At 36.4% G+C, this 42479-nt stretch carries 37 protein-coding genes and 3 pseudogenes; 26 read left to right on the top strand and 14 right to left on the bottom strand.

From position 1 onward, the window contains the following. Positions 1 to 171: 171 nt before the first annotated feature. Positions 172 to 1011, bottom strand: coding sequence for a tyrosine-type recombinase/integrase (locus F7731_RS24820; protein WP_151537463.1), 840 nt, complete (start codon positions 1009 to 1011; stop codon positions 172 to 174). Positions 1012 to 1538: 527 nt separating this feature from the next. Here F7731_RS24820 and F7731_RS24815 point away from each other — a divergent pair. Then, a complete protein-coding gene (locus F7731_RS24815; protein WP_151537462.1) occupies positions 1539 to 2582 on the top strand; it encodes a serine hydrolase domain-containing protein in 1044 nt (347 codons plus the stop codon). 333 nt (positions 2583 to 2915) lie between these two features. Further along, positions 2916 to 3413, top strand: coding sequence for a DinB family protein (locus F7731_RS24810; protein WP_151537461.1), 498 nt, complete (start codon positions 2916 to 2918; stop codon positions 3411 to 3413). 364 nt (positions 3414 to 3777) lie between these two features. Here F7731_RS24810 and mleCBF read toward each other — a convergent pair whose 3' ends face one another. Then, complete coding sequence (gene mleCBF / locus F7731_RS24805; RefSeq protein WP_151537460.1) at positions 3778 to 4617, bottom strand: CBF family alpha/beta fold macrolide esterase; 840 nt, start codon at positions 4615 to 4617, stop codon at positions 3778 to 3780. A gap of 496 nt (positions 4618 to 5113) precedes the next feature. Further along, positions 5114 to 5302: a hypothetical protein gene (locus tag F7731_RS24800; protein ID WP_151537459.1), complete on the bottom strand. Its 189-nt coding sequence runs from the start codon at positions 5300 to 5302 to the stop codon at positions 5114 to 5116. Positions 5303 to 5613: 311 nt separating this feature from the next. On the opposite strand from F7731_RS24800, the gene F7731_RS24795 reads away from it, so the two are divergent. Beyond that, positions 5614 to 6690, top strand: a complete 1077-nt coding sequence (locus tag F7731_RS24795) for an FAD-dependent monooxygenase (protein ID WP_246197440.1) — start codon at positions 5614 to 5616, stop codon at positions 6688 to 6690. Between the two features lie 421 nt (positions 6691 to 7111). On the opposite strand, the gene F7731_RS24790 is transcribed toward F7731_RS24795, so the two are convergent. Both F7731_RS24790 and F7731_RS24785 read right to left on the bottom strand, forming a co-directional pair. Next, entirely contained in the window at positions 7112 to 7675 is a 564-nt protein-coding gene (locus F7731_RS24790; protein WP_151537458.1) for a hypothetical protein, read from the bottom strand. A gap of 510 nt (positions 7676 to 8185) precedes the next feature. Beyond that, complete coding sequence (locus tag F7731_RS24785; RefSeq protein ID WP_151537457.1) at positions 8186 to 9661, bottom strand: hypothetical protein; 1476 nt, start codon at positions 9659 to 9661, stop codon at positions 8186 to 8188. A gap of 199 nt (positions 9662 to 9860) precedes the next feature. On the opposite strand from F7731_RS24785, the gene F7731_RS24780 reads away from it, so the two are divergent. From F7731_RS24780 to F7731_RS27000, 6 genes and pseudogenes are all read left to right on the top strand, one after another. Next, the gene (locus F7731_RS24780) at positions 9861 to 10103 is read left to right on the top strand and encodes a hypothetical protein (RefSeq protein WP_151537456.1); all 243 of its coding nucleotides are present in this window, start codon (positions 9861 to 9863) and stop codon (positions 10101 to 10103) included. Between the two features lie 289 nt (positions 10104 to 10392). Beyond that, positions 10393 to 11223: a CPBP family intramembrane glutamic endopeptidase gene (locus F7731_RS24775; RefSeq protein WP_151537455.1), complete on the top strand. Its 831-nt coding sequence runs from the start codon at positions 10393 to 10395 to the stop codon at positions 11221 to 11223. 558 nt (positions 11224 to 11781) lie between these two features. After that, complete coding sequence (locus F7731_RS24770; RefSeq protein WP_151537454.1) at positions 11782 to 12255, top strand: MerR family transcriptional regulator; 474 nt, start codon at positions 11782 to 11784, stop codon at positions 12253 to 12255. Continuing rightward, positions 12236 to 12646, top strand: a complete 411-nt coding sequence (locus F7731_RS24765) for a hypothetical protein (protein WP_212031246.1) — start codon at positions 12236 to 12238, stop codon at positions 12644 to 12646. The genes F7731_RS24770 and F7731_RS24765 overlap by 20 nt, the downstream gene beginning before the upstream one ends. A gap of 479 nt (positions 12647 to 13125) precedes the next feature. Continuing rightward, a complete protein-coding gene (locus tag F7731_RS24760; RefSeq protein ID WP_151537453.1) occupies positions 13126 to 14091 on the top strand; it encodes an ornithine cyclodeaminase family protein in 966 nt (321 codons plus the stop codon). A gap of 623 nt (positions 14092 to 14714) precedes the next feature. Continuing rightward, a pseudogene (locus F7731_RS27000) lies at positions 14715 to 14861 on the top strand (VOC family protein); the annotation flags it as partial. A gap of 52 nt (positions 14862 to 14913) precedes the next feature. Here the strand turns inward: F7731_RS27000 and F7731_RS24745 are convergent. Then, the gene (locus F7731_RS24745; protein WP_151537452.1) at positions 14914 to 15117 is read right to left on the bottom strand and encodes a hypothetical protein; all 204 of its coding nucleotides are present in this window, start codon (positions 15115 to 15117) and stop codon (positions 14914 to 14916) included. Positions 15118 to 15467: 350 nt separating this feature from the next. Between F7731_RS24745 and F7731_RS27140 the strand changes: the two genes are divergently transcribed. The 7 genes and pseudogenes from F7731_RS27140 (at position 15468) to F7731_RS24710 (ending at position 24162) form a co-directional block, all read left to right on the top strand. Next, a complete protein-coding gene (locus tag F7731_RS27140) occupies positions 15468 to 15599 on the top strand; it encodes a hypothetical protein (RefSeq protein WP_281352607.1) in 132 nt (43 codons plus the stop codon). Positions 15600 to 15857: 258 nt separating this feature from the next. Then, a pseudogene (locus F7731_RS24735) lies at positions 15858 to 16233 on the top strand (RtcB family protein); the annotation flags it as partial. A gap of 212 nt (positions 16234 to 16445) precedes the next feature. Continuing rightward, positions 16446 to 17960: an amidohydrolase family protein gene (locus tag F7731_RS24730; RefSeq protein ID WP_151537451.1), complete on the top strand. Its 1515-nt coding sequence runs from the start codon at positions 16446 to 16448 to the stop codon at positions 17958 to 17960. Then, positions 17957 to 19426 carry an amidohydrolase family protein gene (locus tag F7731_RS24725; RefSeq protein WP_151537450.1) on the top strand — a complete coding sequence of 490 codons (1470 nt, stop codon included), beginning with the start codon at positions 17957 to 17959 and terminating at the stop codon, positions 19424 to 19426. The genes F7731_RS24730 and F7731_RS24725 overlap by 4 nt, the downstream gene beginning before the upstream one ends. 120 nt (positions 19427 to 19546) lie before the next feature. Next, the gene (locus F7731_RS24720; protein WP_151537449.1) at positions 19547 to 21112 is read left to right on the top strand and encodes a glutathione ABC transporter substrate-binding protein; all 1566 of its coding nucleotides are present in this window, start codon (positions 19547 to 19549) and stop codon (positions 21110 to 21112) included. 75 nt (positions 21113 to 21187) lie between these two features. Beyond that, the gene (locus F7731_RS24715; RefSeq protein WP_151537448.1) at positions 21188 to 22411 is read left to right on the top strand and encodes an amidohydrolase; all 1224 of its coding nucleotides are present in this window, start codon (positions 21188 to 21190) and stop codon (positions 22409 to 22411) included. Between the two features lie 185 nt (positions 22412 to 22596). Beyond that, complete coding sequence (locus tag F7731_RS24710) at positions 22597 to 24162, top strand: glutathione ABC transporter substrate-binding protein (protein ID WP_151537447.1); 1566 nt, start codon at positions 22597 to 22599, stop codon at positions 24160 to 24162. A gap of 120 nt (positions 24163 to 24282) precedes the next feature. On the opposite strand, the gene F7731_RS24705 is transcribed toward F7731_RS24710, so the two are convergent. The 7 genes from F7731_RS24705 to F7731_RS24675 form a co-directional block, all read right to left on the bottom strand. Beyond that, positions 24283 to 25596 (bottom strand): sodium:solute symporter family transporter, encoded by a 1314-nt coding sequence (locus F7731_RS24705; protein WP_151537446.1) that lies wholly within the window; start codon positions 25594 to 25596, stop codon positions 24283 to 24285. Further along, the gene (locus F7731_RS24700; RefSeq protein WP_151537445.1) at positions 25593 to 26285 is read right to left on the bottom strand and encodes a response regulator transcription factor; all 693 of its coding nucleotides are present in this window, start codon (positions 26283 to 26285) and stop codon (positions 25593 to 25595) included. Before F7731_RS24700 ends, F7731_RS24705 begins: the two co-directional genes overlap by 4 nt. An 18-nt stretch (positions 26286 to 26303) precedes the next feature. Then, complete coding sequence (locus tag F7731_RS24695; RefSeq protein WP_151537444.1) at positions 26304 to 27053, bottom strand: sensor histidine kinase; 750 nt, start codon at positions 27051 to 27053, stop codon at positions 26304 to 26306. 102 nt (positions 27054 to 27155) lie between these two features. Then, entirely contained in the window at positions 27156 to 28148 is a 993-nt protein-coding gene (locus tag F7731_RS24690; protein WP_151537443.1) for an ABC transporter ATP-binding protein, read from the bottom strand. Beyond that, positions 28148 to 29167 (bottom strand): ABC transporter ATP-binding protein, encoded by a 1020-nt coding sequence (locus tag F7731_RS24685; protein ID WP_151537442.1) that lies wholly within the window; start codon positions 29165 to 29167, stop codon positions 28148 to 28150. The genes F7731_RS24690 and F7731_RS24685 overlap by 1 nt, the downstream gene beginning before the upstream one ends. 16 nt (positions 29168 to 29183) lie before the next feature. Next, positions 29184 to 30104 carry a nickel ABC transporter permease gene (nikB, locus tag F7731_RS24680; RefSeq protein ID WP_151537441.1) on the bottom strand — a complete coding sequence of 307 codons (921 nt, stop codon included), beginning with the start codon at positions 30102 to 30104 and terminating at the stop codon, positions 29184 to 29186. A gap of 15 nt (positions 30105 to 30119) precedes the next feature. After that, positions 30120 to 30974, bottom strand: a complete 855-nt coding sequence (locus tag F7731_RS24675) for an ABC transporter permease (protein ID WP_246197443.1) — start codon at positions 30972 to 30974, stop codon at positions 30120 to 30122. Between the two features lie 338 nt (positions 30975 to 31312). On the opposite strand from F7731_RS24675, the gene F7731_RS24670 reads away from it, so the two are divergent. The 6 genes from F7731_RS24670 to F7731_RS24645 all read left to right on the top strand — a co-directional run bounded on the left by F7731_RS24670 (position 31313) and on the right by F7731_RS24645 (position 39037). Then, positions 31313 to 32890 (top strand): glutathione ABC transporter substrate-binding protein, encoded by a 1578-nt coding sequence (locus F7731_RS24670; protein ID WP_151537439.1) that lies wholly within the window; start codon positions 31313 to 31315, stop codon positions 32888 to 32890. A 73-nt stretch (positions 32891 to 32963) separates the two neighbouring features. Next, positions 32964 to 34202, top strand: a complete 1239-nt coding sequence (locus F7731_RS24665) for an amidohydrolase family protein (RefSeq protein ID WP_151537438.1) — start codon at positions 32964 to 32966, stop codon at positions 34200 to 34202. A 15-nt stretch (positions 34203 to 34217) separates the two neighbouring features. Beyond that, positions 34218 to 35438, top strand: a complete 1221-nt coding sequence (locus F7731_RS24660) for an amidohydrolase (protein WP_151537437.1) — start codon at positions 34218 to 34220, stop codon at positions 35436 to 35438. A gap of 638 nt (positions 35439 to 36076) precedes the next feature. Next, positions 36077 to 36691: a TetR/AcrR family transcriptional regulator gene (locus F7731_RS24655; RefSeq protein ID WP_151537436.1), complete on the top strand. Its 615-nt coding sequence runs from the start codon at positions 36077 to 36079 to the stop codon at positions 36689 to 36691. A gap of 125 nt (positions 36692 to 36816) precedes the next feature. Further along, on the top strand, positions 36817 to 38076 hold the full coding sequence (locus F7731_RS24650; protein ID WP_151537435.1) for a GNAT family N-acetyltransferase: 1260 nt from the start codon (positions 36817 to 36819) through the stop codon (positions 38074 to 38076). A 79-nt stretch (positions 38077 to 38155) separates the two neighbouring features. Then, positions 38156 to 39037: a GNAT family N-acetyltransferase gene (locus F7731_RS24645; RefSeq protein ID WP_151537434.1), complete on the top strand. Its 882-nt coding sequence runs from the start codon at positions 38156 to 38158 to the stop codon at positions 39035 to 39037. 656 nt (positions 39038 to 39693) lie between these two features. Here the strand turns inward: F7731_RS24645 and F7731_RS24640 are convergent. Further along, positions 39694 to 39864 (bottom strand): serine protease, encoded by a 171-nt coding sequence (locus F7731_RS24640; RefSeq protein ID WP_151537433.1) that lies wholly within the window; start codon positions 39862 to 39864, stop codon positions 39694 to 39696. 358 nt (positions 39865 to 40222) lie between these two features. On the opposite strand from F7731_RS24640, the gene F7731_RS26675 reads away from it, so the two are divergent. The 4 genes and pseudogenes from F7731_RS26675 (at position 40223) to F7731_RS24625 (ending at position 42329) form a co-directional block, all read left to right on the top strand. Continuing rightward, positions 40223 to 40375, top strand: coding sequence for a hypothetical protein (locus F7731_RS26675; protein WP_170289800.1), 153 nt, complete (start codon positions 40223 to 40225; stop codon positions 40373 to 40375). Positions 40376 to 40802: 427 nt separating this feature from the next. Next, positions 40803 to 41216 carry a hypothetical protein gene (locus F7731_RS24635; protein ID WP_151537432.1) on the top strand — a complete coding sequence of 138 codons (414 nt, stop codon included), beginning with the start codon at positions 40803 to 40805 and terminating at the stop codon, positions 41214 to 41216. A 159-nt stretch (positions 41217 to 41375) separates the two neighbouring features. Further along, positions 41376 to 41561 (top strand): annotated as a pseudogene (locus F7731_RS26995) (DUF6366 family protein); the annotation flags it as partial. Positions 41562 to 42131: 570 nt separating this feature from the next. Then, a complete protein-coding gene (locus tag F7731_RS24625; RefSeq protein WP_246197438.1) occupies positions 42132 to 42329 on the top strand; it encodes a hypothetical protein in 198 nt (65 codons plus the stop codon). Positions 42330 to 42479: the final 150 nt, after the last annotated feature.

Raw genomic sequence — 42479 nt, 5'->3', positions numbered from 1 at the left:
AAGAAGAACATCGGAAAGCCGTATGAGGGAAAACTTCACGTACGGTTTGATGAGGGGAAACTGAAAGTAAAAGAGATAGCGTAAGCTATCCCTATGAAATCAGTTTTCTACTCTACTAACGGGGGCGATAACGAAAAGGCAGCGGAGTATCCGTTGCCTATTGCCATCCTATTAAAAATATTTTCTGTAAAATTCTCTTCTAACGCTTCCACTTAGCTGAGCATAAATCCTAGTGGTCTCGCTTTTTTCGTGTCCCAGTAAACTTTGAACAACATCAATAGGAGCTCCGTTGTTCAATAGGTGTGTCGCATAGCTGTGGCGCAGTTGATGTGGATGAATTTCTTTGTTGATCCCTGCTCGACTTGATATTCGTTTTATGATATATCTCATTTGTCCAATACTCATTCTATGTGGGTGTCGTTCAGTAACAAAAATAGCTGGGTCTCTATCCTGACGAAGATCCAAGTATCGTTTGAGCCAGATTTCACACCGTATATTAAAGTAGACCTCTCTTTCCTTATCACCTTTCCCAAGCACAATGGCGGAACGATTTGACCAATTAATACAATTTTTATCAAGAGAAACAATTTCCCCTATTCTACAACCTGTTGAAAACATAAATTCTAATAACGACTTTTCCATTGGCGTAATACATGCTTCCCTCAAGTGTTCTATTTCTCTCTCTGTTAAAAATTTTGGAATCCGTTTTCCTTGTTTAGGTTCTTTGATTTTCGCAGCGGGATTCTTCGGTATATGCCCTTCTTCGTGTGACCAACGAAATATCGATTTAATAAAACGAATTCGATGAGCCAAACTTGATGGCTTGAGGTGTTCACTGGATTTTGCCAAGTATTCTTTAAGCCGATCAGTAGTCAATGATTCAATATTCACATCGTCAAAGTATTGGATAAGTAGCTTAGATTGGAGCTTATATTCTTTTAATGTCTGAGGGGAGAATCCTTCGATCTTTTTATCCGATTCATATAATTCCGAGGTTCTTGATACTAACAAAAAAATCTCCTCCTTTTCGTATTGGAGGAATTATTGCCTTGATTGTAGAAATGGAGACGTAAGGTATTGAACTATCTGGCAGGTTTGTCAAATATGCTATTAGATGAACTTATTAATAATCGCGAGGAGGAGAACTATGAAATCATTTCCAAAAAGTTTTGTTTAAGCTTCTTTAATGCTCTTCACCCTTGAGTTATCTTCACTGATTTATTTTCTTATTGGTAGCCAGGGAAATCAAGACTCTAAATTACTTCTTTTGCTAATAATAATTATTCTAATACTTCAAAACGTCCTATTTACATATATAATCATAAAGCTAATCTCAAATTATAAAAGTTCTTGTTAAACTACCGGGTGCAAGAGTTGCAGATCAAGCTGTCATCTTTACAGCTTTTTTTATTGCACTAAAGGGCAGTTTAGTTGAAGATCGATGTTTAACTTGTGTTCAACAATCGGGCCATTTAATGGAACAATGGTATTAGTCAAAATCGTTATTATAATGAATAACATGGGGGGAGGTTAGCCATATGGAAATTCAAAAACAAAAATTCCAAAAAATTTTCGGAAACGTTACAAAGAAAAAGCAAATACATGAATCTGTTCTTCTCGTAGAAAACTCCAATGGAGATGTTTCATACAGTTTTGGGTACGGGGGTAAGAATGTAGATACGCCATTCTTTATTGCAAGTATCACAAAGCTGTTCACTACCACTTGTATTTTTATTTTGAGAGAGCAGGGAAAACTGTCACTGGATGATGAAATAGCAAGATATTTAAAAAAAGACACATTAAGGAACCTTCACGTTTACAAAGGTCGAGAGTATTCTAATAGACTTACACTCTCGAACTTATTGTTTCATACAAGTGGATTGAGGGATGTAATTGAGGAGGGTAGTAATAAGTCGAAAAAACGTGCTATTTATAAGGATGTGCAAATTGATTTTAATGAAACCATAATAAAGACGAAGGAAATAAAACCACACTTTGCACCAGGTATGGGGAAAAGAGCTCATTACGCAAATATAAACTTTGAAATCCTCGGAAAAATAATTGAAATAGTTACTAATTCAACATTGGAAGATGTGTATAGACAATTAATTTTTGATCCTTTAGAACTCAAAAATACTTATCTCCCGAAAGATGAGGATGATTTTATCCCGTATGTTTATTATAAGAACACTGCCTTTTACCGTCCAAAATTACTTAGGAGCATTCGCGCAAGTGGTGGTTGTGTTTCTACGGCTCGTGAATTAATGGTATTTATCAAGACTTTCTTTAAAGGAAAGTTATTTAAAAATACTGTTTTTCATGAACTAAAAGTAAATAACAGGTTGCAGGCTTCTATGCTTCCAATTCATTACGGTGCTGGATATATGAGAGTTCCACTAAATGGTCTTGCAACTCTTTTTATGGGAAAAGGTGAGTTAATTGGTCATTCTGGTTCAACAGGTTCCTTAGCATTTTACTATCCCGAAAAGGATATGTTTTTTATTGGAGATGTCAATCAAATGGAAAACCCAGCAACTCCTGTACGGCTGGTGATGCGACTTGCCATGTCTATGAAATCATGAAGACTAAAGTATCTTCCATTAACGGGCGCTTTTCTTTAATAAGAAAGCGTCTTTTTTCATACACAACACATATTAGGGATTTGAGTTTATTGAGGTGTAAAAAAGATTGAAGTATTGCACTTAAAGTAAAGGGTGCTTTACTTTAATAACAATATTCAACAATCGGGCGCTTTTCTGAAATAAGGAAAGCGTCTTTCTTCATGAAAAGGGCCATTTAATTGAAGATCTCATTAGATAATAATAATATATAAAGGAATAATTCATTCTGATAAAGAATATTAAAAAAGAATAAGTTATTGCTTTTACAATACCCATAAAGGAGGAGAGGATTTTATGGTCAAAAAACTGATCGTCGGCGACGCATCGCATGAACTGGGCACTACGCGCCGCATTCTGGAACGCTTGCCCGAGGAGCATATGACGTGGAAGCCGCACGAAAAATCGATGACGCTCGGCGGGCTGGCCACTCACCTGATCAACCTGCTAAACTGGCAAGTCGCGATTTTTCAGTACCCGGAGTTCGATCTTTCGAACGTGCCACTGAGGCGCGAGCCTTTGGAAAAACGCGCTGACGTTCTGGAGGAGTTCGATGTAAACGTCGGCAAGTTGGAAAAGCTGCTCACCGAATGCGAAGAGAAAGCGCTCGGCGAGGAATGGACTCTGCGCCACGGCGACCATATCATCCTCCGAGAGCCACGGGCGATCGCGCTCCGCACCTTCGGATTAAGCCACATGGTTCATCACCGGGCGCAGCTCGGGGTTTATTTGCGGCTTCTCGATATTCCGGTGCCGGGCATATACGGCCCCTCGGCCGACGAGGAATACCAATGAATTAAGTTTCTAGTCCAATACTCGCCAAAAAGTCGTAGGTCACTGGCATGAACGCCGTTACTCTACTACAAGGGACAAGAATGATTATACTCCTTGATCACTAACAGTTGAGGATTTTTAATTGAATAATACCAGTTAATATCAGCTTTTTGTTTATTCAAGAAAAGGGCGCGTTTGTGAAGTAAAGGAAGCCCAATTTCTCATTTATAACACTGAGAAATTGGGCTCTTAATAGTTGTAAATCCACATATTCCTGATACTACCCGAGATTATTTATCTTTCCATTTTTATTAAATTTAGTGAAATATAGTACAAAAAGGCAGCCGTCTTACGTAACGAGGTACCACTTCCAATTATAATTTTATCACGAACTAAGCTTTACAACTGAATCTATAATTTGATCCCAGTCTTCACTATGAATCTCATGCCCTGATCCATCAAGAGTCACTAATTCAGCATGAGGGATGGTTTTCGCAAGAGCAAGCCCGTGCTCGTATGGCAGTGCTGGATCTTCTGTACCATGAATAATGAGCACAGGTATGCTGATCTCACCCATTCTATCGTAATATACGTCTCCACCTCTCAGCAGAGCATGATTAAATCTGCTCCGTAGGTGTTTGGCGCGATCCGCCTCTCTTTCCGCCAGTTTATTTATTCTTTCCTGCTCATAAGGTTTGGAGCCGGCTAAAGTTTTCCATCCATCCGCAAGATAGGGAATGACCGCATCCCGATTTGACCAATCTATGGAAGCACTCTTTGCATGGTGATCTAGTATGCTTTGATCCATTGGGGGCAGTTTTTCCATTTCGGTCCCGAATACACTTGATGCAATTAACGTAAGCGTAAATACGCGGTCCGGATATCTCAAGGTAAGAATCTGGCCGATCAAACCGCCCAGGGACATTCCAACTATATGTGCCTGATCTATGGAATAAGCATCCAGGACACCGGCCGCATCGTCAGCCATGTCAGTTATTGTATAGTTGGAAGTACCAGGATCATAAATGGTCGATCGTCCCAGATCCCGATGATCGTACCGAATAACAAACCTCCCCTGATCAGCAAGACGGAGACAGAAGTCCTCATCCCACCAGTCTAATGAAGACATCGCTCCCATGATCAAAAGCACAGCAGGGTCCTTAGGGTTTCCAAAACTTTCTGTACATATATCCACTTTATTTATTTTCAGTATCTGTTCACTCATGTTTTTTACCTCCGTATTATTTATTATCTAATCGCCGTTACGAAGTCGCAGATCAATTAACTCTTTAAGGAACATGATTGGCCTGCACCTTTAATTATCGCAGTCGAACCCACTTGATAATCATGACGAGGCCTCCTTTTAATTGTTATTTAAAAAGGGAAACATCCCTATATTTATTACTATAACATAGGGTCATATTCGTTTTTACCAAAAATTACCTTTTCTATTTTATCTATGCTATGCAGCTATTCCTTTTTATTCTGAGTGGAAAAATAAATGTTTAACCGCGAGTACCTATAGCACCGTAGAAACCATTTCGATCTACTTATGTTGATTGAAAAAAAATATCTTAAAACTCAAGTTTGTTATTCAAAGGGCGCAATTCTTGAAGAAGAATTGTGACTTTTTCAGTAATAGGTCCAGATTGTGGAGTAACTCTTTTTTTTACATAGTAGACATAAACTGTGTAGTAAAAAGCCGATTGGAATTTTTCCAATCAGCCCTTGTTCTTTGTAATTTTTCCAGTTTCAGTACCTGCGTTGAAAATAGCTACAACCATTATAAAGAAAAAAAGAATTCGTATTACTTGGTCAGCTGTCCAATGCCCCAAGAAATTCATGAAAACAATGATGACAAATAAAAGAGCAGTAACTATGGTTATAAAAAGGCGCCAGTTTAGAGTCATTTTAATCCCTCCTTACATTTGTAAACTACATTTGATAAAAGGTTAACATAAATAATTGGGATTTTGGACCATTAAATGATTTTATTAACAAATAGTGCGAAAATACGGGGAATTAATTGTATACTTTTATTCGGTAAAAATGGCTAATAAAAACTAATGTGTTATTCAATTAAAGGGCGCTTTCCTGAAATAAGGAAAGCGTCTTTCTTCATGAAAAGGGCCATATTCTTGAATTATTAATGCAAGCATTATATCGAAATTTTTACATATAATCCTATGTTGATATTTGGATTTAGGGAGGAAATAGCAGAATGATTGGAAAACAAATAGAAAAGGATGTCATTGTTGTTGGGGGAGGACCAGCGGGAATGATGCTGGGCTTATTATTGGCTAAGGTTGGTGTTCAAGTAATCGTCTTGGAGAGCCACGATAATTTTGATCGTGAATACCGTGGAGAGGTGCTTCAGCCCCGTTTTATTCAATTGCTTAATCAATTAAAATTACGTGAGTTTATCGAACAATTGCCTCATTCTAAGCTAAAGAAAGGTGCTTTTTATCATTATAATAAAAAGAAAGGTGACATTGATTTTACTTCCATGATTGCAGAAGCACCTTATGCTCTCTGGATTCCTCAGCCTATTTTACTTCAAGCACTATACAAAAAAGCAAAGGAATATCCAACGTTTGATATGATGTTTCATGCCCCAGTAAAAAAACTGTTCGAGAAGGATGGAACAGTGACAGGAGTGGTTGTTGAGCAGGAGAATAAAGAGATGCTTGAAATCCAGGCAAAAATAGTAGTCGGTGCTGATGGACGGTTTTCCACGATTCGTCGTTTAGGTGGTTTTGAATTAGAATATCAACATTATCCTGGGGATTTAATCTGGTTCAGTGTAAAACGGCCTTCTAATTGGGGAGAAGAATTACGATTTAAAATCACAGAGGGACACAGCTATATAACACTGCCGAAATATCCTGATTTACTTCAAGTAGGCATTGCTTTACCACGGGGTGAATGGAAAGAAACAAAGAGTCAAGGAATAGCAAACTTTCGTCAAGAAATTATGGATGCTAACAAAGGATTTCATGAATTTGCTGAATCTTTGGTTGACTTTAAATCATTCGTACCGCTTCAAGCTAAAAATCATATGGTTAAAACGTGGGCAAAGAATGGCTGCTTGCTGATTGGCGATGCTGCTCATTGTTCATCTCCTGTAGGAGCAATAGGAGTTTCTTTAGCAGTAACGACAGCAGTTGTGGCGGCTGATGTTATTTGGGATGCACTACAAAAACGTGATGTCTCGGCTAAAGTTCTCTGTAGAGTTCAGGAAATTCGAAGTGAAGAGATTGAGGAAATTCACCAAATTCAAGAGCGAATGGGAAATTAGTTTTTTACTTCGTCAAAATTTGTAAAAGTGATCCGACCATACATTGTATCTGCTGCTTTCAAAACTCCCCTTTTTTCGATGTTCCAGAAGAAGCTATTTGTCATGAAAAAACCTATAGCCATTAATCCTGAATTTGTATTCGATAAATAACAAGAGAGCGCTTATCTTTCTTTATTGTAATAACGGCTTTTTGTTCCACAATCGGGCGCTTTACTGTAATAAGGTAAGTGCTTTTAGCCATTTAAGGGTCATATACCTGCTTTGAAAGCTGAAAACATTGGTGAATCAAAGGTGTATGGGATCTTTTATAATCCATAAAGTACGAAAAAAGCTCCCCCTTGAATGGCAAGAGGGGTGTACATTTGGGCCTCTTGATTGTGATTTAATGTAAAATAAATTTGTTTAGAGCATCCACTTAGAATTACATTAAAAATCTATCTCTTATAGGTTCTAACTTTTTAAACTTTTTATTATAAGATTGTCTTTTCAATAGTTCTTCTACTAAATGAAGCGCATCATTTTTTCTATTAGCCTTTACATAACTTTCAATAACTTTTACGTATTGATCATCGTAGGGGATTTTCTCTTGCTTAGCTAGTTCAAAAGCCTTGTCAAAGTAATGTGTGGCATTTTCATAATCATTCAGATATAGGTAAGTACCTCCATTTCCAAAGTAAAGCTCTGCGCGTTTAAGATTATTTAGAGTGATTAATTTTAAACCTTCTTCTCTAATTTGAAGAGCTTTTTCATATTCTTTTCTCTCATCAGCATTAAAGGCTTCCCTATGGAAATGTTCAAATTTTATTAATTTCTTCTTAGGACGCTTTAATTTAATGATTAACCAAATTAAGATTAAATCTCTGATTACTGAAAAAACATCATAACCTAGATTAGCAAGATTATATTGCACTAATATTCGATAAATCAAATGAAAAATATCATAAGTGAGAAGAAAGTATAATATATAGAGGATAAATTTTCTCAAGCAATGCCCTACTTTCTAGTATCAAGTGATTCTATTATATTACGTAACCATGTATAGAGTATCTGGTATTTTATTTAAGCTCTAGTAATTATTTCTATAATGAATTTAATGATAACAAGAACGATCTTCAATTAAAGGGCGCAATTCTTGAAAAAGGATTGTGCCTTCTTTATCTATAGGACCTGATTGTTGAGTAACTCACTTTTAATATAAATGGATGATTATGTTAAATTATATAGCGGATATGTGAAGAATTGTACTTAAAGTAACGGGTCAGTTTAGTTGATGAAGGGAGAGGGTTTTTCCTAATAGCGGCGATACCGAAAATTTCAACATTTATATATTCTACTACTCTTTGTATAATTATGAATAGTAAATTAACAAAAAAGTATCAAGACTCATAAGTAATGCATAAACATGATTTTATTGGGTAAATCAAAAGCGCCCTCCACAATTGCGGAGAGCGCTTTGTTATTGAAAATGTGCCGAAGAAGAAGTCTCGAATCGATTTTAATACTTCACTTGAATAAATTCGCCTTTTTTATATTCCGAGGTTCCTTCATCCTCTACGGTTACCCAAACGCGATCCGCTCGGAAATGATGATCGCGTTCTAGCACACCTGTAAATGTTTTTCCATTCGCCAATTCGAAAACAAAACGTGCTCTCGAATCCACTGTTTTAAAAGCATACCCTTTCACTACATACCCTTCAGGACTGACTTCAATCGCAATTTTTCCGAAGCTTGTTCCTAAAGGGTATAGAACAAATTCAGTCGCATCACTATGGCTGTATTCACTTACGCTTTTTATATAATCATAGAAATCGTTCGCATCAATCGATAACAGTTTCTTATAATCACCTATTCTATGCTTAGTGAACTTCAATCGATCAAAATGATTATTGGGACGTGTGGGTAAACCATTATTTGTGGAAAAATCATAATCTTCCTCGATTAAATTTACTACTTGCTCTTTTATATCCGCTTCGTTCCCTATTTCAATAAAGACTTCTTTTTCTTCTTTTTCGATAACGGATTCCTTTTGTTTTATAACAATATTTGCATTCTTGTTATTTTCCGACTCAATGGTTTGGCCATCTGAAGCCATCTTTTGTCCCGAATCCGTTAGATTTATTAGGGCAGCATTCTTTATATGGTAGTCCGAATCAAATTTATAGGGACCGCAGCTTTTACTTTCACAATCATTAATTGTGTAATTGAATACCACTCGAATATGCTTTCCGCCCAACTCCGACTTGTTGTACTTTACATTTGAAACTTCAATGCCTTCAGGGGAAAGTTCTTCTAAATACTCCGAGCTTTGTTCCAAAAATCCTTCTTTCTCTTCACGGGATAAAGCTGCATAATCATTCGGCTTGATAAGCAAATTCAATATCATCACAATCGCAAATAAAGCTCCTAGAACAGCAGTAGTTACTTTGGTTAATTTCCTATTCTTCAAACTGATAATAAATGCTGTTGCTAATACTGTGAATAAGAAGGTGAAAAAGTAAAAAAGATAAAACTCCGATTCTAGATGCCCTTTTGTAAACAAAATCTCCCTGTCATCGGCATAGATCGTTCTGAAAACCAAAATACCGATACTAGCAAATAGAAAGGCAAAGCTAATATATTTAAATTTTATATTTTCATTCACAACGGAAAGATCTTGTTGATTTTCGGCCTTTTTACTTTTTACCGCTTTTTTCTTAATCAAAAGAACCGTTAAAATAACATTTACAAATAAAAAATAAATAGCTGCCGCTGTGACTTTTATGTACGCGGAATTCTCTGAACCAGAATTTAAAGTTACATTCAATGAAGATACAAACCAAAGTAAGAAAACGGTTGGTATACTGCATATGAATGCTAAAACATTAAAAAGCAACGTGACATTCTTCCATACTAAAGTCAATTCCTTTTTGGTTAGAAAGGAAATATTTACAGTGTACAGGATAGTTAGTAAAAAAATAGTTATAAAGAACAAAATGTTCCCCCTTTTCTATCATCAATTTATTAAGTTTACCATATTGCAATTCAGCTATTGAAGAATATTAATCATATTGTGCGATCAAAAAATAAAAGAATCTAAATATACAGCTATTGTATATTTCAGGCTCAAGACTAAATAATTATAAAGCGTATAACCGAGTGAGAGAAGAACCTAAATGAAAAGTTAATAGAGTATGAATAAGTTCAGTGTAGTATATCTTTTTGTAATTTGTGATGAGTGCGACTCGAAGTGGAAGCATCCAGATGAAGTAAAAAATTATAAAAAATTCAGGTCGGTCTTTGATACGACAACCGAAGAAACACCGAGTGATGAGGAAGATATATCATTATTCGAATGGGATGTAGAAATTCAACAGTTAACCGATGAGGAGATTCGAGCTAAAGGTTGGAAAAAATATATCGTAGAGAATAAATAAAATTAAACAGGTTTCTTGTTCAACTACCATGAAAGAACGTAATCATCTTTCATTCTCTGTGGCGAAGTGTTGATTCATGGCTGGCTAACGGGCGCGTTAATCCAAGAAGGATTAACGCTTTTTTTATTAGAACTTATAAAGGTAAAGGGCTGATTAGTGGAAGGTTTGGTCAATTTAATATAAAAAATCACAGGTTAGAATTCTTACAAAAAATAAACATTGGCTTAATATAAAATATTAAATCTTAATAGGGTTAAAGTAAGATAAAAATAAAAAGGGAGGAAAAGAAATGGCAATCGAGAAATATCGGCATCCAATTTTGTTCTATGGATTATCAATTGTAGTTCCGTGGATATTGTGGTTTATTGCTGCATATATCAGTCATATAGAACCAAGTAGAAGTCTATATGTTATCTTAGAAAGCATTTTGGGGATTATTGGCTTATCGAGTCCATTGATAATTGCTTGTATTTTAATGCTCTCAGATTCTTACTTACGAAAGGATTTATTGAACAGGTTTTTTAATTTCAATACCATAAAACCATTTTACATTATCGTAACCTGTTTTCTTATGATCACGAGTATTCTTCTTGCACAGGCAATTTCCTTGCTTTTCGGATATAGTACCTCTCAATTTGCACTCTCAGGAAAGTCTTCATTTTCAGCAGGTATTTTTCCAGCTTGGTTTTTGCTCTTTATTGCTCCAATACTAGAAGAATTGGCTTGGCACTCATATGGCACAGACAGCTTACGAAAACGATTTAATCTTTTTACTGTTTCTATGATTTTCGCTATTTTCTGGGCATTTTGGCATTTCCCTCTAGCTTTTATTAAAGATTATTATCAAAGCAATCTAGTCGAAACAGGGGTAATATATTCTATAAATTTTGTGGTTAGTCTCATTCCCTTTGTTCTATTGATGAACTGGTTATACTATAAAACTGGACGAAATATTATTGTTGCAATCGTTTTTCATATTTCAGCGGGGCTTTTCAATGAATTATTTTTAACACACCCAATGAGTAAAGTCATACAAACCATTCTTTTACTTATTTTAACTACAGTAATTGTAATAAAAAATCGGAATTTCTTTTTCAAGTTAGAATATCACGAAAAATGATATAGTTTTGATATTGATCCTTAAAATGAGAAACAACATCTAATACTCTAAAAAGACCGCCTTCTAAAATAGCAGACTTTTTCTAGTTAAAATAAATTATCTACTACATAGTGAAGGACTTTATTTAAAAATATCTGAAGTATGATAGGGTTGATTTTACACTTAGGGATAAAAAGGATTAGATAAAGATGATATTTGCATAATCTGATGAAATAGTATTCCAATTTGTGAAGGATTGTCTCAAAGTAACGGGGGCTTTACTTCAATAACAATATTCAACAATCGGGCGCTTTTCTGAAATAAGGAAAGCGTCTTCCTTCATAAATAGGGCCAGATTATTGAATAACACAGATAGAGAATGATTGAAATTTTATAAAAACCATACTTAAACTAAGTTGAAAAGAATCCATTTTTATCAATCTTTTCTTCGTAAAATGCCGGTTAGTGTAGTATATTTGATCAAATTTTATTTCAAAGCAACATCGTGCGCATACCTATCGAGAAAAAAGTCAAAAAACGACTTGACATTGGAGTCAACTCAAATGTTATTCTGAATTCATGGAAAAACTTTACTCTATACAAGAGGTTTCACGAATACTTGGGATACCCAAGGATACACTTCGGTATTATGACCGGATTAGGATCGTCTCGCCGTCCCGGGATGACAATCGGTATCGTAGGTATTCGAGGGACGACCTCATAGACTTGATGAATATTCAGATCATGCAGCATGCGGACTTTTCTCTTGACGAAATCAGGGGAATACTTGGTTTGCGCAAAATGGAAAATATCGACTTCGCTTACTGTGAAGAGGTTGCTTCGTTCCTCGAAGCTAAGATCGCAGAAACGCGCATGAAGATTAACCATCTGGAAAAGGTCAGTCGGCTGCTCAATATGGCAGCCGAAACGTTAAGGGACTTTAATAACGAAAGCGACCAACGGTTGGCAGATTTCGTCCGCGAGCTTTACAAGGATATCCGGGAGAATGAACCGGGAATTTCTATGGAGGGTTGTGATCATCATCAAGGTTAGGAATTTTTATTATCTGATTGCAGGCGTTCTTGCGATGCTGTTTGCCATCACGCATGCATGGAATGGGCAATTCGCAGTGCTGCCGACGCTCGACATTAGGGCGATGTCCATGGATACTCGGACGGTATTCACGTATGTTTGGCACATTATAACGGCGGAAAATCTAGTCTTCGGCATTGCATTCATTTTCATGTCATTTCAAAGTGAGCGATCGAAGATCCGTTTTGCTGCATGGATGATCGCGGCGATCCTGATCGTCCGACTGATTGTCATTCTTGGGGTAACGGCATTACTTGAAGTTTCAGCTCTTACGGATACGATTATAGATTCGATTGCAATCGTAATCTATGTTGCCTTGATCATATTGGGCACAACTATGAATAAAAAATAAACAGGTGGTTAGCAGCTACAGTAACTGAGATATCTGAATTTTCTTCTAATGCAGACTCGCTCAAAGCTATATAGTAAGCAATCTTTGGCCTTTCTTGATTAAATATGTTTATGATCAAAGTTGTACATTCAAAGTCGTGCTGTTATCGAACATTAGAGCAGTGAAACTAACCAAGGTGGGATATCACAGCCATGGCAGCGATGAGGTCAGGGGTCGTGTCCCTTTGTGCTATTGGGGGCCCTTAGAAAGGGAGCGAACCCTTAGAGCTCGTTATTAATGAATGATACAGATTAACATTTTATGGAGTAATGAAAAAGTCGTTTAAAAAGCTGTGTACCTTCAAGGGATATAGGGTACTGTGTAAGTAAATAGCTATTCAATTAAAGGGCGCATTTATGTAGCAAGAAATGCGCTCTTCTTAATGAATCGGGCCAAATTATAGAATAGTGAAGGGAACCAACAAAGGGAGGATGAGACAAATGACTTTACTATTAAAAAATACGGACATAAAAGGCCTACTTTCCCCACAGGAACTAATTACTGAATTAAAAGACGGTTTTGAAAAATACTCCATAATGAGAAACATTGATGGACAACGTGCAAATTCACCACTCCCGAACGATTATTCAAGTTCAATGATTATTTTTCCTGGTTTGTTAAACGAAATACCCGCATATACCGTGAAAGTTCACGCTAAGTTTCAAAATCAATCACCATCTATTAAAGGAGTAATCCATCTTCATGATTTAAATAATGGTGATTTGCTTTCAATCATGGATTCACCTTATTTAACAGCTGTTCGAACCGGTCTCTCTGGAGCACTTGGTACACATATACTTTCACATTCGAATGCTAGTAGAGTTACAATCATCGGATGTGGAGTCCAAGGAGAGTTGCAATTAAGATCATTAACATATTTTCGTAGCATCTCAAAGGTGTATGCTTTTGATCTAATCCCGGAAAAAGCCCGTTTGTTCGCCAATAAAATGAGTACGGAACTAAATATCCCTGTGTTTGCTTCTGAAAGTTTAGAAGAAGTTACTAAACAAGCAGAGATTATTATTTCTGCAACTTGGTCTGAAGAACCTTTTCTTTTTCCTAAAATGATACAGCCGGGTACACATATAACTACCCTGGGGGCAGATCAACCTGGAAAATGTGAGATCAGCGCCGAACTTATCCAACAATCGGTTTTTATTTGTGATGACATTAATCTTTCTGAAAAAATGGGTGCTATTGGTGGAGCTGGTCTGACAAGAAAGGATGTAGTTCCCTATGAACTAGGAGAAGTTCTTGCCGGATATCGATCTGGACGCACCAGTCCGGAGGAAATAACGGTTTTTGGTTCCGTTGGTTTGGCATTTCAAGATCTTGTTGTTGCATGGAATGTATACCAAAAGGCAATTGAAAAAGGAATAGGAGAAAGCTTTGATTTTAACTTGTAGAAAGTATGGATTTAATTCTTGTTTGGTTTTTATTATTCAACAAACGCGCGCTTTTCTGTAAAAAGGAACAGCGCTCATTTTTATTATAGGGCCATATTGCTGTACAAGCCTGTATAATGGTGTGCAAGTAAATTTTATTTCTTTAAAATTATAATCGGATGATTAGTAAGGATCTAGTTAGCTCATAACACAAACTGTCGCTATCCTTGAATAAAAAGGAAAGGCGTCATTTTTATATGTTGAAATAAGGTATAAAGGTAGCTCTATAAAGGTAGCTTTGTAATTTAAAAGTGAAATGATAGAGGTAAATTAAATATTACTTTGAGATTGTCCGATTGGTTAATTAAATTTACGATGTGGAGCGCTTGTAGCGTGATTATTGAATTATTGATACAAGTATTTTGAGGAACTCCCTCTCTAATGAAGGTTGCTTGGTTGCTATAAATGAACATTTTACACGTTTAAACAATATTTCGATTCAGTTAATGAAGGGATAGTAAGTGTAAAACTTCAGTAGCCGACCATGAGTGGATTACGGGGCAAGTTCTACAGAGGTATAAGGATGAAGAACTCTTCTTAGATAATGGATTGTTCTATTAAATAGCCAGATTTGAAAAATAATTGATATTTACGGTAATAAGCGTTTTTCGCTAACATTCGAAGTAAAAGGATTAAATGCATTAAAAGCATTTAAAGCTATACATAGAGACTTTAAGGAAAACGAAATTAGAGTTGAAGAAATTGAGGACAGAGGACATTCTGGAAGGAATTAATTAGAATGCGAAAAAACTATAGAACAGATTTTATCTGTTCCTCCATTAATCATTCATTTCTTTTATTCTCTTTTAGCCATTTCTTATTTATTTTGTATTGTTTTGAAATTCTTTTAATGATAAAGATACCTGCAATTAGTGCTAATAAGTTTAGTGAATCACCGAAGTTAATAGATAAACTAAAATTGTTATTAATATTTATATCGTTCTTGTTTTTGGTAGTGCTTTGAGAATTCTTTTCCTTGCTATTCAATTTTATACCCCCAATTTGTTTATTACTTCATTCACTTAAATGTATGAACAATTAATGACATGTATGCGGACAAGTATGTAACAATTACACTTAAAGTAAAGGGTACATTAGTAAAAGAAGAAATAAATGATTTTCTAATTGAGATCATATTTAAAGGGCGCTTAAAGGAATAAGGATCTCAGAAATAATCCACCTTTTTTTAAAAGAATGCTTCAATAAAATATATTAATAGCTTATTTTGATCAATCTTTTTTCTTTTTCCTCACTCCATTTTTATAGTATTGTCCTTTGATGTATGATCCTTTAGTTATTGGACAATTTAAAAATAATCACAATTTGGAGGGATATTAGTGAGAAAAGAAGACGAAAAAATATCTGAAGGTTTAAATCAGATATTTGAAATCATTAATGCTAAAGGTGACACAGAAGAGTTAAAAGAAATTGTCCAAACACCTGATGACCAATCAAAAGATAACAAATAACCTTGAGGAACTATTATCCTCTATTTTTAACCCTTTTACTTCAGTAAACCGTATTTACCTCTAAATGTTAGAAGGATCCTACAACGTTAATATTAAAAATCCATTATTAGTTAATGGGTCTCTCAAAAATCAATTCAAAGTAAGAAGCCGTTCCTATCCCAGACGTTGCTATTTCAGGAGCTACTAATTGTACAAATCTTCACCCGACTTTTGCCTTTTCTTGTATGATATCTTGATAGTTTAGTTTTGGTTTAGCTGGACCGCTTCGATACGGTTCACAATTATATTGATACTGTGAACTTAATTTTACGAAAAGGGGCAGTTTCTGCGCAAAAAGGAGAACGGCTCATTATTCCGGTCAACATGAGAGATGGTTCAATTTTGGCAGTGGGTAAAGGTAAAAAGGATTGGGATTTTTCAGCGCCACATGGGGCAGGCCGCGTCTTGAGCCGCACAAAAGCAATGAAAACCTTAAACATGGACGACTTTCATAAAACAATGGAGGGTGTCTGGAATACATCAGTTTCTGAAGAAACACTTGATGAAGCGCCAATGGCCTAAAAAGCCAATGAATGAAATTTTAGAAAAAATCGAAGAAACATCCGAGATTGCCTGTTTTATTAAACCTGTTTAAAACTTCTAAGCGGCCCCTCTGAAATGACACTCCGTTGTTCTTTCATATAAATTTAAACAAAAGGATATTTGAAGTAAATAAGATAGAGTAAAGAAGTAGAAATATTATAAAAAAGAGTAATAATTCCGAAAAAAAAACCTTTGTCCTTTATCTATAATGGAATCTAGCAATGAAAAAGTTCAATAAATATTAGGTAGATTAGGAGGGGAAAAATGATTGATTTGCTGCTAGTTCACGGAACCGTTATTACTATGGATGTGAATAGACGAATTCTTCTAGACGGTGCTATAGCTATTAATGAAGGAAGAATATTAGATATCGGTTTAACGGAAAATCTTACATCAAAATATGAAGCAAAGAAACTGATTGATTGCAGTCATCAGTGTATTTTGCCAGGATTAATCGATGTTCATGGCCATGGCGGCCATTCGATGTTTAAGACTATCGCGATGGAAAATATTGATTTTTGGATGCCGATAATGACGAATACGTATAAGCATTTCGTCACGGATGAATTTTGGTATTATGAAGGAAAACTCTCTGCCCTAGAGCGGTTAAAAGCTGGTATTACCACTGGCGTGTCGGTTTTAGGTTCAATGCCGCGGTCCGATGATCCGATCTTTGCGATCAATCATGCGAAAGCATACGCAGAGGTCGGGATTAGAGAGGTTGTCTGTACGGGACCATGTAATCCACCTTGGCCTCATTTATTCAGCCGCTGGGTTGATGGAAAAAGAGTTACGAAAGAAGTAACGTATGAAGAAGTACTGCAGGAGGCAGAAAAAGTCATTGAAGCATTGAATCATGCCAATGAAGACCGGACTCGTGCTTTTATTACGCCTTTTGTCATTGTTACCTCCATAGAGCCATCGGGTCCGACTTCACCTGCGAAGCTTTATGGATTAACCAATCATGATCTATATCAAGCAAAGAAAATTCGTGAGATTGCGAGGAAGTATAAAACAAGAATCCATTCTGATGCCTTTGGCGGAATGATTCATCTTGCTGTACAGGATCGGGAAAATGCTTTGTTAGGCCCTGACGTGCACCTACAACATTGTAGGGGGATTTCATTCGATGAGGCAAGAATTTTGGCAGAGACAGGTACGAATGTAAGTGCCTCTCCAGGTATAACACAGGCTAGTGCGCGAACTCCAATACCTGAGTTAATTGAATTGGGAGCAACCGTTGCTATTTCGACGGATGGAACTTCTCCTTGTACAAGCTTTGATATGTTTCAAGCGATGAGAAAAACACAATTTGTTCACCAAGCGGCACTACGGGATGAATATTATTTACCGCCGGGTAAATTATTGGAAATGGTAACGATTGATGCGGCGAAATGCATTGGCTGGGATGATGAACTAGGTTCACTAGAAATTGGTAAAAAAGCAGACGTGATAACCGTTAATCTTAATCAGCCGCACTTAACCCCGGAATTTATGCATATCCATCGCTTGGTCTATCAAGCCGTTGCTAATGATGTTGATCATGTGATTGTCGATGGGAAGGTTATCATGGAAGGTCGAAAAGTTGATACTGTCAATGAATCCACTGTGTTATTTGAAGCTAATGAAGAGGCTAATGCAACAATCAAGCGCGCCGGACTCGAAAAATATATGCAGCCAACTAAGTATTTCTGGGGTCATGCCCGGAGCTATGTAGATGAAAAGCGTTATAACGAAGAAGATTACAGCATTACTAGATTGAAAGGAGAATTGAGATGATAACAAAGCTTAATGGAAGATATGTAATTGGTTTTGACGGGAATGATCACGTCATTTTAGAAAATGCAGAGGTTGTATATGAAAATGATACAATTATTTATGTGGGAAAAAATTACACTGGAGCAGTGAATGAAGTAATTGATGCAGGAAATGCCCTCATTAGTCCAGGATTCATCGATTTAAATGCATTGGGTGACATTGACCATGATATTTTACATTTAGAAGCAAGTACAAATAGACAGAAAAACCTGCTCTGGTCAGAGCGTTATGTTGAAAAGGGACATCATGAAGTCATGACAGCGGAAGAAGAAGCATTTAAATCTCTCTATGCCTATTCGCAATTGATTCTTCATGGTATTACCACCGCGATGCCGATTACCTCTGTATTTTATAAGAAATGGGCGGAAACATATGAGGAGCTGGCCGCAGCTGCTAATCATGCAGGAAAATTAGGATTAAGAATCTATTTAGGACCAAGTTATCAATCCGGAATTCGAGTGGTGGAACCTGATGGAACCATCAAGCTTTACTGGGATGAAGAAGCAGGGAGATCAGGACTCGAGCGAGCGGTAAAATTCGTTGAAGAATTTGATGGTGCCTATGATGGATTGGTTAAAGGGATGCTTGCACCAGAACGGATTGAATGTCAAACAGAAGAAAGCCTAAAACAGACGAAATATTATAGTGACAAATTAGATGTTCCAATCAAACTCCATGCAGCACAAGGAAGCTTTGAATACCACACAATTGTCGAAAAACACGGCATGACCCCAATTCGTTATTTGTATGATCTTGGTTTTTTAGGTCCAAAAACCGGAATTCCACATGCTCACTTTATTGCAGGCTACAGTGAAGCAAAGACCGGAGAGGGCGATGATATAGCTCTGCTTAAAGAGACCAATACAACGGTCATCCATTGTCCATTAATTATTGGAAGGCATGCTTCTGCATTGGAATCATTTGCAAAATATAAAAGGGCAGGCATCAATTTAGCACTAGGTACTGATACATTTCCTCCAGATATGTTTCAGAACATTCGAACAGGCAGCATGTTTTCACGCATAATTGAAAAGGATGTGGAAGATTCTACCTATGCGGATTTATTTCGCTCGGTAACTCTTGGCGGTGCTAACTTTCTTGGAAGGGATGATCTAGGCAGACTTTCCGTTGGAGCAAAAGCGGATATTATCGCAATTGACTTAGATGGTTTCCATATGGGAGTAATCGATGATCCGATTCGAACAATGATTGCCAGTGGGTCGGGAAGAGACGTGAAATTATCGATTATTAACGGAAAGGTAGTCATGAAAGACCGTAAAATTCCTAATCTTGATTTAGAAGAAATCAAAATCAAGGGCCAAAAATATTTTAATAAAATGAGAAAAGGATATTTGGAAAGAGATTACAAGCAGCTTCCTGAAAATGAATTGCTTCCACCATCCTTTAAAATAGTGGATTCCATCTAAACTTAAAAAGAAGTAAAGATATTGAAAAATAAAGTAAATATTTTTGAATAAAGTAATCTGAATATTTCTTATAATTAGACAAGAGATGTAACTTAATAAATATTCAGGGGGTCAAGGACCATGAGTGGTAAATGGAGGTTTGGAAGATTTTTTCTAGTATTACTGATGGCAATAATTATTACCGGATGTTCTACTAAAAAGGAAGTCAGCACAAAGGAAAATTACGGTGAAAGTGCATCAAAGGATGGGGGGACTTTAATCATTGCCCGATTATCAGATGCTGAGAACCTCGATCATCAATTTATGTCAACAATCAATGCGGCAAGTGTCACCCATAGCAAAATTTATGAAGGTCTTGTAGGTAGGGATAAAAATGCCGAAATTAACCCTTTGCTTGCAGAAGAATGGAAACAGCTTGATGATGTGACATGGGAATTTAAACTTAGAAAAGATGTAAAATTCCATGATGGTACTCCTTTTAACGCCGATGCTGTAAAGGCGACATTTGATCGTCTGTTGGACCCGAATGTTGGTTCACCAAGAGCAGTTGTTTTTAAAATGGTTCAAGAAGTGAAGGTTGTTGATGAATATACTGTTCAATTTATTTTGTCGGAGCCTTTCTCACCATTACTTTCCATTCTTTCCAGCCACGAAGGCGGAATAATTAGTCCAAAAGCGATTGAGAAGTTTGGGGAAAAAATTATTAATGAACCGAATGGAACAGGTCCATTAGTTTTTGAATCCTGGACACCTGGTCAAGAAATTGTTTTTACTAAGAATAATGAATATTGGGGAAATAAGGCAAAGGTTGATAAAGTCCTATTCAAGGTAGTACCGGAAGAAACGACAAGAATTTCTATGCTAGAGACAGGTGAAGCACATATTGCTGAACCGCTGTCAGTACCTATGATGTCTACGGTTGAAGCTTCTTCAGCTGCTGAAGTTTATCGCAGTGAAGGATTTGGAACAGAGTATATAGGCTTTAATGTTCAAAAAGAACCTTTTAATGATGCAAGAGTTCGTAAAGCAATCGCTTATGCTGTTGAAATGGATTCAATTATTAAAGGTGTATACAATAATGTAGGTAAAAAAGCGAATTCATTATTAGGATCAAAGGTTTTTGGCTTCAATGCAGATATGAAAGCCTATGAATATAATCTAAATGAAGCAAAGAGATTACTGGCTGAAGCAGGTTATCCTGATGGCTTCGAAACTACTATAAAAACGATGGACAGTAAAGAAAGAATTAATATGGCTGAGGTACTTCAATCACAGTTAAAAGGAATCGGTGTTAAAGTTAATATTCAGGTTCTAGAGTATGGTACGTTTATCGAGCAAGCAAACAAAGGGGACTCTGAAATGTTTATTCTCAGCTGGAGAAACGCAACCGGAGATGCAGATTATAACCAATACAATCTTTTCCATACGAATTCTCATGGAGCAGCTGGAAATACCTTCTTCTATAGTAATGAAGAAGTAGACCATTTAATTGAGGATGCCCGTAAAGAAAAAGACCAAAATAAGCGCATCGAACTATATGCGAAGTCACAGGAACTGGAAATGGAAGATGCTGTATATATTCCAGTACGAGTGATTGAAAACCTAGCAGCTGTGACAAAAAATGTAGAAGGCTTTTCAATTAGCCCGTCAGGTTATTTAGAAATCAATGATGTTTCTATTAAATAATAAAAAATAAGAGGGATATCTATTTTTTGATACGCCCTTTTATCATGTTATTAGTATAAGAAAGGGTGTTTTAAAATGTTTGAAAATTTTTGGCTGAAAAATGTTCGTTTAGAAACGGGTTATATAAAGGAAAATGAAAGAGTTACCGGAACAAAGACAGAGCTATTTCATTTATTTATTGAAGATGGTAAAATTACGAAAATTGTAAAAGAAGCAGAGCCTATAGCAAATGAACTGCCTGTAAAAGATGCAAAAGGATTGCTGCTGCTTCCATCTTTTAAAGAAAAGCATGTTCATTTAGATAAGACATATATGAGTGAGGATTGGCGTGCTTGCATCCCGGCTTCTGGCGTGATTGAACGATGTGAAATTGAAAAAAATATTCTAGCATCCATTCCATCCAGCACACAGAAACGTGCAGAAGCTTTGCTTGAAATATTATTGTCATACGGTTCTACCCATGTTAGAACCCATGTGGATATTTATCCAGAAGTGGGATTGCAAAATTTACTATGTGTCAGCGATGCATTAGAAACATATTCGAATCGAATGAGCTCTGAAATTGTTGCTTTTGCCCAGCATGGCTTGCTCCGCCCAGGAACTGTACCATTAGTTAGGGAAGCTTTGAGAAACGGCGCAGGGATTGTGGGAGCGGTCGATCCTGCAACAGTCGATAATAACATTGAAGCATCATTGGTCCAATTAATGGATTTAGCTGTTGAAGGGAATGCGGATATCGATTTACATTTGCACGACCCAGGTCATTTGGGAACTTTCACAATGAAACGTCTTGCTTATTTAACAAAGCAAGCGGGCTGGGAAGGAAGAGTAGCTGTTAGCCATGCATTTGGACTAGGAGATGTCTCGAAGGATGAAGCCATTGAAATGGCAGGCGTATTAAAAGATGCAGGAATTTCAATTGTTACAAGTCTGCCGATTGGACGAAACATTCCCCCTGTAAATCTTTTAACTGAATGTGGAGTTGAAGTAGCTGTAGGTAATGATAATATCTATGATTCCTGGTGGCCGACAGGAAATGGTGATGTTCTTGAAAGGGCAGGACGTCTCCTTGAGCGTTACAGATGGACAGACGAGCTATCACTCTCCCAAACTCTTAAATATATTACTGGGGGATTAACTGCTTTAGACAAAGATGGTAACCAAGTTTGGCCTAAACCAGGAGTAGCTGCAAATATGGTTCTAGTAGATGCTAGCTGCTCTGCAGAAGTTATTGCAAGGAGATCTAAACGCAAAGCAGTTTTATTTAAAGGAAATTTAGTTTCCGGATCAATAGATTAATTTAAAAATTGATAAATGGGTTATCCAACAGGATAGCTCTTATTATCATATTTCGTTCTACTATATTTCCAAAAAAAAGTAGTAAAGAAAACGAAAAATGTAGTAATGATATTCGAGAAAAATAATCCGAATATTTTTTATAATGAAATATGCAGGAAAATTCAATTGCTAATAGGGGGAAAGTAATGAAAAGGAAATTACATATTAGGAAACTGTTCCTAGTAATGTTGATGGCAATTATTATTACAGGCTGTTCTACCAACAGGAATGTCAGTAAAAGCGGAGAAAATAAGGAAACAACATCCAAGGAAAGCGGTACACTAGTTATTGTTCGTTTGTCGGATGCTGAAAACTTAGATCACCATTTTATGAATACCATCAATGCTGCGAGTGTTACTCATGGAAAAGTTTATGAAGGGCTTGTTGGCCGTGATAAGAATGCTAATATCCAACCATTGTTGGCAGAATCATGGAACCAGGTGGATGATAAAACCTGGGAATTTAAACTTAGGGATGACGTAAAATTCCATGATGGAACACCATTTAATGCAAGCGCTGTCAAAACAAATTTTGACAGGCTTTTAGATCCAAATGTAAAAGCACCTAGGGCCGGTGTATTTAAAATGGTTAACGAAGTAAAGGTTATCAATGACTACACGGTTCAATTTATCTTAAATGAGCCGTTTGCACCGTTACTCTCCATTCTAGCTAGTCATGAAGGAGGTATTATCAGCCCTATAACGATTGAGAAATTTGGAAAGAACATAATTAATGAACCAAATGGAACGGGACCTTTTGCATTTAAATCATGGACCCCAGGTCAAGAGATTGTATTAGTTAAAAATAATCAATATTTTGGTGAAAAGGCAAAAGTAGATGAAGTTATTTTTAAGATTGTGCCAGAGGAAACAACCAGAATTTCTATGATTGAGACAGGTGAAGCCCATATTGCGGAACCGCTTTCTGTAACCATGAAGGAGACTGTAGATGCATCAACAAGGATGGAAGTCTACCGCAGTGAAGGTTTTGGCACAGAATATATCGGCTTTAATGTAGAGAAAAAACCATTTAATGATGTTCGTTTTCGTAAAGCCATTTCACATGCAGTCGAAATGGATGCCATAATCAAAGGTGTATTTAATAATATAGGAAAAAAAGCGAATTCTTTATTAGGCTCTCAAGTATATGGATTTCATGACGGATTGGAAGCTTATGAATATAATCTTAATGAAGCAAAGAAATTACTGGCGGAAGCAGGCTATCCAAATGGTTTTGAAACCACACTGCTAACAATGGATGCCAAGGAAAGAATCAATCTAGCTGAAGTACTTCAATCACAATTAAAGGGGATTGGAGTTGACGTGAAGATACAAGTAATGGAGAATGGAGCTTTTGTAGAGCAAAGAAATAGGGGCGACTCGCAAATGTTTATCAGCAGCTGGAGAAATGCAACAGGTGATGCTGATTATAATCAATATAATCTTTTCCACTCCGCCTCAAAGGGATCAGCAGGAAATACCTTCTTTTACGGTAATGAAGAGGTTGATCGTTTGATAGAAGCAGCACGAAAAGAAAGTAATCAAGAAAAACGCAAGCAGATTTATGCGCAAGTACAAGAGTTGGAAATGAAGGATGCTGTATATATTCCAGTACGTGTCATTGAAAATTTAGCTGCTATTTCAAAAAATGTTGATGGTTTTAGAATCAGTGCAGCTGGATATTTAGAAATTAATAATGTAAGCATTAAATAGTAAAAAAAACAAAAGAGGCTGGTACTAAGGTCATTAAATGACCACTTAGAACCAGCCTCATATTGTATTCTTTAATCATAGGTAAGTTAAATACATTACTAGATAGAAAAATAATAGATATTATAATACCTGTATATTTTTTTTGGTTATTGATTTATATATAAAGACAATTAAACAAAGAAAAGCTGAAATAGCAAAGCTTAGCCAAATTGCGTTAAAGTCTTCCTTTACCGTCAGAAAAACATAGCCTCCGATTGCCCCAATGAATGACGAAAAAGGGACTATGAAAGGAAGAACACTTTTGCTAAATATGATATACAGCATCGGACTAATCATTGCAGCATATATATTTCCGAAGAAAAATAATAATGTGAGCGGGCTGGGCGTAAGAATACTGACGATTACAAGTAAACAAATACATATTGCCCCTGAAAAAACATAGGTATATTTCCATTTCTCATCGTTTGTTAGCTTACAAAACATTTCCATTACATTTTTCACAAAAATGCTTGTTGTAGCGTGTAATTCTGCACTAAGTGCCGAAGCGATTGAACTAAAGCAAAAGACAACAAATAGGACGATCAGTACTGTTGATTGAATTTTGTTCACTAGTTCAAAGAAGAGTGAATAAATATTTTCAAAGCTTCTGCCAAAGATCGTTATCATTAATAAGGAAGATAAAGCCAGTGGGATGGTTGCCCAAATTAATCCGGTTAAGGTAAAGGTTATTCGAACCTTTTCTTTTTGGAGTATAAATATTCTTTGCCATGAGGCACGGTCAATCAAAATTTGTCCAAAAAAGACAAAGATTGCTGTGAAAATAAACCAAATGGCATCCGTATTTTTTATATACAACAAATAGGGGTGGTATAGCCTAATGCCATCATAAACAGGGTAAACACCTTCTTGAATAAAAAAGTAGACTGGGATAATGATGACAGCAGCAAAAATAAGGGTGACATTAATACCTGCCACCTGGTGAAGGCGCTGCATGCCTCCGACTCCTCCGATAAAAAAGCAAAATGTTAAAAATAACAATATCCCTATAAATTTAGGAATCGGAAAAATGATGTGAATGAGCATTCCTGCTCCCATTGCTTGGACAAATAAAGAATAAAAGCTTGTCAGGAAAAGAACAATTATCATAAGCCAATATCCGCTTGGTGTTAATTTTTGTCTTAAAACATCTCCGATGGTATGCTGACCAGGATAATTTTTACGGATTTTTTTTGCCAAAAATCCAAACAAAATAAGGGTTAAGGCTCCCACTAGCGAGTACCCAATTCCGCCAATCAGTCCGTATTTGACCAAGGTTTCCGGTGAGGAAAGAATTGTATTTCCTGTCACCCAGCGAGCCAGTAAACTAACAACTCCAAAGCTTACTCCAAGTTTAATGGTACCGCTAATATATAACTGATAATCATTTTTTTTCAATGGAATGTCTCCCTTAAGCGATAATCCCTGGGTGATTGTCCTGTCATTTTTCGGAAAATTTGGCTGAAGTAATGCTGGCTGTTAAAACCGCATCTTTCCGAAATCGTACTAATACTTAAATCAGGAAACTCTATGAGCATTTTTTGAGCTTCCTTTAAGCGAAAATCATTTAAATACTCGGAAAAGCCCATCCCAACTTCCTCTTGAAATTTCCGGCTTAAATAGGCAGGGTTAATATGGATTTTGGAAGCTAAATAATTTAACGTTAATTTTTCACTATATTCTTGGTGGATAATTTTTAACGCATTCACAATTTGCTCCGAGTATCGCCCTATTCGTTCATACCTATTTAATAATGCCATCAATTCATCTTCAATGATTGGTTTGGTTATGTAATCAACTACCCCAAGTCTTATCGAAGTTTGAGCATATTCAAAATTTTGATAAGCAGTAACCATGATAATGTCGATTGTATAAGATTGTGATAGTTCTTTTGCTAACTCTAATCCTGTTTTCCCAGGAATCTGGATATCAAGAAAAGCAAGAAAGATGTCATGCTGCTTAACGATTTGGAGTGCTATAGACGCATCTTGAGCTTTAAAAATCTTCCAGTTTGGAAATTTTTTTAGTATTAAGTACTCGAGTTGCTCTAATTCTAGCGGTTCATCATCTACTAGCAGGATATTCATTAGAAATGTCCACCTTCCTTAAATTTCGGGATTCAGCATAAATGGAAAAATAGCTAAAACGCTGGTCCCATTGTCCGAGTTGATTAATTGTACAGATGTTTTACCATTAGGGAATAATAGCTCCAGCCTTTTTGTAATGTTTTCTAAACCGAGTCCTCTTTCCTGAGACAGTTCCTCACGGCCTTCAATCGCATTGTTCCACACTGTTATATGGATTTCCTTCTCCTTTTTTTCGACAGTTGTTTTTAAAAAGGCTTCACCAATATATTTTTCAAATGAATGTTTAAAAGCATTTTCGACAAAGGTTTGAATAATAAAAGGGATGGTAATCGCTTGGTTTGCATTTGAATCAATTGATAATTCATAATGAAGCCTGTCACGGAAACGGATTTTTTGTATTTCTAAATAATAATTGACATAGGTTATTTCCTCATCAATGGTAATAAATGTATTATTAGTTTGATACTTGAATTTAAGCAGCTTTGAAAGAGTTTCAATCGAGCGGATTAATTCCGCTTTTCGATCCAGCCTTGCTAAACTTAATATTGAATTTAATGTATTAAAAAAGAAATGAGGCTGAATTTCTTGATTTAATTGATTGTAAAGTGCAGTTTGCAGTTCTCTTTCTAAAGCAATTTCCCGAGTTTGTTTTTCCAGCAGGTCAATTCGCTTTTCAAAAATAAATAAAAAAAGTAATGTAAAAGCTCCAAGTAATGGTGCAAGTGCAGCAATCATGATATTTAGGGAGAAAGCTTCAACTGTTAGCATATCTGAGATTCTCCTTTTAGATGAAGAAAAAAGGGAGGTTGATGCTGCTCCCTTTTTTAATATAATATATTATATTATTTTCATATTTTTAGTAAATAATTTTTATTGAAAATTTTCAGCGTAATGACAGCTGACTAAATGATTCGTATCTAATTCTCTTAAAGCTGGTTCCTCTATTTTACATTTCTCTGTAGCAAATGGACAGCGGGTATGGAATCGGCAGCCACTTGGCGGATTAATAGGGGAGGGGACATCTCCTTTTAATATGATGCGCTCCCGTTTTAAATCCGGATTTGGTACAGGAATTGATGATAGCAATGCCCGTGTATATGGGTGAAGCGGAGTATCAAATAAATCTTTTTTATCTGCAATCTCAACGACTTTCCCTAAATACATAACCATGACCCGATTGGAAATATGTCTTACTACACTCAAATCGTGAGAGATAAATAAAAAGGTAAGTCCAAACTGATTTTGCAGTTTCTTTAATAGATTCAGGATTTGTGCCTGGATGGATACATCCAAGGCCGAAACCGCTTCATCGCAAATAATTAATTTTGGATTAACCGCAAGGGCTCTGGCAATTCCAATCCGTTGACGCTGGCCGCCGCTGAATTCATGAGGGTAGCGGTCAAGAGCTTCTGGCGGCAGACCGACATAGCCTAGTAATTCAAGCATTCGATCCATTCTTTTTGGCTTTCTCACTACATCTTGGATGGCCATGGCTTCATTTAGAATTTGCTTTACTGTTTGCCGCGGGTTAAGTGAAGCGAATGGATCCTGAAAAATTACCTGTAAATCTCCTCTAAGCTTTCTCATTTCTTTTTTATTGAAACCTAAGATGTCTTTCCCTGAATAATAAACCTTCCCTTCTGTAGGTTCATCAAGTCTTAGAATCGCGCGTCCTGTAGTGGATTTTCCGCAACCTGATTCACCTACGATACTTAAGGTCTCACCTTCATATAGATGGAAGGAAATGTCGTCTACTGCTTTTACATAAGCTTTTGGCTTAAAAATGGAGTCTGTTTTTACAGGGAAATATTGCTTTAAATGGTCTACTTGTAATAAAACCTTCTTATCTGCTGTAGCCTGCATTATTTTACAGCCTCCTCTTTTACAACTTTATCTGCCCATTTATCTGTATACATCCAGCAACGAACCTTTACACCATCATTCTGCTCAATAAGCTCTGGCTGCTGTTGATGACAAATCGGTTGCTGATATGGGCATCTTGAAGCAAATCGGCAGCCAGCAGGCATATTGTATGGACTTGGAACACTGCCTTCAATCGTTTGTAATTCTTCCTTATCCTCATGAATCTTTGGAAGTGAATCTAGCAAACCTTGTGTATAAGGATGTCTTGGATTGGCAAAAATCTTCTTTGTTGATGCATGTTCAATAATATTACCTGCATACATCACCGCTACCGTATCACAAGTTTCAGCAACAACACCTAAGTCATGAGTAATCATAATTACGCCCATACCTAATTTGTTTTGCAAGTCTTTTATCAATTCAAGTATTTGTGCTTGGATGGTAACATCCAATGCTGTTGTTGGTTCGTCAGCGATTAATACCTCTGGGGTACAAGCAAGTGCCATCGCAATCATGACACGCTGACGCATTCCGCCGCTTAATTGGAAAGGCTCTTGTTTTGCTCTTTTTTCGGGAGAAGGGATACCGACAAGCATAAGCATTTCGACTGCCTTTTCCCACGCTGCTTTACGTCCCATTTTTTGATGCAATCTCAACGCTTCTGCAATTTGTTCTCCAACCGGAATAACGGGATTCAATGATGTCATCGGTTCTTGGAAAATCATTGAGATTTCATTTCCACGAATTTTTCTCATTTCATCCTCGGACATCGCCACTAAATCTTTACCTTTAAAAAGGACCTGTCCGCCCGCAATTTTACCAGGAGGGGAGGGGATTAAACGCAGAATGGAAAGGGATGTCATACTTTTACCACAACCGGATTCACCAACAATTCCTAAGGTTTCCCCTTTATACAAACTAAAATCGATGCCATCAACGGCCTTACTCACTCCGCGCTTTGTATAGAAATGTGTTTTTAAGCCTTTTACCTCTAAAATCGGTTTGTTTTTCTCAGTCATACTCATTCACCACCTGTTAATTTAATTCAATCCGTTTATTAAAGAATCGATATAGTACATCGACAAGCAAATTCACGACTACGAAAACGAGAGAGGCAACTAATACTCCGCCTTGAACCATTGGTAAATCCCGCATTCGAATGGAGTCAACAATCATTCTTCCTAGTCCATTAATAGCAAAGATGGATTCAACTAGAACCGTCCCGCCAAGTAAAGCTCCGAACTGTAATCCAACCACTGTAATAACTGGAATTAATGCATTACGCAATCCATGCTTATAAATAATAACTCGTTCACGCAATCCTTTAGCACGTGCTGTTCGGATATAATCCTGACGAATAACTTCCAGCATACTTGATCTCGTCATACGGGCTACAATAGCCGCTCCGCCCGCACCTAATGTTAGAGCTGGAAGGATAGTATGAAGGATGCTATCCCAGCCGGCAACAGGAAGGATTTGCAGTTTTACAGAGAAGAAATACATCAACATTAAACCAAACCAAAAGCTTGGTAATGAAATCCCTAATAAAGCAACAATCATAACCGCTGTGTCGGTAAGGGAATAAGGTTTAATGGCAGAAATGATACCGGCTGCCATCCCTAAAACGATGGTAATAATGATACTAAAAAACGCAAGTTCCATTGTGATTGGTAATCTTACTAATACTTCGTCAAGGACTGGCTGGCTATTTTTAAGAGAAACTCCGAAATCTCCGCGAAAAACGTTCATCAAGTAATCAAAATATTGTACGAATAGTGGTCTATTTAAACCTAATTGCTCCCTAATGGCTGCAATCGTTTCTTTTGAAGCTCCTTCACCGGCAAGCAATACAGCAGGATCCCCCGGAACAAGCTGCATTATAAAGAACACAACAAACGTTACCCCGATCACTACCGGAATGGTTTGCATTAAACGGCGTAATATAAACATTAACATGTTGGTCAACCTCCTCTATTTCTTCATTCTAGGATCAAATGCATCACGTAATCCATCACCAAAAATATTAAAACCTAAAACTAGTATAGAAATTGCCAACCCTGGAAAAATAGCGATATATGGTGCAGAGAATAAGAAATCCCTGCCGCTGCTTAACATCGTTCCCCATTCTGGAGAAGGGGGCTGGGCACCAAGACCAAGAAAGGATAGACCAGCGGCTGAGAGAATGACGGTTGCAAGTCTTAATGTTCCTTGTACTATAATCGGTGAAAGTATATTCGGTAAGATATGTTTAAAAATAATCGTTAAATCATTCGCTCCTAGTGACCGGATGGCGTCAATGTACTCAAGGCGCTTTACCTCTAAGGTTGAGCCGCGAACAATTCGGGCAAATAACGGAATCGAGTATGCACCTACAGCGATCGTTACATTTATTAAACCTGGTCCAAGTGCACTAATGATTGCCAAAGCTAGTAATATTCCTGGAAATGCAAGCAGGATATCCATGATTCTCATAATGGTAGAATCAATCCATTTTCCATAATAGCCTGCAATCAGTCCAAAAATAATACCAAAAAATGCACCAAAGATTACCGCGGTGATTCCAATACCCATTGAAAGTCTGGAACCATATAGTATCCGGCTTAAAATATCTCTTCCTTTATCATCTGTTCCCATCCAGTGATCTGCCGATGGAGGTAATAATTTATTTTCTAATTTAATTTCATAAGGATCATAAGGAGCAAGTAAGGGTGCGAAGAGTGCAACAAAAATATAGAAAAGAATGATGATGGCACCGACCATTGCTGCTTTATTCATCATTAAAATAGATAAAAAATCTTTAAGTTTAGAATCTTGCGGATGATTCATTGTCTGTTTGACCACAACTGGTTGTTCTGTTTTTGCTTCAAGTGTCATGTAAAACCCTCCTTATTTTTTTATTTAGCTGAAAGCTGAAATTTCTAGCTGTAATATTCCTCCTTTAAAAATCGATTATTTTTTTGTGGATTATGTACAAAATTATCAAAAATTATATGAAAGTAAATATTTTTCAAATTGTTTGTCAAAATAGTTAAAATTTCAGTATATATTCTGTAAATATTCCAGAGAATCATCTTCTATAATGCAGGTAAGGATTTCGAAGGAATCGTGAAAATCATCCTTCCGAATTCAGAATTTTATATATAATAAACGAAGGAGAGGCAAAAATGGAGAGAAAGAGACGATCCATCAAAAATGGCATTCTATTATTATTAATAGGTTTAATGCTAATGGTTGCTCAAGCATGTTCGACAAAATCAAATTCTTCTAATGAAGAAGCAAGCAAAAAAGGAGGTACGAAACAAGGTGGTACATTAACCGTAGTTCGACTATCTGACGCAACCAAATTAGATCCGCATTTTATTACAGATATACCATCAGCAAATATTATTTATCAAAAAGTTTATCAGGGATTAGTTGTACCGGATAAGGATTTTAAGATTCAGCCGCTATTAGCAAAAGAGTGGAATGTAGTGAATGATACAACCTGGGAATTTAAATTAAGAGATGACGTAACTTTCCATGACGGAACACCATTTAACGCTGAAGCAGTTAAAGTAACATTTGATCGTTTATTGGATCCAAATACCGGATCACCGCAGCGTGAAAAGTTTGCAATGATTACGGAAGTAAAAGTAGTAGATGATCACACAGTCCAATTATTACTTTCCTACCCTTATGCACCACTTTTATCAATTTTGGCAAGTCAGGAAGGAAGTATTATCAGTCCAAAAGCCTTAACTGAAAATCCTGGGAAATTAACTGAGCACCCTGTTGGCACTGGTCCATTTGTATTTGAAGAATGGAAGAGCGGTCAAGAAATATCATTAAAGAAAAATGAAAACTATTGGGGTAAGAAGCCTAATATTGATCGTGTCGTATTTAAGGTAGTACCTGAGGATACAACACGCCTTGCAATGATTGAAACAGGGGAAGCACATATTAATGACCAAGTCCCTGTTACTGAACTTGAGCGAATTGAAGCGTCCGATACTATGGGTCTATATCGTACAGAGGGACTAGCTGTTGAATATGTTGGTTTTAACACAAAGAAAAAACCGTTTGATGATGTAAAAGTACGTAGAGCAATCAGCCACGCGATTGAAAGAGAAGCAATTATTAAAGGTGTGTACAATAATGTCGGAACTCTTGCAAATGTAGCAATGAGTCCTAAGGTGTATGGACATAGTGATAAGGTAAAACCATATGACTATGATTTAAATGAAGCGAAGAAGTTATTGAAGGAAGTGGGCTATGAAAGCGGTCTTGAGCTTACATTGTTAACAAATGACCGTAAAGAACGGATTAACATGGCTGAAGTTATTCAATCTCAGTTAAAAGGTATTGGCGTGAATGTAAAAATTCAAGTAATGGAATATGGAGCTTATATTGAAATGATAAATAAAGGTGAGCATGATTTATTTATCGGCGGTTGGGGTAATGCGACAGGTGATGGAGACTACAATCAGTATAATTTATTCCATACTGCATCCCAGGGTCCTGCAGGAAATCATTTCTATTATAGTAACCCAGATGTAGATCAAAAGATTGAAGCTGCACGTAAAGAAACAAATGAAGCAAAACGTTTAAATCTTTATGAAGAAGTCATGCAAATGGAGATTGACGATGCTGTATATATTCCAATTCGCAACTACGAGCATATGGCAGCCCATAGTAAAAACGTTAGTGGTTTTTGGCTGAATGCAGCTAACTATCTTATGATTGACGATGTAGTAATTAAGTAAAGATAACAAATCTGGAAAAGTACTTTTGCCAAAAAGTACTTTTCCTAATTTTAAAAAATAGGGAGGAATTTGAATGACAACTTTTTGGTTGACGAATGTTCGTTTGGAAATAGGTTTCAGATTCGAAAACGAACGAATTGCCGGTACCGAAACAGAAATATGCCACTTAAAAATTGAAGATGGAAAAATTGCTGAAATAACACATGTTTTTCCGATTACAGAAGAGAAACAGGTTGATGCCAGTAATCAGCTTCTTCTTCCGTCTTTACGAGATATGCATATTCATATCGATAAAACCTATTACGGGGGTCCATGGAAGGCATGTACTCCACTTACAAAAGGTATATTTACTAGATTAGAAGAGGAAAAGGAATTGCTTCCGAAGCTGCTGCCAACGGCCCAAGAGCGTGCAGAAAAAATGATTGAATTGTATTTGAAAAATGGTCACACCCATATTCGCACCCATTGTAATGTCGATCCAGTGATAGGTCTAAAAAATCTAGAGGCAACGGTGAACGCCTTGAAAAAATACGAGGATGTTCTTACATATGAAATCGTTGCCTTTCCACAGCATGGCTTGTTAAAAAGTGACTCTGTCCAGCTAATTCGTGATGCGATGAAAAATGGGGCAACATTAGTTGGCGGTGTTGACCCAGCAACAGTGGATCGTAACATCGAAAAATCTTTATGCACGATCTTTGAAATTGCCGCTGAAAATAATAAAGGTGTCGATATTCATTTACATGATCCCAATACTTTAGGAGCATTTACTTTTGAAAGAATGGCACATTATACGAAAGAAGCTGGCCTTAAAGGTAAAGCAACCATCAGCCATGGGATTGCATTAGGTGATATACAAGGGGAAGCACTCACTGAAATGGCGGCTATTCTAAAAGAACAGGAGATTGATGTCAGCACTACCGTTCCGGTTAATCGTGCCACCATTCCAATTCCTACTCTTGATAAGTTAGGTATTAATGTTTCCGTTGGACATGACAGCATTACGGATCACTGGTCGCCTTTTGGTACAGGAAATACGATTCAAAAGCTGGGGACCCTTGCAGAAAGATTCCGATTGTCTGATGAATATTCCTTATCTACTACTTTAAAATATGGTACAGGCGGTGTAACACCGCTTAATGAAAACGGGGAGCGTGTCTGGCCGAAGGTGGGCGATGATGCAACCATGATGCTCGTAAACGCATCCTGTTCAGCTGAAGCAGTAGCAAGAAGAGCTTCAGTGGAATCATTATTTTTCAAAGGCAAAAAAGTTGAAAGTAAGTTAACAGAATCAAATCCGGTGCAAGTATAAAGGAGGAATGAAAGAATGACCACTCCATATTGGATAACAAATGTAAGATTAGAAACTGGATATATACAGGATGAAAAAGGAGTATATGAAACAAAATCAGAGCTTTTTCATTTGAAAATCGAGGATGGTAAAATTATAGAGAAGCAGAGTAGTAGCTTTGCCATTTCACTAGGTGAAAAAGCAATTGATGGAAAAGGTTTTTTAGCATTACCAACATTTAAAGAAATGCACAACCATTTAGATAAAACCTATCTTTCTCTTGATTGGAAGGCGCCAATCCCGGCAAAAAATTTGGAAGAACGGTTGCGTTTAGAAGCGATGGAGCTTGAGGAATTAGCGCCAACAGCTAAACAGCGAGCAAGCAGTATGATTGAATTGCTTCTTTCTCACGGATCCACACATATCCGTACGCATGTGAATATCGATCCTTATATAGGGTTGAAAAACCTAGAGGGAGTAAAAGCGGCTCTAGAGGATTACTCTGATAAGCTGACTTATGAGATCGTAGCTTTCCCACAGCATGGTTTATTAAGAGAAAATGTGATTTCACTGATGAAAGAAGCAATGAGATCGGGAGCAAACCTTGTCGGCGGACTGGACCCAGCAGGAATTGACCGCAACATCGAAAAATCACTCTATGAAGTAATGAATCTTGCTACTGAATTTGATGCAGATATTGATATCCATTTACATGATAACGGACATGTTGGCTATTATACGGTTGATAAATTTGCGGAAATGGTGGAAGAGGCAAAATGGCATAATCGGGCTGCTGTTAGCCACGCCTTTAGCCTAGGAGAAGTGCCGGTGCCGCAGCAGGAAGAAATTGCTGATAAATTAAGCGGGCTGGGTATGTCAATCATGTCTACCATCCCGATTACAAGAACCCTTCCGCCAATTGATTTGCTAGATCGCAAGGGAGTAAATGTCTACTTAGGATGCGACGGATTCTATGATTCCTGGGGACCATATGGAACAGGGGATGTATTAGAAAAGGTAACACGTTACGGTGAACTTTATAGGAAAAGCGATGAGCGCTCTTTAGCACAGTCATTAAAATGGGCTACAGGTGGTCCGACACCTTTAACGAAGGATGGAGAAGTTTCTTGGCCGCTCCAAGGAGACGAAGCAAGCCTTGTTCTTGTCAATGCATTATGTTCAGCAGAAGCAGTAGCAAGGACGCCAAAGCGCGAGGCGGTTATTTTTAAAGGAAAAGTAGTATCTGGACAGCTTTAAAAGCTTATTTTTCAAACAGTAGCCCCGTTGTTTTTAGATAACGGGGCTACTGTTTAGTTATAAAACTCTAACCGAAGTTTTTATTATTTTTCTTTTCATTTACGAGGTTACTTTAAAAAGATTACCCAGAAGAAGCACGAAAGAGGAAAATCTTTGAACAAGAACTTAATGACATCAATGCTCAACACGGGAGTTAAATGCAGATGAATTCCCGTAATCCCTTTACCCCTATGATACAACAGTTCTTTGTGAGGCGATTCGAAGTGAAGGCATTAACCGTCAATTACTGAAATTGGCGGCTCAAACTGAAGATTATCATGTGGAGATTTCAAGAGTAAGCTTGATGATGGAATTCATGATAAATGCAGCCTTTAACGGTATCGGTGGTGTCACCTATCCGAATGTGAGGGTGAAAAATTCTCCTGCTTTGAAATATTGCTAAATTAACATTTAATTAATTTTGAATTTTTAAATTTTTCACTTGAAATAAACCGACCAGTTGGTTTAATATAACAACAATAACTAAGAAATGTTCTTTAACTGTAAATGAACTTGATAACAGTCTCTTATCATTAAAAATAAAAATTTACACCTTTTCATTAGTAACTAAATAGTTTTTATCGTATGGAGGGATCCAAGTGCCACCCATTGTATCGGATGAATATAAGCAAAAAAGGAAGCAGCAAATTCTGGATAGTGCTTTAATTTGTTTTGCTAGAAAAGGATTTCAAGCTGCCACCATTGATGAAATTGTGAAGCATTCAGGAATTAGTAAAGGAGCCATTTATAATTATTTCAAAAGCAAAGATGAAATTTACTTGGCATTAATGACTGAGCAAACCGAAACGAATAATGCTCGTATATTAAATGAAATTGGGGAATTCCAAACGGCTTCAGAAAAGTTAAATTATGTTTTCGAACTATATAAAGGAATGGATCCTTATGAAAAGGATAGAAAAAAAATAATTGTCGTCCATTACGAATTTACACTTCATTCGTCAAGGGATGAAGAAATTAACAAAATTCTTAAAGTAAGAGGCAGTAAATTCTTTCTCAAATTAATCATGGACATTATCAAAGAGGGGCAAAGTTCAGGGGAATTCCGGGCAGATATTGATCTACTGGTTGTTGCAAATATGTTTTGGACTGTCATTGATGGTGCAATGATTCATACAATTGTCAACGATGAGTTCCCCTATGAAAAAGTAATCGAAAACTATCAAAGGATGATTATGTCTTTTTTAGAGAAGTAACAATTAGTTTAAAATCCTTTTCAATTATGATTTGGATTTTACTCGTTTTACAAATAAACCAACTAGTCGGTTTATAGAAAAAAGCTATCTAAAAAGAGGAAATTAAACTTTTAAGGTGGGATGATATGGAGAGTACCATTAGAAAATTAGAAAAAGAAGAATTTCCACGCTTCGTTGAGATTGTCGTAAATGCCTATCCAGCAACAATACAGAATACAGTTGATTTCAAGAAAAAATATAAAGATAGATTAGTATCCATTCAAGATAATGATGAATCAGTCGATTTTTGGGGGTTATTTCGTCATCATGAATTACTTGGGGGCATGCGAATTCATCATTTCAAAATGAACGTTAGCGGAAATGTAATCGATGCTGGTGGTGTTGGTCTTGTTGCAGTTGATTTGCTTCATAAGAAAGAAAAGGTCGCAAAAGAATTAATAGAATCTTTCATTTCATATTTTAAAGAAAAAGGAACATCGATCGTGATGCTGTATCCATTTCGACCTGATTTTTATAAGAAAATGGGTTTTGGTTACGGGACGAGGATGAATCATTATGAGATAGAACCAGCAAGCTTTCCGAAAGCTTTGTCGAAAGAAGGGTTACTATATCTTACCCCAGCTCATAAATGTAAGATATTAGGTTGTGCCAATCGTTATGCAAAAGCAAATCATGGCATGATTTTAAAAACAGAGCAAGAAATTGATGCTGTCTTTAACAATCAAGAAAATAAAATCATCGGTGTAATGGATGACGATTTAAGGGGCTATCTTGTCTTTTCATTTAAAAATATCAATCAGGATAATTTCTTGATGAATAATCTTATTGTTAAAGAGTTTGTTTATGAAACACCCAAAGCGTTGGAACAATTATGCGGATTCCTGCAAAGCCAAGCAGACCAGGTGAATAGAATCATTATGAACACTCAAGATGCTGATTTAGAGTATTTGCTTAGCGATCCAAGAAATGGCAGCAATCATTTAATTCCAAGTGTGTATCACGAAACAAAGACGTCTGGTATTGGTTTAATGTACAAAATTATTGATGTGAAGAAATTTCTTACACAGCTACAGATAGATAATCATCATACACCACCGTGTCGCGTTGCTCTAACTATCTATGATTCTTTTCATTCTGACGATCCGGAAAAATGGCTGCTTATTTTTGAAAATGGCCGTTTAGCAGTAGATGAAAATATGCCAAACCTTGCTAATGTCGAGATGGAGATCGATAATTCTGATTTCTCCTCTCTCGTAATGGGAGCAGTTGAAGCAAGGAAACTATATCAATATGGAAAATTAAAATTGAATAAACAGGATTATGTTGATACCATCAACCGGCTTTTCGCTCAACCGAAAAAACCAATTTGTACGACAGCATTTTAGAAAAAAGCAGGCAATGGATTGAAGGCATCATATGAAATATGAAGGCATGAGCTACACTTTTCAAATAGGAGGAACGTGTATGATTGAGATTAAAAGATTAGTTGATTGTACGCTTCAAGAGGGAGTCGATGCTTGGAATATAGGGTTTAAAGGATATTATTTTGATGCGACAACCACACCTGAAACATTTATTAATCGGCTAGTCCATGAGGGACTGTCTCCCTGTTTATCGATTGTTGCTTTTCAGGATAATCAACCAGTGGGTATTGTAAAGAATGGCGTTCGTGAATTCAAGGGGAAGAGGATTGCCTGGAATGGTGGAACAGGGGTTGCTAAAGCTTTAAGAGGTAAGGGGATTGGCAAGCTATTAATGGAAGAGACTTTATCGATTCTTAAGAATGAGAAGGTTGATATCGCAACACTTGAAGCAATAAGTGATAATCATCAAGCCATTCAACTATATAAAAAAATGGGCTATGAAATCATCGATGATCTAGAATATTTAAGTTTAGATGGCCAGATAGAGAAGAATGCACCCACCCATACTGAGCATAAATACAAATTGGAAAATGCAGCCCCACAGGAAGTTGCAGAACTTTCCTTCTATAAGGGGATGTATCCGTGGCAAACACAATGGCAAAATGCAAAGGGTGGAGAGGCGATCATCCTGAAAAATTCAAGTGATGCCGCCATAGGCTATGCTTATTTTCGAAGGGTGTTTAATGAAGAGAATAAACATGTAACGACTGTACTGTATCAATGTGAGGCAGAGGATAAAAATGAAAGTGCAGACAAGATAATAAAATTATTACTCCATGTGGTTTTTTCGAGATATTCAAATAATATTCATTATGTGGTTCCCAACCTGCCAATCAGAAAAAGTTCAATAACCTATGAGAGTTTAAAGGAAGCAGGCTTTAAACGAAAGACTAGCCAAGTGTATATGATAAAACAAATGTAGTTTGAACATATCCTACTAAGGAAATTAGAGTAAATCCTTTTTTAAAATCTGATTTTCCTGAAGAGTATTAACATAGTGACCTTTCAGAAAGAGAATACGTCCTTTCGGTAAACGGGTGCATGAGTTGAATAAGCATCAAGCTGCATCAGCAGCTTTTTTTATGGATGTTTTGTTACATTGGGGAATTTCAAATCTGTTCTTATTAAGCTAAAGGGCGCTTTTCTGAAATAAGGAAAGCGTCTTTCTTCATGAAAAGGGCTAGATTGTGGAGTAAGGCTTATTGAGCTAACCTTGGAGTCTTGACGGTCCCCGTGGACCAGGAAATCCCAGTTGGAATGTTGTTGATTTTGCCACGTCGCATTTTGGCAGGTATTCAGGCTTGTGATTCCTAGATAAGCAATGGCGTAAATCATCATAAAAACCACAATTTGAACAAAATCCCATTAAACACCACCTCCTAATTTAAGTACTATATCCATCCTATTAACTACTAGATAAGTTGCCTGTGTTTATAGCTTAAACAATGGTTTTGTTTTTCTTATCAGTGATTAGATTAAAAAAAGCCCTTATATTTACTAGAATTTAAGGGCTTTCTAATACAATATTCTTTTTTGTTCAACTAAAGTTTTCCATGTCAGTTTTATAATCACTGATTACTAATAATATAAAACATTTACTTTATTACATTTGATACATTTTTCATAATATTGATTTCCTTTACAAAAATGATGATTACAACTTTGCTGAATCTCTTTTAAACGTTTCTCCAAAAAAGCAAGGTGAGTTTTGAATTTATTAATTTCCTCTTCAATTTTTTCGACCTTCATCCTAATAACCTCCTAAGAAAGTTACTGATAATAGTTGGCTCAACTGCAACCTTCTGTTGTTCATTGATTCCGTTTTGATAATAGGGATTGTAATGATACGGATTGTAATTATACATGGGCACTGTCCTTCCTTTTTTTATCACAATACTAATTTACGTTAAATATTGGTAATTTGTTCTGCATGGAATTGCTCAATTTTCGGTAGGAGGAGGATTCGAAGGAACCCCTCGGTGAGAAGTCGTGAGAGAAACACTGAGGGAGAGACCAAAATGAAAGTCGAGGTCTTAAAGGAGTTGATGCACCCAAAACCAAGTTTTATATAGATAGAAGAAAAGAATCAGTAGCTGAGGAGGTAAATATGGAGGATTCTATTTATAAAGAAAATTTTATAAAACGTTTAATCAATAAAGAATTAGATACAAAAGAGTCAAAGAATTTGGAGGATGAATTTATTAAATCCATTGAAAAACTTGGTTTCCGATATAAACGTAGTGACGATCCGAATTTCTGACGTAGAACCCAATATTTCCACGTGGTATAAAGGTAAAAGTGTAGATGCTACTGCTTGTATTGGTTTTTGGAAAGAAGGAATTAACGAAATAAAACCTTTTTTAGAAAACTATATAAATCATATTGAAAAATAATATATTTTTCTTAGCATAGTTTACTAACGGATGCTTTAGTGAAAGTGGGAAAGTGATTTTATGATTGATATTATATTCTAGTTATTCCATTAAAGGGCGCTTTTCTGTAAAAAGGAACAGCGCTTCTTTTCATTATAGGGCCATTTAATGGAATAAGACTTTAAACAAAACTGGATATCTATGTGAGATTGTGAAGAAATGTACTTAAACTAAAGGGCAGGTTAGTTAAAGAAGGAATTAGTCTAAATAGTAAAGAAATATAGTACCAAATCCTTGATGAAATGAGGTGCCTTTATGGATTTAAATATGTATAGGAATCTTCCTGATTATTTATCGGCTAATGAAATAAAATCTCATTTCAACGAAGTTTTAGGTTTTGTTGAATTGAATTATGCTGCCAGTCCGTTAGCCATTTCGGAAGCCTTTTATGAATTAGCAGAACGGCAATGGAATACGTTTGAGTATTTAGAAAAGAGTTTGAAAAATCGTGTTGATAATTGGGTGGTTTGCAATTGGAAAATAGACAATCACTTACTCACTGATAACTTATTGTCATTAATAGCTTTATTAGGACTAGAAAAGAGTTTTCTTACAGCAAAAGCCTTTTTAGCAAACACAAATTTAACTACCGAAGTACGAAAAGAAATTGAAAATACCATTAAGGAATTAGAAGGGAATGTGAGTGACCCTTATTCAGGAATGAAGTAAAATCTTATTAAGCTAAAGGGGGCAAGAGTTAAACAAGGTGTTGCAGCGGCAGCATCTTTTTTCTTGTTGTGCTAACGGGTCAGAATAGTTCAACAAGGTTAATGGTTATTTGTGGTAAAATATATAAAGAATGATTGTGTATTTTTAGGGGGTGTTTAAGTGCAAAGAAACAAAGAAACTCCTGAACAAAAAAGAGAGAGATTGAGACAAGAAGAATTAAAAAGAAATCCGACAGGTAGTATGAACGATGCTTTTAATAGAGCAAACAGTGGCGGTCTTGCGGATTTAATAGGCAGTTTAAGTTGGAAAGGTACTGGAATACTTATTCTCGTATTAATTATTGGTGGTGCTTATTTATTATTAAGATTTAATCCACCATTGGAGATTGGTACTATTGCATCTACTGAAGATAAAAAGTCAGTTGTTGTTGGTATTGGTAATAATGGTTTTCGAGAAGTAAAAATATTAGATGTTTCGGTAAATAATAATGAAACACCTTTAGAAACGAAATTACAAGTTAGTAATTCATCACAAGGTTTTATTCTAACGGATAATTATAAAAGTGAAGATGCGAAAAAACATGGTTTTACTAACATAGTTGAGGTAGCTATAAAAGCAGGAACTTTATCAGATGATGAAACTAATTCAAAAGATGATGAAATTTATGGGGTTAGTGTCATTCATAATAAAGAAATAAATAATATTCATATAGAATATAGTTATTTTGGAATGACATTTAATGACACTGTGTATTTTAACAATTATTGATACATAAGGGGTTTTAAAAAGACTTAGCATTTTCTAGTAACGGGTGCGATTGTTCAGCAGGAACAGTCACTTCTTGTGATAACGGAACAGAATACTTCAATAATGATTTAGTTTCTTATGATAAGGTAGTAATAAGGAGTGAATATTTTGTATTTATTAACATCAATCCGATTTAATGGGGGAGATATTTTATTTCAGCTAATAATGTTTACTATGTTATTAGCTGTACCTTTGGCAATCATAGTATTATTGCTACTTGTTCTTAGAAATAGAAATAATAGATTAAAGCGAGTAGAAGAAAAATTAGATAAACTGCTATCGGATAAAGATAATAAAAAAATATAGGATAATATTGTGCTAATGGGGTGCTATTCTCAAGAAGGAGAATAGCTTTTTCTTATTGAAGGCGTGCCCAGCAAGCCGTTAATTGCTAGTTGGTGAAAGTCCAACCTGAGTAAGTGCCAAGACGCTCAGTAACTGACAGGCAACTGGTGG

The organism is Cytobacillus depressus (assembly GCF_008923245.1).
GTDB lineage: Bacteria > Bacillota > Bacilli > Bacillales > Cytobacillaceae > Cytobacillus > Cytobacillus depressus.
The sequence above is the reverse complement of the archived record's forward strand: the minus strand, read 5'-3'. Positions and strand labels throughout refer to the sequence as shown.

Bases quoted from the DNA above. Each gene is read 5' to 3' on its own strand.
- F7731_RS24815 (WP_151537462.1), top strand. From the start codon at position 1,539: ATGGAAATTCAAAAACAAAAATTCCAAAAAATTTTCGGAAACGTTACA.
- F7731_RS24690 (WP_151537443.1), bottom strand. From the start codon at position 28,148: ATGCAGGCTACAGCAGATAAGAAGGTTTTATTACAAGTAGACCATTTA.
- F7731_RS24730 (WP_151537451.1), top strand. From the start codon at position 16,446: ATGATTGATTTGCTGCTAGTTCACGGAACCGTTATTACTATGGATGTG.
- F7731_RS24800 (WP_151537459.1), bottom strand. From the start codon at position 5,302: ATGACTCTAAACTGGCGCCTTTTTATAACCATAGTTACTGCTCTTTTA.
- F7731_RS24695 (WP_151537444.1), bottom strand. From the start codon at position 27,053: ATGCTAACAGTTGAAGCTTTCTCCCTAAATATCATGATTGCTGCACTT.
- F7731_RS24795 (WP_246197440.1), top strand. From the start codon at position 5,614: ATGATTGGAAAACAAATAGAAAAGGATGTCATTGTTGTTGGGGGAGGA.
- nikB (WP_151537441.1), bottom strand. From the start codon at position 30,104: ATGTTAATGTTTATATTACGCCGTTTAATGCAAACCATTCCGGTAGTG.
- F7731_RS24665 (WP_151537438.1), top strand. From the start codon at position 32,964: ATGACAACTTTTTGGTTGACGAATGTTCGTTTGGAAATAGGTTTCAGA.
- F7731_RS24810 (WP_151537461.1), top strand. From the start codon at position 2,916: ATGGTCAAAAAACTGATCGTCGGCGACGCATCGCATGAACTGGGCACT.
- F7731_RS24700 (WP_151537445.1), bottom strand. From the start codon at position 26,285: ATGAATATCCTGCTAGTAGATGATGAACCGCTAGAATTAGAGCAACTC.
- F7731_RS24645 (WP_151537434.1), top strand. From the start codon at position 38,156: ATGATTGAGATTAAAAGATTAGTTGATTGTACGCTTCAAGAGGGAGTC.
- F7731_RS24710 (WP_151537447.1), top strand. From the start codon at position 22,597: ATGAAAAGGAAATTACATATTAGGAAACTGTTCCTAGTAATGTTGATG.
- F7731_RS24640 (WP_151537433.1), bottom strand. From the start codon at position 39,864: ATGAAGGTCGAAAAAATTGAAGAGGAAATTAATAAATTCAAAACTCAC.
- F7731_RS24720 (WP_151537449.1), top strand. From the start codon at position 19,547: ATGAGTGGTAAATGGAGGTTTGGAAGATTTTTTCTAGTATTACTGATG.
- F7731_RS24670 (WP_151537439.1), top strand. From the start codon at position 31,313: ATGGAGAGAAAGAGACGATCCATCAAAAATGGCATTCTATTATTATTA.
- F7731_RS24675 (WP_246197443.1), bottom strand. From the start codon at position 30,974: ATGAATCATCCGCAAGATTCTAAACTTAAAGATTTTTTATCTATTTTA.
- F7731_RS24725 (WP_151537450.1), top strand. From the start codon at position 17,957: ATGATAACAAAGCTTAATGGAAGATATGTAATTGGTTTTGACGGGAAT.
- F7731_RS24780 (WP_151537456.1), top strand. From the start codon at position 9,861: ATGAATAAGTTCAGTGTAGTATATCTTTTTGTAATTTGTGATGAGTGC.
- F7731_RS24760 (WP_151537453.1), top strand. From the start codon at position 13,126: ATGACTTTACTATTAAAAAATACGGACATAAAAGGCCTACTTTCCCCA.
- F7731_RS24685 (WP_151537442.1), bottom strand. From the start codon at position 29,167: ATGACTGAGAAAAACAAACCGATTTTAGAGGTAAAAGGCTTAAAAACA.
- F7731_RS24635 (WP_151537432.1), top strand. From the start codon at position 40,803: ATGGATTTAAATATGTATAGGAATCTTCCTGATTATTTATCGGCTAAT.
- F7731_RS24650 (WP_151537435.1), top strand. From the start codon at position 36,817: ATGGAGAGTACCATTAGAAAATTAGAAAAAGAAGAATTTCCACGCTTC.
- F7731_RS24775 (WP_151537455.1), top strand. From the start codon at position 10,393: ATGGCAATCGAGAAATATCGGCATCCAATTTTGTTCTATGGATTATCA.
- F7731_RS24770 (WP_151537454.1), top strand. From the start codon at position 11,782: ATGGAAAAACTTTACTCTATACAAGAGGTTTCACGAATACTTGGGATA.
- mleCBF (WP_151537460.1), bottom strand. From the start codon at position 4,617: ATGAGTGAACAGATACTGAAAATAAATAAAGTGGATATATGTACAGAA.
- F7731_RS24715 (WP_151537448.1), top strand. From the start codon at position 21,188: ATGTTTGAAAATTTTTGGCTGAAAAATGTTCGTTTAGAAACGGGTTAT.
- F7731_RS24660 (WP_151537437.1), top strand. From the start codon at position 34,218: ATGACCACTCCATATTGGATAACAAATGTAAGATTAGAAACTGGATAT.
- F7731_RS26675 (WP_170289800.1), top strand. From the start codon at position 40,223: ATGGAGGATTCTATTTATAAAGAAAATTTTATAAAACGTTTAATCAAT.